The sequence below is a fragment of the Micromonospora yasonensis genome, assembly GCF_026013475.1.
GTDB lineage: Bacteria > Actinomycetota > Actinomycetes > Mycobacteriales > Micromonosporaceae > Micromonospora > Micromonospora yasonensis.
The window spans coordinates 1-44,988 of record NZ_JAPDPH010000036.1; the positions used below are offsets into that span (position 1 = coordinate 1).

General features: G+C 72.4%; 53 protein-coding genes. 31 read left to right on the forward strand and 22 right to left on the reverse strand.

Going from position 1 to position 44,988, the window contains the following annotated elements; genetic code table 11:
- The 7 genes from ONA70_RS10550 to ONA70_RS10580 all read right to left on the reverse strand — a co-directional run.
- Nucleotides 1-479, reverse strand: a 479-nt coding sequence (locus ONA70_RS10550) for a prenyltransferase/squalene oxidase repeat-containing protein (RefSeq protein ID WP_265006185.1), incomplete at its 3' end; no start/stop codon positions are given.
- Nucleotides 479-1,486: a polyprenyl synthetase family protein gene (locus ONA70_RS10555; RefSeq protein ID WP_265006186.1), complete on the reverse strand. Its 1,008-nt coding sequence runs from the start codon at nt 1,484-1,486 to the stop codon at nt 479-481. The genes ONA70_RS10555 and ONA70_RS10550, both read right to left, overlap by 1 nt.
- Nucleotides 1,483-2,862 carry a hydroxysqualene dehydroxylase HpnE gene (gene hpnE, locus ONA70_RS10560; protein ID WP_265006187.1) on the reverse strand — a complete coding sequence of 460 codons (1,380 nt, stop codon included), beginning with the start codon at nt 2,860-2,862 and terminating at the stop codon, nt 1,483-1,485. The genes ONA70_RS10555 and hpnE overlap by 4 nt, the downstream gene beginning before the upstream one ends.
- The gene (gene hpnD, locus ONA70_RS10565; protein ID WP_265006188.1) at nt 2,859-3,728 is read right to left on the reverse strand and encodes a presqualene diphosphate synthase HpnD; all 870 of its coding nucleotides are present in this window, start codon (nt 3,726-3,728) and stop codon (nt 2,859-2,861) included. Before hpnD ends, hpnE begins: the two co-directional genes overlap by 4 nt.
- A complete protein-coding gene (hpnC, locus tag ONA70_RS10570) occupies nt 3,725-4,582 on the reverse strand; it encodes a squalene synthase HpnC (protein ID WP_265006189.1) in 858 nt (285 codons plus the stop codon). The genes hpnD and hpnC overlap by 4 nt, the downstream gene beginning before the upstream one ends.
- Nucleotides 4,583-4,622: 40 nt before the next feature.
- Nucleotides 4,623-6,488, reverse strand: coding sequence for a 1-deoxy-D-xylulose-5-phosphate synthase (locus tag ONA70_RS10575; protein ID WP_265006190.1), 1,866 nt, complete (start codon nt 6,486-6,488; stop codon nt 4,623-4,625).
- 279 nt (nt 6,489-6,767) lie between these two features.
- Nucleotides 6,768-8,243 (reverse strand): MFS transporter, encoded by a 1,476-nt coding sequence (locus tag ONA70_RS10580; protein WP_265006191.1) that lies wholly within the window; start codon nt 8,241-8,243, stop codon nt 6,768-6,770.
- 282 nt (nt 8,244-8,525) lie between these two features.
- On the opposite strand from ONA70_RS10580, the gene ONA70_RS10585 reads away from it, so the two are divergent.
- Genes ONA70_RS10585 through hypE form a run of 13 tightly spaced genes read left to right on the forward strand, consistent with a single transcriptional unit; the run spans nt 8,526 to nt 18,456 of the window.
- A complete protein-coding gene (locus ONA70_RS10585) occupies nt 8,526-9,938 on the forward strand; it encodes a hypothetical protein (protein ID WP_265006192.1) in 1,413 nt (470 codons plus the stop codon).
- A complete protein-coding gene (locus ONA70_RS10590; RefSeq protein ID WP_265006193.1) occupies nt 9,935-10,519 on the forward strand; it encodes a hydrogenase maturation protease in 585 nt (194 codons plus the stop codon). The genes ONA70_RS10585 and ONA70_RS10590 overlap by 4 nt, the downstream gene beginning before the upstream one ends.
- Nucleotides 10,512-10,868, forward strand: a complete 357-nt coding sequence (locus tag ONA70_RS10595) for a hydrogenase maturation nickel metallochaperone HypA/HybF (RefSeq protein ID WP_265006194.1) — start codon at nt 10,512-10,514, stop codon at nt 10,866-10,868. The genes ONA70_RS10590 and ONA70_RS10595 overlap by 8 nt, the downstream gene beginning before the upstream one ends.
- On the forward strand, nt 10,868-11,407 hold the full coding sequence (locus ONA70_RS10600; protein ID WP_265006195.1) for a hemerythrin domain-containing protein: 540 nt from the start codon (nt 10,868-10,870) through the stop codon (nt 11,405-11,407). Before ONA70_RS10595 ends, ONA70_RS10600 begins: the two co-directional genes overlap by 1 nt.
- Nucleotides 11,404-12,525: an NADH-quinone oxidoreductase subunit B family protein gene (locus tag ONA70_RS10605; protein ID WP_265006196.1), complete on the forward strand. Its 1,122-nt coding sequence runs from the start codon at nt 11,404-11,406 to the stop codon at nt 12,523-12,525. Before ONA70_RS10600 ends, ONA70_RS10605 begins: the two co-directional genes overlap by 4 nt.
- Entirely contained in the window at nt 12,522-14,321 is a 1,800-nt protein-coding gene (locus ONA70_RS10610; RefSeq protein WP_265006197.1) for a nickel-dependent hydrogenase large subunit, read from the forward strand. Before ONA70_RS10605 ends, ONA70_RS10610 begins: the two co-directional genes overlap by 4 nt.
- Entirely contained in the window at nt 14,314-14,925 is a 612-nt protein-coding gene (locus ONA70_RS10615; RefSeq protein ID WP_265006198.1) for a NifU family protein, read from the forward strand. The genes ONA70_RS10610 and ONA70_RS10615 overlap by 8 nt, the downstream gene beginning before the upstream one ends.
- The gene (locus ONA70_RS10620; protein WP_265006199.1) at nt 14,922-15,533 is read left to right on the forward strand and encodes a DUF5947 family protein; all 612 of its coding nucleotides are present in this window, start codon (nt 14,922-14,924) and stop codon (nt 15,531-15,533) included. The genes ONA70_RS10615 and ONA70_RS10620 overlap by 4 nt, the downstream gene beginning before the upstream one ends.
- A 14-nt stretch (nt 15,534-15,547) precedes the next feature.
- The gene (locus ONA70_RS10625; RefSeq protein WP_265006200.1) at nt 15,548-15,751 is read left to right on the forward strand and encodes a hypothetical protein; all 204 of its coding nucleotides are present in this window, start codon (nt 15,548-15,550) and stop codon (nt 15,749-15,751) included.
- Nucleotides 15,752-15,773: 22 nt separating this feature from the next.
- Nucleotides 15,774-15,875, forward strand: coding sequence for a DUF6893 family small protein (locus tag ONA70_RS36925; protein WP_406601181.1), 102 nt, complete (start codon nt 15,774-15,776; stop codon nt 15,873-15,875).
- 21 nt (nt 15,876-15,896) lie between these two features.
- On the forward strand, nt 15,897-16,169 hold the full coding sequence (locus tag ONA70_RS10630) for a HypC/HybG/HupF family hydrogenase formation chaperone (protein ID WP_265006201.1): 273 nt from the start codon (nt 15,897-15,899) through the stop codon (nt 16,167-16,169).
- A gap of 11 nt (nt 16,170-16,180) precedes the next feature.
- A complete protein-coding gene (gene hypD / locus ONA70_RS10635) occupies nt 16,181-17,308 on the forward strand; it encodes a hydrogenase formation protein HypD (RefSeq protein ID WP_265006202.1) in 1,128 nt (375 codons plus the stop codon).
- Nucleotides 17,305-18,456, forward strand: a complete 1,152-nt coding sequence (hypE, locus tag ONA70_RS10640) for a hydrogenase expression/formation protein HypE (protein WP_265006203.1) — start codon at nt 17,305-17,307, stop codon at nt 18,454-18,456. The genes hypD and hypE overlap by 4 nt, the downstream gene beginning before the upstream one ends.
- 7 nt (nt 18,457-18,463) lie before the next feature.
- On the opposite strand, the gene hypF is transcribed toward hypE, so the two are convergent.
- The 5 genes from hypF to ONA70_RS10665 are packed head-to-tail and all read right to left on the reverse strand — an operon-like array spanning nt 18,464 to nt 22,661.
- Nucleotides 18,464-20,743 (reverse strand): carbamoyltransferase HypF, encoded by a 2,280-nt coding sequence (gene hypF / locus ONA70_RS10645; RefSeq protein ID WP_265006204.1) that lies wholly within the window; start codon nt 20,741-20,743, stop codon nt 18,464-18,466.
- A 3-nt stretch (nt 20,744-20,746) separates the two neighbouring features.
- Nucleotides 20,747-21,412, reverse strand: coding sequence for a D-sedoheptulose-7-phosphate isomerase (locus ONA70_RS10650; RefSeq protein ID WP_265006205.1), 666 nt, complete (start codon nt 21,410-21,412; stop codon nt 20,747-20,749).
- Nucleotides 21,409-21,663, reverse strand: coding sequence for a HypC/HybG/HupF family hydrogenase formation chaperone (locus tag ONA70_RS10655; RefSeq protein WP_265006206.1), 255 nt, complete (start codon nt 21,661-21,663; stop codon nt 21,409-21,411). Before ONA70_RS10655 ends, ONA70_RS10650 begins: the two co-directional genes overlap by 4 nt.
- The gene (locus ONA70_RS10660) at nt 21,660-22,226 is read right to left on the reverse strand and encodes a D-sedoheptulose-7-phosphate isomerase (RefSeq protein WP_265006207.1); all 567 of its coding nucleotides are present in this window, start codon (nt 22,224-22,226) and stop codon (nt 21,660-21,662) included. The genes ONA70_RS10655 and ONA70_RS10660 overlap by 4 nt, the downstream gene beginning before the upstream one ends.
- A gap of 60 nt (nt 22,227-22,286) precedes the next feature.
- Nucleotides 22,287-22,661, reverse strand: a complete 375-nt coding sequence (locus ONA70_RS10665; protein ID WP_265006208.1) for a helix-turn-helix transcriptional regulator — start codon at nt 22,659-22,661, stop codon at nt 22,287-22,289.
- Nucleotides 22,662-22,816: 155 nt separating this feature from the next.
- On the opposite strand from ONA70_RS10665, the gene ONA70_RS10670 reads away from it, so the two are divergent.
- The 5 genes from ONA70_RS10670 to ONA70_RS10690 all read left to right on the forward strand — a co-directional run bounded on the left by ONA70_RS10670 (nt 22,817) and on the right by ONA70_RS10690 (nt 27,249).
- A complete protein-coding gene (locus ONA70_RS10670) occupies nt 22,817-23,689 on the forward strand; it encodes an LLM class F420-dependent oxidoreductase (protein WP_265006209.1) in 873 nt (290 codons plus the stop codon).
- A 390-nt stretch (nt 23,690-24,079) separates the two neighbouring features.
- Nucleotides 24,080-25,216 carry an NRAMP family divalent metal transporter gene (locus ONA70_RS10675; RefSeq protein WP_265006210.1) on the forward strand — a complete coding sequence of 379 codons (1,137 nt, stop codon included), beginning with the start codon at nt 24,080-24,082 and terminating at the stop codon, nt 25,214-25,216.
- Between the two features lie 97 nt (nt 25,217-25,313).
- On the forward strand, nt 25,314-26,516 hold the full coding sequence (locus ONA70_RS10680) for an extracellular solute-binding protein (RefSeq protein WP_265006211.1): 1,203 nt from the start codon (nt 25,314-25,316) through the stop codon (nt 26,514-26,516).
- A 38-nt stretch (nt 26,517-26,554) separates the two neighbouring features.
- Nucleotides 26,555-26,893, forward strand: a complete 339-nt coding sequence (locus tag ONA70_RS10685; RefSeq protein ID WP_265006212.1) for a hypothetical protein — start codon at nt 26,555-26,557, stop codon at nt 26,891-26,893.
- Nucleotides 26,894-26,985: 92 nt separating this feature from the next.
- Complete coding sequence (locus tag ONA70_RS10690) at nt 26,986-27,249, forward strand: helix-turn-helix domain-containing protein (RefSeq protein WP_265006213.1); 264 nt, start codon at nt 26,986-26,988, stop codon at nt 27,247-27,249.
- 9 nt (nt 27,250-27,258) lie between these two features.
- Here the strand turns inward: ONA70_RS10690 and ONA70_RS10695 are convergent, their stop codons facing one another.
- The gene (locus tag ONA70_RS10695) at nt 27,259-27,681 is read right to left on the reverse strand and encodes an acyl-CoA thioesterase (protein WP_265006214.1); all 423 of its coding nucleotides are present in this window, start codon (nt 27,679-27,681) and stop codon (nt 27,259-27,261) included.
- Between the two features lie 82 nt (nt 27,682-27,763).
- Between ONA70_RS10695 and ONA70_RS10700 the strand changes: the two genes are divergently transcribed.
- The gene (locus ONA70_RS10700; protein ID WP_265006215.1) at nt 27,764-28,255 is read left to right on the forward strand and encodes an FAD-dependent oxidoreductase; all 492 of its coding nucleotides are present in this window, start codon (nt 27,764-27,766) and stop codon (nt 28,253-28,255) included.
- Complete coding sequence (locus ONA70_RS10705) at nt 28,215-28,658, forward strand: NAD(P)/FAD-dependent oxidoreductase (RefSeq protein WP_265006216.1); 444 nt, start codon at nt 28,215-28,217, stop codon at nt 28,656-28,658. Before ONA70_RS10700 ends, ONA70_RS10705 begins: the two co-directional genes overlap by 41 nt.
- A gap of 24 nt (nt 28,659-28,682) precedes the next feature.
- Here the strand turns inward: ONA70_RS10705 and ONA70_RS10710 are convergent, their stop codons facing one another.
- Nucleotides 28,683-29,120, reverse strand: coding sequence for a VOC family protein (locus ONA70_RS10710; protein WP_265006217.1), 438 nt, complete (start codon nt 29,118-29,120; stop codon nt 28,683-28,685).
- A 1-nt stretch (nt 29,121) separates the two neighbouring features.
- Nucleotides 29,122-29,706, reverse strand: coding sequence for a DinB family protein (locus ONA70_RS10715; protein ID WP_265006218.1), 585 nt, complete (start codon nt 29,704-29,706; stop codon nt 29,122-29,124).
- A 61-nt stretch (nt 29,707-29,767) separates the two neighbouring features.
- Here ONA70_RS10715 and ONA70_RS10720 point away from each other — a divergent pair, with 61 nt between their 5' ends.
- Nucleotides 29,768-30,727 carry a helix-turn-helix transcriptional regulator gene (locus ONA70_RS10720; RefSeq protein ID WP_265006219.1) on the forward strand — a complete coding sequence of 320 codons (960 nt, stop codon included), beginning with the start codon at nt 29,768-29,770 and terminating at the stop codon, nt 30,725-30,727.
- Nucleotides 30,728-30,829: 102 nt separating this feature from the next.
- A complete protein-coding gene (locus ONA70_RS10725; RefSeq protein WP_265006220.1) occupies nt 30,830-31,576 on the forward strand; it encodes an N-acetyltransferase in 747 nt (248 codons plus the stop codon).
- Between the two features lie 59 nt (nt 31,577-31,635).
- Here ONA70_RS10725 and ONA70_RS10730 read toward each other — a convergent pair whose 3' ends face one another.
- Nucleotides 31,636-31,935, reverse strand: a complete 300-nt coding sequence (locus ONA70_RS10730) for a DUF1330 domain-containing protein (protein WP_265006221.1) — start codon at nt 31,933-31,935, stop codon at nt 31,636-31,638.
- A 161-nt stretch (nt 31,936-32,096) separates the two neighbouring features.
- On the opposite strand from ONA70_RS10730, the gene ONA70_RS10735 reads away from it, so the two are divergent.
- A complete protein-coding gene (locus ONA70_RS10735) occupies nt 32,097-33,053 on the forward strand; it encodes a hypothetical protein (protein WP_265006222.1) in 957 nt (318 codons plus the stop codon).
- A gap of 85 nt (nt 33,054-33,138) precedes the next feature.
- On the opposite strand, the gene msrB is transcribed toward ONA70_RS10735, so the two are convergent.
- Nucleotides 33,139-33,606 carry a peptide-methionine (R)-S-oxide reductase MsrB gene (gene msrB / locus ONA70_RS10740; RefSeq protein ID WP_265006223.1) on the reverse strand — a complete coding sequence of 156 codons (468 nt, stop codon included), beginning with the start codon at nt 33,604-33,606 and terminating at the stop codon, nt 33,139-33,141.
- Between the two features lie 126 nt (nt 33,607-33,732).
- On the opposite strand from msrB, the gene ONA70_RS10745 reads away from it, so the two are divergent.
- Nucleotides 33,733-34,065, forward strand: coding sequence for a putative quinol monooxygenase (locus ONA70_RS10745; protein WP_265006224.1), 333 nt, complete (start codon nt 33,733-33,735; stop codon nt 34,063-34,065).
- 41 nt (nt 34,066-34,106) lie between these two features.
- Here the strand turns inward: ONA70_RS10745 and ONA70_RS10750 are convergent, their stop codons facing one another.
- Genes ONA70_RS10750 through ONA70_RS10760 form a run of 3 tightly spaced genes read right to left on the reverse strand, consistent with a single transcriptional unit; the run spans nt 34,107 to nt 35,969 of the window.
- Nucleotides 34,107-34,643: a hypothetical protein gene (locus tag ONA70_RS10750; RefSeq protein WP_265006225.1), complete on the reverse strand. Its 537-nt coding sequence runs from the start codon at nt 34,641-34,643 to the stop codon at nt 34,107-34,109.
- 38 nt (nt 34,644-34,681) lie between these two features.
- A complete protein-coding gene (locus ONA70_RS10755; RefSeq protein ID WP_265006226.1) occupies nt 34,682-35,401 on the reverse strand; it encodes a DUF4367 domain-containing protein in 720 nt (239 codons plus the stop codon).
- Entirely contained in the window at nt 35,394-35,969 is a 576-nt protein-coding gene (locus ONA70_RS10760; protein ID WP_265006227.1) for an RNA polymerase sigma factor, read from the reverse strand. The genes ONA70_RS10755 and ONA70_RS10760 overlap by 8 nt, the downstream gene beginning before the upstream one ends.
- 79 nt (nt 35,970-36,048) lie before the next feature.
- Between ONA70_RS10760 and ONA70_RS10765 the strand changes: the two genes are divergently transcribed.
- Together ONA70_RS10765 and ONA70_RS10770 are read left to right on the forward strand one after the other, a co-directional pair.
- A complete protein-coding gene (locus ONA70_RS10765; protein ID WP_265006228.1) occupies nt 36,049-37,296 on the forward strand; it encodes a YncE family protein in 1,248 nt (415 codons plus the stop codon).
- A 65-nt stretch (nt 37,297-37,361) separates the two neighbouring features.
- Nucleotides 37,362-38,015 carry a class I SAM-dependent DNA methyltransferase gene (locus ONA70_RS10770; RefSeq protein ID WP_265006229.1) on the forward strand — a complete coding sequence of 218 codons (654 nt, stop codon included), beginning with the start codon at nt 37,362-37,364 and terminating at the stop codon, nt 38,013-38,015.
- Between the two features lie 189 nt (nt 38,016-38,204).
- On the opposite strand, the gene ONA70_RS10775 is transcribed toward ONA70_RS10770, so the two are convergent.
- Nucleotides 38,205-39,692 carry a sialidase family protein gene (locus ONA70_RS10775; RefSeq protein ID WP_265006230.1) on the reverse strand — a complete coding sequence of 496 codons (1,488 nt, stop codon included), beginning with the start codon at nt 39,690-39,692 and terminating at the stop codon, nt 38,205-38,207.
- Nucleotides 39,693-39,871: 179 nt separating this feature from the next.
- Between ONA70_RS10775 and ONA70_RS10780 the strand changes: the two genes are divergently transcribed.
- Both ONA70_RS10780 and ONA70_RS10785 read left to right on the forward strand, forming a co-directional pair.
- Entirely contained in the window at nt 39,872-40,543 is a 672-nt protein-coding gene (locus ONA70_RS10780) for a hypothetical protein (protein ID WP_265006231.1), read from the forward strand.
- A gap of 65 nt (nt 40,544-40,608) precedes the next feature.
- Nucleotides 40,609-41,766, forward strand: coding sequence for a M23 family metallopeptidase (locus tag ONA70_RS10785; RefSeq protein WP_265006232.1), 1,158 nt, complete (start codon nt 40,609-40,611; stop codon nt 41,764-41,766).
- A 10-nt stretch (nt 41,767-41,776) separates the two neighbouring features.
- On the opposite strand, the gene ONA70_RS10790 is transcribed toward ONA70_RS10785, so the two are convergent.
- The gene (locus ONA70_RS10790) at nt 41,777-43,072 is read right to left on the reverse strand and encodes a multidrug effflux MFS transporter (RefSeq protein WP_319956734.1); all 1,296 of its coding nucleotides are present in this window, start codon (nt 43,070-43,072) and stop codon (nt 41,777-41,779) included.
- Between the two features lie 123 nt (nt 43,073-43,195).
- On the opposite strand from ONA70_RS10790, the gene ONA70_RS10795 reads away from it, so the two are divergent.
- The 3 genes from ONA70_RS10795 to ONA70_RS10805 all read left to right on the forward strand — a co-directional run.
- A complete protein-coding gene (locus ONA70_RS10795; RefSeq protein WP_265006233.1) occupies nt 43,196-43,789 on the forward strand; it encodes a GNAT family N-acetyltransferase in 594 nt (197 codons plus the stop codon).
- Nucleotides 43,790-43,799: 10 nt separating this feature from the next.
- Nucleotides 43,800-44,588, forward strand: coding sequence for a DUF427 domain-containing protein (locus tag ONA70_RS10800; protein ID WP_265006234.1), 789 nt, complete (start codon nt 43,800-43,802; stop codon nt 44,586-44,588).
- Between the two features lie 47 nt (nt 44,589-44,635).
- Nucleotides 44,636-44,988 (forward strand): alpha/beta fold hydrolase (locus tag ONA70_RS10805; protein WP_265006235.1); only part of this gene is annotated, 353 nt, incomplete at its 3' end.

Here is a 44,988-nt window from a genome sequence, read left to right on the forward strand (position 1 = left end):
CTGGACCAGGGCCAGTGGCCGAACAGGGCCAGCCAGAACCGGGTGAACACCCGGGTGGCTGCCAACCCGCCGTGCGCGCGGACGAACTCGGCGGCGGCGGCCAGGTGGGGCGCCTCCGGCGGATCACCGGCCAGCCGCAGCGCCAGGTACGCCTCGACCGTCGTCGACAGGTCCCCCGGGCCGCCGTGGAAGGTGGCCCACGAACCGTCCGGGCGTTGCTGGGACCGGATCCATCTCGCCGACTCCACGGTCTGCTCGGTCGTCCGGATGCCCAGGAACTGGCGCAGCAGCAGGTCCTCGGCGTCCATGGTGACGTTGGTGGCGAGTTCACCCTTCCACCAGCCGGCCTCGTCCTGCAGTTCCAGCAGGTGGTCGCAGGCGCGGCGCAGGGCCTCCCGGGCCGGAACGCGCCTGGTCCCGTCTGTCGGCGTGGCCGCCTGGTCGGTGGCGGTGGGCTTCGTGGACAGCAGCTCGGTCATCAGTGGTCCCGTCCCGTGATGAAGGTGGCGATGTCGAGGAATTCGGTGCGCACGCCGGCGGGCAGATCAAGGGCGTCCAGTTCCGCCCGCGCCAGCTCGACCTCCTGCCGGGCGTGCCGCTCGGTCCGGGCCCGGGCCCCGGTCGCCTCGATCAGGTCGCTCGCCCGAGCCACGTCGTCATCGGTCAGCGGCTCCGGCGACCGGTACAGCTCGGCCAGTTGCCGGCCGTTCGGGTCCCCACTGGTCACCGCCCGGACGACCGGGATGCTGCGCTTGCGGGCCCGCAGGTCCGAGCCCACCGGCTTACCGGTCCGCTGCGGGTCGCCCCAGATGCCGAGCAGGTCGTCGACGAGCTGGAAGGCCAGGCCCAGGTGCCAGCCGAAGCGGTACAGCCCGTCGGCGAGGGCGGACGGCCCCCCGCACAGGATCGCCCCGAGGGCGCACGAGCAGGCCAGCAGCGCTCCGGTCTTGTCGCTGGCCATCTGCAGGCACTCGTCGAGGGTGACGTCGTCACGGCGTTCGAAACTCAGGTCGGCGGCCTGCCCGGCGATCAGGGCCCGGACGTCGAGGGCAAGCCGCCGCGCCGCCGGACCGCTCCCGGGCGCCTCGACGAGGGCCTCGTGGGCCAGTCCGATCAGTGCGTCACCGGCGAGGATGGCCGGTCCCACGCCGAACACCGTCCATGCCGTCGGCCGGTGACGGCGCTCGGTGTCGCCGTCCATCACGTCGTCGTGCAGCAGCGAGAAGTTGTGCGCCAGCTCGACCGAGGCGGCCGCCGGCACCCCGGCCTCGGGCTGGGCGCCGGTGGCGCGGGCCGACAGCAGCGCCAGCGTCGGGCGCAAGCCCTTGCCCTGGCGGTCCGCGGGTGACCCGTCGGCGTTCCAGTAGCCGAGCTGGTAGCCGCCGACCAACCGGTTGCCCGGGTCCAACCGGTCCAGCAGCGCCCGGATGGCCGGCTCGACGTGGGTCTGGATCTGGTCAGCGCTGCGGCTGTCTGCGATGGTCATCGTGCGGCCTCCGTCTGGTGTCGGGGCCGGGACGCGAGATCTCGGGCGACGACGTCGGCGGCCGCCTGGCCGCTGCGCACCGCGCCCTCCATCGTGTCCGGCCAGCCGGTGTCGGTCCATGCCCCGGCCAGCGCCAGCCCGGGTAGGCGGGTCGCCGAACCGGACCGGTACGCCCGGGTGCCGGGCGCCTGCCGGAAGGTCGCCTTCGGCTCCCGGGTGACGAACGCGTCCCGTACCGGGGTGTGCCGTGCGGCGGGGAACAGGTCGGCCAGTGCCTGGCGCTGTACGGCGACGAGCTCGGCGGCGGGACGCTCGATCTCCAGGTCGGCCGCCGACAGCGAAACCACCAGGTGCTGGCCGTCGGCGCCCGACTCCGAGCGGTCGAAGATCCACTGGGCCGGGGACTCCACCGCGGCGGCCATGGACAGCTCGGTCACCCGGTCGGCGTACCGCAGGTGCACGTTGACGATCGGCGCGGCGCCCAGCCGGTGCCACTGCGGGGCGGTGGGCGCGGCGGCGGGCGGCACCAGTGCCGCCGCGGCCTGGTGGGGCACGGCCAGCACCACGGCGTCCGCTTCGACCTCGGTGCCGTCCAGCCCGATGCGGAACCCGACCAGCCCCGGCCGGATCCATCGGACCCTGGACCGGACGTGCACCCGGGCACCGAGCCGGTCCAGCAACCGCCGGGCCGCGACGGCGTGCAGGTCGACCAGTGGGACGCGGGGACGGCCGATGTCCCCGGCGTCCGCGGCGTCGAGCAGGCCGGTGCGGAACACCCTCGCGGCCAACGCCAGGGACGCCTGGGCGCAGGGCAGATTCAGCGCCGCGACGGTGATCAGGTCCCAGAGCCGGCGGATCGCCCGGGTGCCCTGGCCGTGGTCGGCGAGCCAGTCACCGAAGCTGCGTTCGTCGGTGGCGGGCAGGTCCGGATCGACGTACTGCAGCGCGGCGCAGCCCCGGACGGCGGCGAGCCGCTCCGCCGGGCTGAGCAGCCGGTAGCCGGCCAGCGCGGGGAGCAGGTGCGCCGGCGCCGGCAGCGCACGGCGGGTCAGCAGCTGCGGAGCCCGCCCCGGGAGCAGCACCGGCACCGAGAACCGCTCCTGCAGGTCGGTGTCGCCGCTGGTGCCGAGCCGGTCCAACAGGCCCCGGTAGGCGGTGTAGCAGCGCAGGAAGACGTGCTGGCCGGTGTCCACCGTCAGGCCGTCGCGCCGCAGCGAGTAGGTCGCGCCGCCGAGTTCCGGCCGGCTCTCCAGCAGCGTCACCGGCAGGCCGAGATCGGCGAGCCGGATCGCCGCGGCGATACCGGCCAGTCCACCCCCGATCACGCAGACCCCGCCGGCACCGGTCACCGGTGGCGTGATCGCCGCCCCGGTCATGCGGGACGCCCGACGAGAGCTCGCGCCGCCACCCAGGCCTTCTCCCGGCCCGGCAGCGACACCCGGCTACGGGTGACCGCCAGCGGGTCGGCGGCGATCCGGGCGAGCAGGCGACGATAGATGCCGGCCATCGCGGCGGTACAGGCCGCGCTGCGCCGGTCCAGCAGCGGCAGCAACCGCAGGCCCGTGTCGTACCAGGCGGCCGCCCGGCCCGCCTGGAAGCGCACCAGCGCGGCCAGCCGCTCGGGCGGATCGGTGAAGCCGGCCCCCTCCAGCCGCAGCGAGCAGCCGAACCGGTCCAGGTCCGCGGCGGGCAGGTAGATCCGACCGGTGGCCCGGTCCTCGACGAGATCGCGCAGGATGTTGGTCAGCTGGAGCGCCACGCCCAGCGCGTCGGCCAGCGGCGCGGCCCGGCCCGGGTCGGTGGCGCCGAACACGCCGAGGGACAGCCGGCCGATCGAGCCGGCCACGCAGCGGCAGTACCAGACCAGATCGTCGAAGCTGTCGTAGCGGCGGCCGGTCACGTCGGCGGCGCACCCGTCGATCAGCTCGTCGAAGGCCGCCAGCGGGATCGGCAGCCGGGTCGCGGCGTGGCCGAGCGCGGTGAGCACCGGGTCTCCGCCGCTCCTGCCGGGCAGCCCGTGCAACGCCTCGCGGTTCTGCGCCAGCAGGTCCAGCTTGTCGTCGGGAGGCAGCGTCCCGTCCCCGATGTCGTCGATCCGGCGGGCGGTGGCGTAGATGGCCGAGAGCGCCCGGCGCTTCGCCGGCGGCAGCAGCCGGATGCCGTACGAGAAGTTGGCCGCCTGCGTCCGGGTGACCCGTTCACAGTGCCGGTAGGCGGCGTCGACGCCGGTGATCGTGGTCATCCCGCGCTCCGGACCGTGGCGGCCAGCCAACGGGTGAGGACGCGCCGCTTGCGGGGGCGGACGATGACGCCCAGCGGGTCGTGGTCGGCGTCGGCCAGCGCGTCGAGCGTTGCCCGGCCGCCGGCGAGGTAACCGCTCACGGCCAGGCGGCCCCAGCCGTGCAACGCCGCCACCAACGGCGCGCCCGCGTCGAGCCAGGCTCGCGCCCGCTCCGCCTCGAACCCGATCAGCTCCCGCAACCGCCGGCCGGCCGTGGGCCCCGCGAGGTCGTCCTCGGTGACACCGAACCGGTCCATGTCTTCGCCCGGCAGGTAGATCCGGCCGCGCCGGTGGTCCTCGGCCACGTCCTGCAGGTGCTCGATGACCTGCAGGGCGGTGCAGACCCGGTCGGACAGCGCGAGCGTCACCGGTGCGGCCTGCCCGAAGAGATGCAGGATCAGTTCGCCGACCGGATTGGCCGACAGGGAGCAGTAGTCGACCAGCTCCGCGAAGGTGGCGTACCGGGTGACGCGCTGGTCGACCCGGTTCGCCTCGATCAGTCGGACGAACGCCTCCAGCGGCGGCCGGCATTCGGCCACGGTGGGTGCCAGGGCACGCAGCACGGGATGGGTCACCGCCCGGCCCGCGTAGAGGGCCGTCAGCTCGGCCTCGAAGCCGTCCAGGGCGGCGAGCCGGTCGATCCCCTCGGCCAGCGGCTCGTCACCGAGGTCGTCGACGTACCGGGCGTAGCCGTACACCGCCAGCAGGTGGCGGCGGTGCCGGGCGGGCAACACCTTCAACGCCACCGGAAAGTTCTCCTGCGCACGTGCCTGCTCGATCCGGAGCACGGCCCGGGCGTTGGTTGTCTGGCTCATCCGAGGTTCCCTCCTCTGGGGCACGGGCCGATGGTGGGACTCAACCGGGCAGCGGGGTCAGCCGGCCACGGGCACTCGCGCGTGCCCGCCGCGGCGTCTCCCGGCTCGTGGTCTCGACCCGCGACAGGCGGCGCAGCACGTCCGCGCAGATGCCCTGGCCGTCCAGGCCGTGCTCGGCGAGCAGGTCCGGCCGGTCACCGTGCGGGATGAAGGTGGTCGGCAGGCCGAGGGCGCACACCGGCGTGGCGATGGCCGCGTCGGCGAGCATCCGGGCCACGCTCATGCCGACCCCGCCGTCGCGTACCCCGTCCTCGACGGTCACGACCAGGGCGTGGTCGGCGGCCAGCACCGCCAGTTCCGGGTTGACCGGCCGCACCCACCGGGGGTCCACCACCGTGCACTCGACGCCGCCGGCGGCCAGCAGCCCGGCCGCCTGTAGCGTCGGCCCGGCCATCGCCCCCACCGCGACCAGCAGCACCTGCGCGGCCGGCGCGGAGCGCAGGATGTCCACCCCGCCGACCCGGTCCAACGCGGGGATGTCGCGGTCGACCTGCGCCTTCGGGAACCGCAGCGCGGTGGGCCCCTGCTGGTGGGTCACCGCTTCGCGCAGTTGCTCCCGCAGTGACGCCTCGTCCCGGGGTGCGGCCAGCCGCAGTCCGGGTACCGCGCCGAGCACGGCCAGGTCCCACATGCCGTGATGGCTCGGCCCGTCCGGGCCGGTGATCCCGGCCCGGTCCAGCACCAGGGTGACCGGCAGCCGGTGCAGGGCCACGTCGAGCAGGACCTGGTCGAACGCCCGGTTGAGGAAGGTGGCGTAGACGGCCACCACCGGGTGCTTCCCGCCGAGGGCGAGCCCGGCCGCCGCAGTGACGGCGTGCTGCTCGGCGATGCCGACGTCGACGGTCCGGTCGGGGTAACGCGCCGCGAAGCCGGTGAGCCCGGTCGGGCCGAGCATGGCGGCGGAGACCGCCACCAGGTCCGGGCGTTGTCCGCCGAGGGCGACGAGCTCCTCGGAGAAGGCGTCGGTCCAGGTCCGGCGGGGCGGGCCGGTCGGCTGCCCGGTCCGCGGGTCGACCGTGCCCACCGCGTGCAGCCGGTCGGCGTTGTCGGTCTCGGCGGGCGGATGGCCGTGGCCCTTGCGGGTGACGCAGTGCACCACGATCGACCGGTCCGACCGGCGGGCCTGGTGCAACGCCCCTTCGAGCTGGGCGATGTCGTGCCCGTCGACCGGGCCCAGGTAGTCCAGGCGCAGGGTCCGGAAGATGTCCCCGTCCGGGCCTGCGGCGGCCGGCGCGGAGCCGTTCCCGTCCGGGCCGGCCGACCTGGCGCGCAGCGCCGCGAGGTGCTCGGCCAGGCCACCCACGGTCGGCGCGTACGAGCGGCCGTTGTCGTTGAGCACGATCACCACGCGGCCCGGCGATACCGACAGGTTGTTCAGCGCCTCCCAGGCCATGCCCCCGGTGAGGGCACCGTCGCCGACGACCGCCACCACCGTGCGGTCCACGCCGTCCAGGGCGTACGCCCGGGACAACCCGTCGGCGTAGGACAGCGCGGTGGAGGCGTGGGAGTTCTCCACCAGGTCGTGGGGGGACTCGGCCTGCCGCGGGTAGCCGGACAGGCCACCCGATCCCCGCAACCCGACGAAGCCCTCCCGGCGGCCGGTGAGCAGCTTGTGCACGTACGCCTGGTGCCCGGTGTCGAAGATGATCCGGTCGTGCGGTGAGCGAAAGACCCGGTGCAGCGCGATGGTCAGCTCCACCGCGCCGAGGTTGGGACCGAGGTGGCCCCCGCGTCGGCACACCGTGTCGACCAGGAAAGCTCGGATCTCCCCCGCGAGCAGCCGGAGCTGGTCGTCGGTGAGCCGCTTGAGGTCGTCGGGCTGGTTGACGCTGTCGAGCAAGGACATCATCTCTCCGTCCGGCCGGTGGCGCGAGCCCGCTGGCGGCATGTCGGCCGCCACGGCGAGACGGCCTGCTGGGCCGGATGGCCCCGGCGGCGCGTCGTCGCGCAGCATGCTGCGGAGGCGGTGACCCAGCCGTGGATGCTGCGGGTAGCCGCCGTGAGGGCAGCAAAATCACCTCAGGATTGTGCAAAGAGAGCATAAGCATGTCGATCACCTCTACCGCTCGAATTCGCTTCGAATCCTTCGAAGCGGCGGTGCCAAACAGCGCCGGCTGCGGGCGGCTCAACCGGTCTGACGCCGGTCCGAGGCGGCCGCCGTGGCCACGTCGATCGGGTAGACGCGTCGGGCGGCGACCAGGATGAGACCGTTGGCGGCCAGCGGCACCAGCATGATCAGGAAAGCGTCCCGCAGACCCGTCCCGCTGGCTTGGCCACCCGGCCCGGCGAGCTGGTCGGCCAGCCAGCCGAAGATGGCCGGGGCGGCCGCTTCGGCGGCGAGCCGCAGCACCGTGCGCAGACTCTCCGCCCGCCCCCACAGCCGCCCGGGAACGATGTCCAGTCGGGCCGCGTCCAGCGGCGGGTTGGCCGCCGCCAGCGCAGCGGCGCCGAGCGCGATCAGCGGTAACGCCGCGAGCGCCGACGTGAGCCACACTCCGGGCACGAAGAACAGCGCGGCAGCCACGTAGCCGAACGCCGGGACCAGAATCCGGACGGCGGGGCGGCCCCGCGCCAGGGCGCGGTCGGTGAACCGGCCGGAGAGCACCGTGCCCGCCAGCGCCGCCACCCCGATCACCGGTACCAGAGCGCCGAGCGCCGTCTGCGGGATGCCGAAGTGCCGGACCGCGAAGACGACGATGAAGGTCCGCATGCCGGCGAAGAAGAAGTAGCCCATCGCCGAGGCCACGATCAGCAGCCGGTTGGTGGGGATCGACAGCAGGTACACCGCCGACCGGCCCAGCGACCACTGGTTGGGATCGTCACTGACCACCCGCTCGGGGGCCGGTGCGACGCCCCGGTCGGCCACCGCCGCCTGCGCCCGGTCGACCGGCCGCCGCCCGTCGTCCGGCCGCCGCGGCGCGGCCCGGTCGGTGGGCAGCCAGCCGGCGCCAGCTCGACCCGGTTCGGGCAGCAGCCGCCACACCGCCACCGCCAGCACCGCGCTCGCCGTCGCGAGCAGGAGGAACGCCGCCCGCCAGGAGACCGCCGCCGCGACCTCGCCACCGATCAGCAGGCCGACGCCGGCGCCGATGATCTCGCCGGCGAGGATCCAGCCGAGCACCCCGGCCCGTTCGGCGGGTGGGATGAAGTCGCCGGTCAACGAGACCACCACCGGGCCCGCCGCGGCCACCGCGGCGCCGAGCAGCAGTCGAGATCCGAACAGCCACCAGTAGCTGGGCGCGAGAGCACCGGCGGCCATCGCGGCCGCCCAGAGCGCGACCGTGAGGGCGAGCAGGCGTACCCGGTTCGTCCGGTCGGCGAGAACGCCCAGCGGCACCGAGGCGACCGCCCCGACCCCCGACGACGCCGCGGCCAGCAGGCCGAGCCGGGCATGGTCGATACCGAGACTTGCCTCCAACTGGGCGGCGGCCGCACCGAGCGTCCCGGTATCCGCACTGTTCAGCGCCAGCACCGCCGCCAGCAGCAGCACGACGCGTGCCCGACCGGGACCGCCCAGCAAGCGACGAGCCCGCCGCGCGAGCCGGCCCTCCGCGCCCTCGTGCGGCCCGCTGTCCCGGCTGTCCGCCGTCGACCCGGCCATGAGCTGTCTGATCCCCGCGTCACCTGGCACCGGTCGGCGCCCGTCCCGACTCTGCCCGACGGTCCGGCCGTCCGCGCCGCAATCCGCGGATGCAGCAGCGGGCGCCGGTACTCCGACCCGGCTCCGACCGCGCCGGCGACGGCCGTACGCGGTCACCCGGTGGGGTGAATCCGGTCGTCACCTACCGGCCACGCGCACTTACGGCGCTGCGGCGGGACCGGCTAGACCGGAGTGACCGCGTGCCGGAGCCGGTGTCGCGCGCCTGCGGAGGAGGTGAGCACCGTGCGGAGCCAGTGCCCCAGCGCCGCGTTCGACGATGCCGAGGCGATCGCGGAGGCGATCCTGTACGAGGGCTACCTGCTCTACCCGTACCGGCGTTCCTCGGCCAAGAACCGGGTCCGCTGGCAGTTCGGTGTGCTCGTACCCCCCGCCTGGGGCGAGGCTCACGGCCTGGTCGACAGCGGCGTCGCGGGCTCGGCCGAGTCGTCCTGGCAGCAGACCGAGTGCCTGCTGGAGGCGCCGGACGAGGCGATCGTCCGGATCCGGCTCCGGTTCCTGCACCTGCAACGCAAGGTGACCGAGCGACGCACGGTCGACGGCGGGTACCGGCCGGTGGACCGGATCGAGGTGGGTGGCCGTACGGAGCTCAGCTTCGACGAGGCGGTGCCGCGGGAGTTCGACCTTGAGGCAACGGTCGGCGACCTGCGGTGTGGCCGACGCCTCGACGTCCACGTGCCCGGCGGAATGGATGTCGAGCCGCTGGCTGACGAGCGGGGCGAGCCGCTCGGGCGGGTGGTACGCCGGCGATGGCCGTTGTCCGCCGCGGTGGCCGTCTCGGCGGTCCCGGCTCCGGCGCCCTTCCGGTTGCTGCGGCTCGCGGTGCAGGTCGAGAACACCGATCGAACGACGCCGGCGGACAGCCCTCGGGATGAGGCGTTGCGCTGCTGCCTGCTCGCGGCGCACACGCTGGCCACCGTCAGCCGGGGGCGATTCCTGTCCCTGCTCGACCCGCCCGAATGGGCGGCGCAGGCGGCGCGGGAGTGCCGCAACGTGCACACGTTCCCGGTGCTCGCCGGCGTGCCCGGCACCGCTGACCTCGTGCTCTCCGCACCCATCATCCTCTACGACCACCCCCGGATCGCGCCGGAGAGCCCAGGCGACCTGCACGACGCGACCGAGATCGACGAGATCCTCTCACTGCGCACCCTCACCCTCTCCGACGCGGAGAAGCGGGAGGCCCGAGCCACCGATCCCCGCGCCGCCGCCATCGTCGACCGGGTCGACGCGATGCCGCCCGAGGTGCTCGAACGCTTGCACGGCGCCATCCGGTCGCTCGAGCCCGTCCGTCGACCGGGCGATTCCGCCGCCGGAGCGGACCGGCTCCGCCCGGGGCTCGACCTCGATGCCGGGACCACGCCGGAGTCGGAGACCGTCCTCGTCGCGGGCACTGTGCTGTCGCGGGGTAGCCGGGTCCGGTTACGGCCGCGCCGGCGCGGCACCGACGCGCACGACATGTTTCTGGAGGGCCGTACCGGCCGGGTGGAGCAGGTGCTGCTCGACATCGACGGGACGCGGTTCCTGGCCGTGACCGTGGATGACGACCCGGGCGCCGAGCTGCACCAGTGGTACGGGCGCCTGCGCCACTTCCGGCCGGAAGAGGTGGAGCCGCTGGCCGGCGAGGTGGAAGCGCGATGAGCAGCGACGACGACGGTCGGATCCTGGTCGCCGGCATCGGCAACATCTTCCTGGGCGACGACGCCTTCGGCGTGGAGGTCGTCCAGCGCCTGCGGGACGCCGTCCTGCCGGCCCGGGTGGATGTGTCCGATTACGGGATCCGCGGAATGCATCTGGCCTACGATCTGCTGGACGGGCACCACGACGTGCTGGTCATGGTGGACGCGTTGCCGCTGGACGAGCCCCCCGGGACGTTGGCCGTCCTCGAGGTGGATCTCGACGACCCCGGCTGGACACTGCGGCCGGCCGACGTCCTGGAGGCGCCGGCCGCCGACGGCCACGGCATGGATCCGGAATCGGTGCTGCGCCTGCTGCGCGGCCTGGGCGGCAGCGTTGGGCGCGTCCTCGTGGTGGGTTGCCAACCCGCCGTCCTCGACGAGCGCATGGGGTTGTCGGCTCCGCTCGCCGCCGCGGTCGACCAGGCGGTCCGGATGGTGGTCGACATCGTCCATCAGGAAGCGGCACGGCTCGACATCGCACCGGAGCGGCCGGAGAGCTCGCCGCGAACGACAGACGAGAGGGGAGTGACCGCGGGTGCATGAGACAGGTCTGTCCGAAGCGATCGTGGCGGCGGTGGTACGCCGGGCCGCCGGGCGCCGGGTCACCGGCCTGCGGGTGCGGATCGGCGGTCACAGCGTTGACCGCGATGTCGTCACGCAGGGCATCCAGGTGGCCGCGGTCGGCACGGTGGTCGCCGACGCCGCCCTCGATCTGGTGCTCGAACCGATGACGGTGCGGTGCCACGAGTGTGGCCGTAGCGCGCGGGTCGACGACCACCTCGCGATGGTGGCCTGCCCCGCCTGCGGGGGCATCGACGTCGAGGTCAGCGGCAGCGACGACGTCGTTCTGGAATCCATCACGGTGGACAGCGTCGAAGCGCGGGCGATCTGATGGACGCCACCGAGTTGCTGCGGCACGACCACCGCGTGGTGGAACAGCTGTTCCGGGACTACCAGGCAGCGGAATCGGACGCGCAGCGCCGCGCCGTCGTCGAGATCCTCGTCCGCGAGTTGTCGAAACACGCCGCGCTCGAGGAGGTGCTCTTCTACCCGTTCGCCGCGAGAGTGCTGGCCGACGGGCAGGTCGACCGGCACCTCGCCGGGCATGTGCCGATCAAGGAGTTGCTCCTCGAACTGGACCGCTGCCGGGCCGGCGACCGCGCGCAGGACGAGCTGATGGAGCGGCTGGCGTCCGCCGTCGCCCGGCACGTGCGGGACGACGAGAACGAGCTCATGCCGCAGCTGTGCGCCCGGGCCGACGAGCAGGCCCTCCAGGAGTTGGGGCAGGAGATCGACCAGGGCAAGCAACGGGCCCCGACGCGCCCGCACCCGCACGCGCCGGACAAGCCGCCGGCGCTGGCCCTCGCGGCGCCGGTGGCGGCCATCTACGACCGGCTGCGGGATCGGATGCAAGGGAGGCCACGCACATGAGTCAGCGCACGGGCGGCACCGCGGTGATCCCGAAGGAGAACGGGTTCGACGAGATCACCATTCTCTGGATCTCCGAGGGCATGAGTTGTGACGGCGATTCCGTGTCGATGACCGCCTCCGGTCAGCCGGCGATCGAGGACATCGTGCTCGGGCTCGTTCCCGGGCTGCCGAAGGTCAACCTGCACAACAAGGTGTTGTCGCCGGCGGCCGGCGGCGAGGAGTTCCTGGCACCGTACCGCCGGGCGGCCCGGGGCGAGATGACCGAGCCGTTCATCCTCGTCATCGAGGGTTCGATCCCGAACGAGAACATCAACGGCGAGGGGTACTGGACGTCGTTCGGCAACGACGAGAAGACCGGTGAGCCGCTGACCCTGAACTGGTGGATCGACCGGCTGGCGCCCAAGGCGTGGGCGGTCGTGGCGGCCGGCACCTGCGCGACCTACGGCGGCATCCACGCGATGGCGGGCAACCCGACCGGGTGCATGGGCCTGGCCGACTACCTCGGGTGGGACTTCCGGTCCCAGGGCGGCCTGCCGATCGTCAACGTGCCCGGCTGCCCGATCCAGCCGGAGAACTTCATGGAGACCCTGACCTGGGTGCTCTACCACGCCGCCGGCTCGGCGCCGCCCCCGCCGCTGGACCACATGCTGCGGCCGCAGTGGCTGTTCGGCAAGACCGTGCACGAGGGCTGCGACCGGGCCGCCTACTACGAGCAGGCCGACTTCGCCAAGGACTACAACTCGCCGAAGTGCCAGGTGAAGGTCGGCTGTTGGGGCCCGGTCATCAACTGCAACGTCCCGAAGCGCGGCTGGATGGGTGGGGTGGGTGGTTGCCCCAACGTCGGCGGCATCTGCATCGGCTGCACCATGCCGGGCTTCCCCGACAAGTTCATGCCATTCATGGACATGCCGCCCGGCGGCAGCCTGTCCACATTGCTGATCAAGCCGTACGGCGCCCTGATCCGCCGCTTGCGCGGCATCACCAACGTCACCGCCAACCGGGAACCGAAGTGGCACCACAACGGTCCGGAGCTCACCAGCGGCTACAACCCCCGGTGGCGCCCGTACGGTCCGGCAGATCCCCGCCGCCAGGCCGCAATCGAGAGGAACCGACCGTGACAGCGACGAAGCCGAAGCCGGCCACCGCCGAAAAACCCGGCGAGCTGGTGGAGATGGCGTGGGATCCGATCACCCGGATCATCGGCAACCTCGGCGTCTACACCAAGATCGATTTTGCGAACCGGGTGGTCGCCGAATGCCACACCACGTCGTCGCTGTTCCGCGGCTACTCGGTGTTCATGAAAGGCAAGGATCCGCGCGACGCCGGCTTCATCACCAGCCGGATCTGCGGCATCTGCGGCGACAACCACACGACCTGTTCGGTCTACGCCCAGAACATGGCGTACGGCGTCAAGACCCCGCCCCTGGCTGAGTGGATCATCAATCTTGGCGAGGCCGCCGAGTACATGTTCGACCACACCCTCTTCCAGGACAATCTGGTCTTCGTCGACTTCTGCGAGGCGATGGTCAAGCAGACCAACCCCAGCGTCCTCGCCCGGGCGGAGAAGACCGAGGCCCGCAACCGGAACATCCACGGCTACCGGACGATCGCCGACATCATGCGGGCCTACAACCCGTTCGAGGGCGAGGTCTACAAGTCGGCCCTGAAGGTCAGCCGGATAACCCGGGAGATGTTCTGCCTGATGGAGGGCCGACACGTCCACCCGTCGACGGTGTATCCGGGCGGCGTCGGCACGATGCCGCAGCCGACGCTGTTCACCGACTACCTGAGCCGGCTGATCCGCATCCTGGACTTCGTCAAGCAGGCCGTCGCCATGAACGACGACATCTTCGACTTCTGGTACGAGGCGCTGCCCGGTTATGAGGAGGTCGGCCGCCGCCGGGTCCTGCTCGGCTGCTGGGGCTCGTTCCAGAACCCCGACGTCGTCGACTACCGCTACGAGAACATGACGACCTGGGGACGGGCCATGCACGTCACGCCCGGCATCGTCGTCGACGGCAAGCTGCTCACCACCGACCTGGTCGACATCAACCTCGGCATCCGGATCCTGCTCGGCAGCTCGTACTACAAGGACTGGGCCGGCGAGGAGGAACCGTTCGTCAGCCACGACCCGCTCGGCAACCCGGTCGACATCCGCCACCCCTGGAACCAGACCACCCTCCCCGATCCCGGCAAGCGCGACTTCAGCGACAAGTACAGCTGGGTGATGAGCCCTCGGTGGTTCGACAAGAGCAGCGGCGAGCACCTCGCGCTGGACACCGGTGGCGGCTGCTTCGCCCGGCTGTACACCACGGCGCTGGCGAAGATGGTCGACACCCCGTACGTCAAGTCGACCGGGCACAGCGTGCTGATCTCGCTGCCGAAGAGCGAGCGGCTGCCCGAGACGACGCTGGAGTGGAAGATCCCGAAGTGGTCGAACGCGCTGGAGCGGGACCGTTCCCGGGCCTACTTCATCGCGTACGCCGCGGCGATGGCGCTGTACTTCGTCGAGCAGGCGATGGAGCGGATCCGCGGCGGCGACATGCGGGTCTTCGCCGAGTTCGACGTGCCGGACGAGGCCATCGGCTGCGGCTTCCACGAGGCCGTCCGGGGCGCCCTGTCGCACCACATCGTGATCCGGGACCGCAAGATCGCCAACTACCACCCGTACCCGCCGACGCCGTGGAACGGCAGCCCTCGCGACAGCTACGGCACGCCCGGCCCGTACGAGGACGCGATCCAGAACACCCCCATCTTCGAGGAGAACGGCCCGGACAACTTCAAGGGCGTGGACATCATGCGGGCGGTACGCAGCTTCGACCCCTGCCTGCCGTGCGGGGTGCACATGTACGTCGGCGGCGGTCGTACCCTCAAGAAGATCCACTCGCCGATGTTCGGCGCGTCCCATGGCTGAGCAGCCGGACGTCCAGCGGCTCGACGACGCGGCCGTCGAGCCGCGGCTGGCCCACCTGGAGGCCGTGCTCGGCCAGCTCGAACAGACCCCTGGCCGGACCGCCGAACTGGCGCTGGAAGCGGTCGAGATCCTCACCGAGGTGTACGGCGAGGCGCTGGCCCGGGTCACCGACCTCGCCGCCGACAGCCCCCACGCGCTCGACCGGCTCACCGAGGACGAGCTGCTGCGGCACCTGCTGCTGTTGCACCACATCCACCCGGATCCGCCCGACCGGCGCGTGGCCCGGGCGGTCAACGATCTGCGGCCGCAGCTACGCGCACAGGGCGCCGAGATCGCGCTGGTCGGTGTCCAGGACGAGGTGGCGACGATCAGCCTGTCGGCGAATTCGTGCGGCGGGGGCGCAGCCGCGCTGGGTGACCTGGTGCGGGACCAGGTGTTGACGTTCGCCCCGGAACTGTCCTCGGTCGACCTGGTGGCGCCCGCGCCGGCACCGGCGCTGATCCCGGTCGCCACCCTGTGGCAGCGGCCGGACCGGACCGCTGCCGCACCGACGGGCGAGGTGGGGCAGGTCGCGGGGCCGCTCGCGTTGGGTGGCACGGCATGACGACGGGTGCCCTGCAGCGGGCGATCCGCCGGGCGCGGCAGCGCACGGCGGTCGAGCGCTGCGGCATGTGCGCCGGGCCGGTCGGCCCGGAGCACCGGCACGTGTGGGACGAGCAGGACGGGGAGCTGATGTGCGCCTGCCCGCCCTGCTCCCTGCTCTTCGAACGGGAGTCGGCCGGCGGCGACCGGTACCAGCTCGTCCCCGCCCATGGCAGACGGTTGTCCGGCCTGTCCGCCGACGAACTCGGCGTACCGGTCGGGCTGGTGTTCTTCGTCAAGCAGCGGGACGGCCGGGTGCTCGGGCACTACCCGAGCCCGCTCGGCACGACGGAGTCGGAGATCGACGCCGACGCTTGGCGGGCGGTCGAGGCGCGATCACCTGAGCTGGCCGAGCTGCAGCCCCGGGTCGAGGCGTTCCTGGTGTGGACGGGCCGGGTACGCGACGGCGGCCAGCAGTGGGTGGTGCCGGTCGACGACTGCTTCCGACTCGTGGCGCTCATCCGTCGGCACTGGACGGGCATGTCGGGCGGAAGCGCGGTGTGGCGGGAGATTCCCCGGTTCTTCGACGAACTCGGCCGACGACATGGTCGGCCGTCAGGCGACGACTGATGGAGGAGGCGGGCATGGGCGAGATCCGGGTGGGCGATCCCGACGTCGAACTCGACGCGCCGGCGCACACCAAGGGTGTGGAGGAGGGCAACTCGCGACGGAGGAAGCAGGCGGGCCACCACGACGACGGGACGGTGGACGCCCGCCGCTCGACCGGCATCCGGCCCAAGAAACACGGCCCGATCCTGCCGATCATGCCGAACCTGCCGCCGGGCTGACCGGGGCGGAAGGAGGTGAGCTGTGCGGAAGCTGTTGATGGTGGTGGCCGGCGTGGCCTTCGCCGGGTTGTTCTGGAAGGAACTTCCCGCGCTGCGCCGCTACATCAAGATCGAGAAAATGTGACCGGAGAGGACGAGTAGGTCGATGTGTCTTGGCATCCCGGGCGAGATCGTCGAGATCAAGGCCGGCCGCGACGACCTGGCCATCGTCGACGTCGTGGGCGTTCGGCGGGCGATCAACATCGGCCTGCTCGGCCCGGACCAGATCGGTATCGGCGACTGGGTGCTCGTCCATGTCGGCTTCGCCATGTCGAAGATCGACGAGGCCGAGGCGGCCGCCACGCTGGCCATGTTGAACGGTCTCGGCCAGGCGTACACCGACGAGCTGCAGGCGCTCGCCGAATCCGACATCAGTTAGGGAAAGACCAGATGCGTTTCGTCGACGAGTACCGCGACGCGGACAAGGCCCAGGCGTTGGCCACCCAGATCGCCGCGTTGTGCGAGCCGGGGCGGCAGTACAAGTTCATGGAGGTCTGCGGCGGCCACACGCACACCATCTACAAGCACGGCATCGAGGACTACCTGCCGGAGAGCGTCTCGCTGGTGCACGGTCCGGGCTGCCCGGTCTGCGTCATCCCGATGGGCCGGGTGGACGACGCCATCGCCATCGCGAACGAGCCGGACGTCATCCTGACGGCGTTCGGCGACATGATGCGGGTCCCCGGCGGGAACGGCTCGTTCCTGGACGCCAAGGCGGCCGGTGCGGACATCCGAATGGTCTACTCGCCGCTGGACGCGCTGAAGATCGCCCGGACCAATCGGGACCGCAGGGTGGTCTTCATGGCGATCGGGTTCGAGACCACGTCACCGTCGACCGCCATGACCGTGCTGCGGGCAGCCGCCGAGGGCATCGACAACTTCTCGGTTTTCTGCAACCACGTCACGATCCTTCCGGCGATCAAGGCGATCCTCGACTCACCGGACCTGCGTCTGGACGGTTTCCTCGGGCCGGGGCACGTCTCCACCGTCATCGGCTGCCGGCCGTACGAGTTCATCGCCCGTGACTACGGCAAGCCGCTGGTGTGCGCCGGGTTCGAACCGCTGGACCTGCTCCAGTCGGTCTACCTGCTGCTCAAGCAGCTCGCTGACGGGCGCTGCGAGGTGGAGAACCAGTACACCCGGGTGGTGCCCTGGGACGGCAACCTGCGGGCGTTGGAGGCGATCGGCCGGGTCATGCAGCTGCGACCGTACTTCGAGTGGCGCGGCCTCGGCTTCATCTCGCACTCCGCGCTGCGGATGCGGGACGAGTACGCGGCGTACGACGCCGAGCGGCTCTTCGACGTACCCGGCGTGCGCGTCGCGGACCCGAAGGCCTGCCAGTGCGGCGAGGTGCTCAAGGGAGTGCTCAAGCCCTGGGAGTGCAAGGTGTTCGGCACCGCGTGCACGCCGGAGACACCCATCGGCACGTGCATGGTCTCCTCGGAGGGCGCGTGCGCGGCCTACTACAACTTCGGCCGCTTCACGCGGCAGCGGCTGGCGGAGGCGGCGCGGGCATGACGACGGAACGCACCGCCGGATGGGCCGAGCGCGCGGTGGCTGAGGCCGAGGCGACGACCGAACGCGAGTCGGGGCGGCTGTCGCCGGAGCAGCAGGTGCTGCAGCGCATCGAACGGGCGCGCCGGCGCGCGCCGACGATCCGGGAGAGCCGGATCACGCTCGCGCACGGCGCGGGTGGAAAGGCGACGCACAGCCTGATCGAAGGGCTGTTCGTCGAGGCGTTCCGCAACCCGACGCTGGCGGCGCTCGAGGACGCTGCGGTGCTCTCCGTGGGCGCCGGCCGGCTGGCCTTCACCACCGACTCGTACGTGGTGTCGCCGCTGTTCTTCCCCGGCGGGGACATCGGCGACCTCGCCGTCAACGGCACCGTCAACGACCTGGCGGTCAGCGGGGCCCGTCCGCGGTACCTGTCGGCCGGGTTCATCCTGGAAGAGGGCTTCCCCGTCGCCGATTTGCGCCGGATCACCGCCTCGATGGCCGCCGCCGCGGAGCGCGCCGGGGTCCAGGTGGTCACCGGCGACACGAAGGTGGTGCAGCGGGGCAAGGCCGACGGCTGCTACATCAACACGGCGGGTGTCGGCGTGCTGGAGCGGCCGGTGACCCTGGGCAGCCCACACGTCCGACCCGGCGACGCGGTCGTCGTCTCCGGGCCGATCGGCGACCACGGCGTGACCATCATGCTCGCCCGCGGCGAGCTGGACCTCGCCGCCGACCTCGCCTCGGACACCGCGGCGCTGCACGGGCTGGTCGACGCCCTGCTGGACGCGGCTCCCGGGGTGCGGCTGCTGCGCGACGCCACCCGGGGCGGCGTGGCGACCATCCTCAACGAGGTGGCGCAGGCGGCCCAGGTCGCCGTCGTCGTCGACGAATCGTCGGTCCCGGTGCGTCCCGCCGTGACCGGCGCGTGCGAGCTGCTCGGCATCGACCCGCTCTACGTGGCGTGCGAGGGGCGCCTGGTGGCCGTGGTGGACGGCGCGCAGGCGGAGGCGGCCGTGGCGGCGCTGCGCGGGCACCCGCTCGGCGACGGCGCGGCGGTCATCGGGCACGTCGCCGCCGACCCGCCCGGGCTGGTGCTGCTCCACACCGCCTTCGGCGGCACCCGGGTGGTCGACATGCTGGTCGGAGACCCACTCCCCCGCATCTGCTGACGGGGGTTCAGGCGGTGGGCACAGCCCGGGCCGCGGCCACCACAGCCTGGCCGAGGGAGATCCCGCCGTCGTTGGGCGGCACCCGCGAATGCACGAGCACCCGGGAGCCGTCCTGCTCCAGCCCGCTCACCACCCGTTCGAGCAGCAGCATGTTCTGGAAGACCCCGCCGGACAGCGCGACCGTGGCCAGGCCGGTGCGCTCCCGGACGGCACCGGCGGCGCGTACCACGGCGTCCGCCAGGCCGTGGTGGAAGCGCGCGGCGATCCGGCCGGGGTCCACCTCGGCCAGCAGGTCGTCGACCACGCAGCGGACCAGCCCGAATCCGACCTCCCGGAGCGGGACCGGACCGGCCGCCTCGACCCGGTAGCCGCCCCGCTCGCCGGGATCGGCCCGCTGTTCCAGGGCGATCGCGGCCTGGCCCTCGTACGTGACGCGGTCGTGCAGGCCGAGGATCGCCGCGACGGCGTCGAACAGCCGGCCCGCGCTGGAGGTACGCGGCGCGTTCGTCCCGGTCCGCGCCAGCCCCACCATCGCGGGCCAGTCCCGCTCGTGGCGGCACCGCACCGGCAGGTCGGGCACGGCGTCGCCGTAGATCTCGTCGAGGTAGGCCGCCGCCATCCGCCATGGCTCGCGTACCGCAGCGACCCCGCCCGGCATCGGCACCGCGCCCAGGTGCCCGACCCGCTCGTACCCGGTCAGGTCCGCGACGAGCAGTTCGCCTCCCCAGAGGGTGCCGTCCGGGCCGTAGCCGAGGCCGTCGAAGGCGACGCCGATCACCGGTCCGGGGTCGCCGTTGTCGGCCAGGCAGGAGGCGATGTGGGCGTGGTGGTGCTGAACGCCGAGGAGTTCGACGTCCTCGCGCTGCAGGGCGTACTTCGTGGACAGGTACTCGGGGTGCAGGTCATGGGCCACGACCTCCGGCCGGACGTCGAAGAGCCGGGTGAAGTGCGCGATCCCGTCGGTGAACGCCCGCAGGGTCTCGTAGTTCTCCAGGTCGCCGACGTGGTGCGAGACGAAGGCACGTCGTCCCTTCGCCACGCAGAACGTGTTCTTCAACTCCGCCCCGCAGGCCAGCACGGGGCGGTCGAACCGCCACGGGAGGGTGAGCGGCGCGGGCACGTGACCTCGGGAACGCCGTACCGGCAGCTCACGGCCCCGGAACACGCGAACCACGGAGTCATCGGTGCGGACGTGGATGCGTCGGTCGTGCGTCAGGAAGCCGTCGGCGATCCGTGCCAGCCGCCGACGGGCGTCGTCGTCGCGGTGGGCGATCGGTTCGTCGGAGACGTTGCCGCTGGTCAGCACGATCGGGATGCCGAGCCGGGCGAGCAGCAGGTGGTGCAGTGGGCTGTACGGCAGCATCACGCCCAGCTCGCGGTTGCCCGGGGCCACCGACCCGGCGACCGGGGCGTCGGCGCGGCGGGGCAGCAGCACCACGGGACGGCGGGCGCCGGTGAGCACCGGCTCGGCCGCCGGCGGCACGTCGACCAGGGTCCGTGCCGCCCGCAGGTCGGCCGCCATCAGCGCGAACGGCTTCTCCTCGCGATGCTTGCGGGCGCGCAGCGTCGAGACGGCCGGGTCGTGGTCGGCCCGGGTGGCCAGGTGGTAGCCGCCGAGGCCCTTGACCGCGACGATCAGGCCGTCCCGCAGCCACCGTACGGCGGTGTCCAGGGGTTCGCCGGGCAGCGGGTGGCCGTCGGCGTCGACGAGCCGGAGGGCGGGTCCGCAGGCGGGGCAGCACACCGGCTCGGCGTGGAATCGGCGGTCGCCGGGATCGGCGTACTCGGCGGCGCAGTCGGAGCAGAGCGGGAACTGGGCCATCGTGGTGGTGGGGCGGTCGTACGGCACGTCCTCGACGATGGTGAAGCGCGGGCCGCAGTTGGTGCAGTTCGTGAACGGGTAGCCGTGCCGCCGGTCCGTCGGATCGGACATCTCCGCGAGGCAGTCCGCGCAGGTGGCGGTGTCCGGGGAGATCAGCGCGTCGCGGCCGGCACCGGTGACGCTGGTGACGATGACGAAGCCGGGCCGACCGGTCGGCGGGACCGCCTCGGTGGTGAGCCGCTCGACCTGGGCCAGCCTCGGCGCCCGCCGGCTGAGGTCGGCCACGAACGCGGCCAGCCGGTCCGCGTCGCCTTCGACCTCGACGAAGACCCCCGCGGTGTCGTTGCCGACGAAGCCGGCCAGGTCGTACTCGGTGGCCAGCGCGTACACGAACGGCCGGAAGCCGACCCCCTGCACGATGCCCTCGACGCGGACGTGCATCCGGTGCGCGCTGGCCAGATCCATGGGTCAGCGTTCGTCGGCCAACGCCTGCTGGGTGAGTTCCCAGAGCACGTGGTAGAGCGTGGTCTGCGCCTCCTGGACCCGGTGCACCGATGCCGACGGCACCACGAACAGGTGGTCGACGGCCGCGGATTCCGCCATCCGGCCGCCGTCGTAGCCGGCGATCCCGATGGTGACCATGCCGCGCCTGGCCGCCTCCTCGAACGCCCGCAGGACGTTGGTCGATCCGCCGCTCGTGGACAGCCCCACCGCGATGTCGCCGGCCCGGCCGAACGCCGCCAGCTGTCGGGCGAAGACCACCTCGAACCCCACGTCGTTGGAGAGCGCCGTGATCAGCGCGACGTCGTGGGTCAGCGAGATGGCCGGCAGCGGGCGGGCGGCCGTCGGCGGGTGCAGGAACAGCTGCGCGACGTCCTGGGCGTCGGTGCTGCTTCCGCCGTTGCCGAACGAGAACAGCGTGGCGCCGGCGCGGAAGGCCGTGGCGCACCGGTGGGCGCAGTCGAGCAACCGCTGCCCGTGCTCGGCGACCAGGGAATCGCGGAGGGCGACGATCTCCGTCGCCTTCTCCGCGGTGGACCTGGCCACCTCGGCGAGCACCGCGTCCACGTCGGTCGGCCGGGCGTCGAGGAAGGGGTAGAGGGCTCCGATCGCACCCTCGACCGGGGCGCTCATGAGTGCTGCTCCACGACGGCGATGGCCTCCTTGGCGTGCACCAGCACGACGTCGCCCGGTCCCGCCTCGACGAGGGCCACGCTGATCTCCTCCCGTCCGGCGTCCGTGTCGACCACGGCCAGCCCGTCGGCCGTCAGTTCCCGTACCCGGACGGGGACCGCGATGTCGGCGCACGTGATGCAGACCGCGTCGTGGCAGTCGGGCCCGGTCCGGGCCGTCGGCTGACCGAGCGAAACGGATCGCGGATTCATCGGACCACCGCCGGGTCCAGCAGTCCGGGCTGCTCGAAGAACACGTGCACCAGCTCCCACAGGATGTGATAGATCGTCACGTGCACCTCCTTGACGATGCACGGGTCGTCGGAGCTGACGACGACGGCGTGGTCGGCGATCGCGTCCCGGGCGATGTCACCACCGTCGCCGCCGAACAGCCCGACGGTGAGCAGACCGAGGTCGCGCGCCGTCACGAGGCCGCGCCGGACGTTGGCGCAGCGGCCGTCGACGGACAGTCCGAGCGCGATGTCCTCCGGGGCGGCGAGCAGGCGCAGCTGAGCGGCGAACACCTCGTCGAAGCCCTCCGTCCGGGAGATCCCGGTGAGGGTCGCGGCGTCGTTCGTCAGCGAGATCGCCGGCAGCGCCCGCTTTCCCACGATGACCGGGTGGACGAACTCCACCACGACGTGCTGGGCATCGGTTGCCGGGCCGCCGTTGCCGAAGACGATCAACTTGCCGCCGCGATGGAAGCGGACGGCCATCTCGTGACAGGCCCGGCCGATCCGCACGGCGTCGTCGGCGAGGGCCTGCCCCGGTGCCACCCGACGGGCGAAGGCTCGGTGAACGGCCGGAAGTACGGGCGAATGCAATGGGCTCTCCGTTCAGCGTCGGACCGCGGCGTACGGATGAGGCGCGCGCCGCGACCCCGCGAAGGCGGCCGCCGAGCGCTGCAGGCAGGCACCGATGACCTGGTCGAGTTCCGCCAGGTGAGCGAGGCACGACCGGAGATCCTCGCTGCCCTTGGCGGTCAGCTGATAGCACCGGCGGGCCGGCCCCGGTCCGGTGGTCTCCCATCCGGAGATCACCGACCGCTCGCGTTCCAGGCCGCGCAGCGCCCGGTAGACGTGGCCGGGTTCCACATCGGGCAGTCCCATGGCCTTGAGGCGGTCGATCAGGTCGTAACCGTGACCGGGGCGCTCGAAGATCAGGAGCAGGAGAAACGGATGCAACAGGCCGCGCAGCTCGCGTCCGTGCATGTCAGCCCCTTTCGTCGGCGGAACGCACCGCTCCCCTGAAGCAAAGCATGCCTTTTATCGCAAAAGTGCTGATTAGCGAATTTGCGATCCGGTCGATCGGCTCAGCCCGGCCGGCATAATGTCGGTTGACCGCCCGCGCGTGGGAAGGATCGGCGATGAGGCTGGGCCTGCACTACTGGAACTTCTCCACGCCCGCCGACCCGTCCGCCATGGCCGGGGTGCTGGCGGAGACCGCCCGGATCGCGGAGCAGGCCGGGGTGTCCGCCTTCACGGTCATGGACCACTACTTCCAGATGGAGTTCACGACCTCGGCCGAGGAGCCGATGCTCGAGGCCTACACGACCCTGGGTTACGTGGCCGCGAAGACCGAGCGGATGACCCTCGGGGTGCTCGTCACCGGGGTGATGTACCGCTACCCCGGCCTGCTCGCCAAGATTGTCACGACGCTCGACGTGCTCTCCGGCGGGCGGGCCCGGCTCGGCATCGGCGCGTCGTGGTACGACCGCGAGCAGCGCGGCCTCGGCGTACCGGTGGTCCCCGTCAGCGAGCGCTTCGAGCGGCTGGAGGAGACGTTGCAGATCTGCCTCCAGATGTGGAGCGACGACAACGGCCGGTTCGACGGCAGATACCACCAACTGGCCGAGACGCTGAACGTGCCGGCGCCGATCAGCCGACCGCACCCGCCGATCATGATCGGTGGTGGCGGCGAGAAGAAGACGCTGCGGCTCGTGGCCCGCTACGGCGATGCGTGCAACATCTTCGGCAACAGCCCGGACGAGGTCGCGCACAAGCTCGACGTGCTGCGGGAACACTGTGCTGCCGAAGGCCGGGACTACCGGACCGTCGAGAAGACCGTGCTGGTCATGCGCCCGCCCCTGGCCGACGTCGACGCGTTCGTGGCGGAGGTGGCCGAGTACGCGGCGCTCGGCGTCACCGAGGTGCAGACGATGCCGGACCGGCACCCGGTCGAGTTCGCGCAGCAACTGGCCGAGCGGCAGGTCGCCGCGCGACTGGCCGAACTCGCCTGATCCCGGCCCCTCAGCGCCCGGAGCACCGGTACCGGCCGGCACGGCGTCCCGCGCCGGCGGTCCCGGCTGACCCGCGTTTCGCCAAGTCATCCTGCCGTAGCGGGCTCGCTGCCACACTCGGAACGGTGGGTGATCTCCAGGTGGTCGGTCGCTGCGCCAGCGGCTGCTGGCGGATGCGCCGCGCACCTGGACGACCGGCCCCGCGCCGGCTGACCACGGTCGACGCGTCTTCCGCTGCCGGCCGAGGCCGCCTTGGGTGACAACCAGCCATCACGGCAGGGCCGGCACGCTGGAAAGCCGGCATCCGACTCCAGAGGCTTCCCAGTCAGGTCCCTGGGCCCGGGCCTGGTCTCGGGAGCTGCGGACACCGATCCGACCACGGTCGCGACGTTGGTCGTGGTCGGGGCCAGCACCACGTTCGGCCTGGCCTGGCTGACCCTGCTGATGATGCCGGCCGTGGTGGTGGTGCAGATCCTCGCCACGCGGGTGGGCGTGCTGTCCGGGCGGGATCTTCAGCAGGCGGTGCGCGACGGTTACGGTCGCCTGGCGAGCGTCCTGTTGTTGATCTCGATCCTCGCGGTGAACGTGGTGACGATAGCCGCCGACGTCGCCGCCGGAGCGGCGGCGATCGGCCTGCTCGTCGGGCTCGACGCCCGCTGGCTGATCCCGGTCTTCGCCGCCGGCGCGCTCGCTCTGTTGCTGTTCGGCAAGTACGACGAGGTCGAACGGGTGCTGAAGTGGGTGATGCTGGGCCTGCTCGCCTACGGCGTGGCGGCGGTTCTGGCCCGACCTGACTGGCCCGCGGTGGCGCGCGCCAGCCTGATTCCGTCGCTCTCCTTCAGCGAGGCGCATCTGGCGGGGACGCTGGCGATCCTGGGCACCACGCTGACCAGCTACATGTACGTGTGGCAGACCGTGGAGCAGGTCGAGGAGCCGTGCTCGCGTCGGCAGCTGCGGTTCCGCGAGTTCGACGCGGTGGTCGGCGCCGGCCTGGCCGCGGTGGTCTTCTGGAGCATCCTGGTCGCCAGCGGCGCCACCCTCGGCACCCACCACCAACACGTGGACACCGCCGAGCAGGCCGCGCAGGCGCTGCGCCCCCTGGCCGGGCCCCTGGCCGGCGAGTTGTTCGCCGTTGGGCTCCTCGCCTCCGCGATCATCGCCGTGCCGGTGATCATGTCCAGCGGCGGCTACGTCACCGCCAGCGCGTTCGGCTGGCCGCGAGGGCTCAGCCGCACCCCCCGCCAGGCGCCCCGCTTCTACACCATGGTGGTCGCACAGACCGTGGCCGGCGTCGCGCTGGCCATGACCGGTATCGGTCCGATCCGACTGCTGTTTCTGGCCAGCCTGATCGGGGGCATCGCCACCCCGCTGGGGCTGGTCATGCTCTCCCTCGCCGCCGGAAACCCGAAACTGGTCGGCGCGCCCCGCATCCACCTGGGCCTGCGCGTCGCGGGCTGGGTCGTCGCCGCCCTGGTGACCACCGTCAGCCTGCTGTATCTCGCCCAGCAGCTACACCTCGCCGGATGACGCCGTCCGCCGGACGGTACATGCATAGTTGCTTGACAATGCACCTAGGCTTGAATGTGCGTTGATTCCGGTTCGAGGAGATGGTGGTGAACGCCGAATGCAATACTCGCGCCGCTCCTTCCTCGCCGGCGTGGTGGCCACCGGCCTCGGTTCCGCCGGAGCCACCTTTCTCCTGCCGGGCGGTCGCACCCGCTCGGATTCCCTGACCGGGCGCCCTCGGCTCTGCACCGGCACCGACCTCACCGGGGCGCGGGCCGCCGTCATCGGCATGTGGAACGAGACCAACCCGGACGCGAAGGTCGAGTTGGACGAGGTGCCCGGCGGCTCCCGCGCCGAGCGGGACAGCATGGTCGAGAAGATAAAGAACGGTGCGGTCGACATCGTCAACCTCGACATCGTCGACATTCGGGAGTTCGCGAAAGAGGGCTATATCCAGGAGATTTCCCTGCCCACGCGCACGTATTTTCCGGCGGTCGAGCGGGTGCACCGGGTGACTGCCGATTCCGGCCGGTACTGGGCGGTGCCCTTCAACAGCGACGTGGGCATGCTGTTCAGCCGGGCGACGGCGGGCCTGAACCCCGGGCAGCCACTCCTCCCCCAGGTGATCCACCGGGACGCACGGGGCGTCGCCCGGTTCGTCGGGCAACTCCTGCCGGACACGGAGAACGACACCGAAGCGTTCGTCGTCAACGTCCTGGAGCACGCGCTCTCCACCGACCCGGCCATCCTCGACAAGGACGGCAGGGTCGCGGAGGACCTGGTCCGGTGGCAGGACGCGCTCACCCCGCTGCGGAACGCCGTCCTGCACAACGACGTGGTGCGGGCGCGCAACGAGGAGGACTCCCGCGCGCGGTTCGAGGACGGCCTGGCCTACATGCGCAACTGGCCGGCCCGGTACCGGGGGCTGCGCAACCAGGTCGACCTCCTCCCGTTGCCGTCCGGCATTCTCGGCGGCCAGAGCCTGGCGCTGGTGGCCAACGGCAGCAACGTCGAGGCGTCCGTCCGATTCATCGAGTTCGCGACCAGCGCGGCGGCCCAGCGGGTGGCCGCCGCCCACGGCCTGGCGCCGGCCCTCACGCATGTCTACGACGATCCGTCGTTGCGGCAGGCGATGCCGTATCTGGACACGGTCAAGAGCGCCTTGGAGCAGGCGGTTCCCCGGCCCACGCACCGGCAGTACCGGGACTTCGCCGACGCGGTCCGGCGCCACGTGCTGCCCTTCATCGCCCAGCCCAACGGCAGGCTGACCAGCGCCTTCACCGATGACATCAAGAGCACGCTCGATCCGAGCAGGAGATGACCGTCGCGCACGGACGGTGGCACGCAGGGAGGTACGGCGTGGAGGTCGGGCGGATCCAGCTGTGGCAGGTGCCGCTGTTGGCCATGGCGGTGATAGCCCTGGCGGAATGGGCCGTCGGAGCGGTGCTGCGCAGGTGGCCGCTGCGGGTGGACTGGCGGCTGATGCGCGCCGTCGGGTTCGCCGTGGCCGTCCTCGTGGCCTCGGCGCTGCTCCTGGTCAACTACCTCTCCGAGGCGGACAAGCTGGCGAACATCGTCTCGGCGATCGCGGCCGTCGCCACGCTGTGGCTGACGCATCGGGCCTTCCAGCGGTCCGGGACGGTTGAATCCCCGAAGCCGTCGCGGGCGGACGAGAAGTCCGTGGACCGGGTTCCTTAGTCCCGGTGCGGGGGCCACCGGCGGCGGGCGCGGGCCGTGGCCCGGGCGTCGGCCTTCTCGATGGCCTGAACCAGCTCGTCCTTGGTCATGCCGTGCGGGAGGTGCTCGGGCTGGTGGCCGCGGGCCACTCCAACGCGGCGGTCGCGGCGCGGCTGCCCGTCACCGAGGCAGCGGTCGGCACGTCCTTCGCCCGGGACGACCATGGCGGCTGCGCCGGCACGTGCCGGTTCTGGTTCGCGGTCAAGGGGGTGCCGACCGGGCAGAGCCCCTACGTTCTCCGGGTCGCCGACGAGGACGCCCGGCAATACCCCGAGCAGGACATCCACGGGCCGCTGGTGACCCTGCACCTCGACTGAGGGGCACTGTCAGAGGTTCAGCGGCTCCGGGTCGCTGGCCAGTTCCCGGAACCGCTCGCGCGGGTCGGGCACCAGCCGCCGGGCGGACAGGTCGAGCAGGCCACCCACCCCGGTCACCGTGGCGACCTCGGTGCCGTCCGGGCGGGTGAGGTCCTGGACGATCTGGAAGGTCTTGCCGTCGCCCCAGCGGAACTCGCAGGTCACGTCCACCTCGTCGCCGCCGCGCAACTCCCGCAGGTAGCGGACGGTGACCTCCAGGGCGACCGGTCCCACGCCGCTGGCGATGAGCCGGTCCTGCGAGATCCCGGCGGCGCGCAGGCACTCCCACCGGGCGTGCTCGCTGTACTGCAGATACACGGCCTGGTTCAGGTGCCCCTGGGTGTCGAGCTCGTAGCCGCGGACGGTGATGCGTACCCGGAACGGATCTCCCATGGGCGCGAGCCTAACGGGAGGACAGCCCGGCTCGTCGCGAGCAGACCTGGCGCCCGCCGCGACATCTTGGGACGCTGACGGTGTGTACGACTACGACCTGTTGGTGCTGGGCTCCGGGCCCAGCGGTCAGAAGGCCGCGATCGCCGCGGCAAAGCTCGGCAAGCGGGTCGGCATCGTGGACCGGCGCGACATGATCGGCGGGGTCTGCATCAACACCGGCACCGTCCCGTCCAAGACACTGCGCGAGGCCGTGCTCCACCTGACCGGCCTGACCCAGCGCGACCTGTACGGCAGCAGCTACCGGGTCAAGGAGGAGATCACGGTCAGCGATCTGGCGGCACGAACCGAGCACGTGATCAGCCGACAGACGGACGTCATCCGCAATCAACTGGCCCGCAACCGGGTCGCGATGATCACCGGCACCGGGCGGTTCGCGGACGCGCACGCGGTCTGGGTCGACGGCGGCTCCGGGCGCGAGTCACATCTACGCGGTCGGCGACGTGATCGGCTTCCCGGCGCTGGCGTCCACCTCGATGGAGCAGGGCCGGCTGGCCGCGCAGCACGCCTGCGGTGAGCCGGTTCGCGCGATGCACGGGTTGCAGCCGATCGGCATCTACACGATCCCGGAGATCAGCTTCGTCGGGAAGACCGAGGAGGAGCTGACCGACAGTTCGACGCCGTTCGAGGTGGGCATCGCGCGCTACCGCGAGCTGGCCCGCGGTCAGATCGTGGGCGACTCCTACGGCATGCTGAAGCTGCTCGTCGCGCCGGACGACGGCCGACTGCTCGGCGTACACGTGTTCGGCACCGGCGCCACCGAGATCGTCCACATCGGGCAGGCGGTGATGGGCTGCGGCGGCACCGTGGACTACCTGGTCGACACGGTGTTCAACTACCCGACCTTGGCGGAGGCGTACAAGGTGGCCGCCCTGGACGCCTCCAACAAGATCCGCAACATCACCCGGATCGACGGCTGATCCGACAGCCCTCGGCGCGGCTGATCAGTCGAGGCAGAACTCGTTGCCCTCGGGGTCGGCCATCACGATGTGACCGGCGCCGAGCGGAGGAGCGGGCTCGTGGCGCTGGAGCCGGGTGGCGCCGTGGGAGACGAGCCGCTCCGCCTCCGCCTCCAGGGCCGCCATCCGCTCGTCCCCGGTGAGCCCGGGGGCCGCCCGCACATCGGGGTGCACGCGGTTCTTGGCCTGCTTGCCCTCCGGCACCCGCTGGAAGAACAGCCGCGGCCCGGAGCCCTCGGGGTCGACCAGCGCCGAGGCGTCGTTGCGGCGCTCGGGCGGCACGCCCATCGCCTCCAGAGCCTGCTCCCACGACTCGAAACCCGCGGGCGGGGCCTGCAACTGGTAGCCGAGGGCCTCGGCCCAGAACGCGGCCAACCCGGCCGGGTCGGCGCAGTCGAAGGTGAATTGGACGTCGCGGGCCATGTCAGCTCGCCTCCTGTCGAGTCTGTCGGTGGGTGTGCAGGTGGAGGTCGCGGAGCAGGCACACCTCCGCCAGATGATGGATCAGTTCGCGGTTGATGTGCAGCACCAGCGCGGCCAGTGGACGTTCGGCGTACGGTCCCTCCGCCTCTCCGCACGGGCGGGCGAGGTCGGCTTCGCCGAGGGACTCGACCCCGGCCAGCCAGGTGGCGTACTCCGTGTCGAGCTGGGCCAGCGCCCCGGCCGCCGTCGCGGCGTACTCGAACGACTGGTAGTCGGTGGACGCGCGACCGAAGTGCGCGGCGTTGCGCGTCGCGAGCACGCCGACGATCACGTGCCCGAGTCGCCAGGCGATCGTCGTGAACGGTGGTGGGTCGGGCTGCGGCATCGCGAAGTCGATGGTCATCGCACCGGACCCGGCCTGCACGGGTGTGGTGCCGGTGCCGCGCGGGCGAACGTTCCAGCAGCCGGGGGCCGGCTCCCAGAAGTACTCGTCGTCGGTGAGCCCGTCGAGCCGGTCACGCAGCTGGCCGGTCCAGTGCTGGGCGAGCTGCTCTCGGAGCAGAGGATTCCAGGTGTGGTCGGTCACGGGCCCACCCTTCCGGCAATAGCGGACAGGATCCTTCCGTGATCGGTGAAACGATGAGGGCATGACCGTCGAGACGACGACCGAGCGGGTGCTGCGGTTGCTGGCCCTGCTGCAGCGGCGGCCGTCCTGGACCGCCGCCGAACTCGCCGCCGAGCTGGGGGTCACCGACCGCTCGGTGCGCCGCGACGTGGAGCGGTTGCGCGCGCTCGGCTACCCGGTGCACGCGTCGGCGGGTGTCGGCGGCGGCTACCAGCTCGGCGCGGGCACCCGGCTGCCGCCGCTGCTCCTCGACGACGAGGAGGCGATCGCGACAGCGGTGTCGCTGCGACTGGCGTCGGCCGGCACGGTCGCCGGGGCGGCCGAGGCGGCACTGCGGGCGCTCGCGAAGCTCGACCAGGTGATGCCGCCCCGGCTGCGCGCCGAGGTGCGGGCGGTGCACGGCGCCACCGAGACCCTGGTCGGCCCCGGGGTCGAGATCGACGCGGAGCTGCTGATGACGCTCGCCCGGGCCTGCCGCGACACCGTACGGGTGCGGTTCCGGTACGCGGGCCGCGACGGCGGGGAGCACGAGCGTACGGTCGAGCCGGTGCGGATGGTCACCACCGGCCGCCGCTGGTACCTGATGGCCTGGGACGTCGACCGCGACGACTGGCGCACCTTCCGGCTGGACCGGATGCGCGACGTGGTGGCGACGACCTGGCGCTTCCGGGCGAGGGAGCATCCGGACCCGGTCGCCTACGTGCAGCGGTCGGTGGCCGAGGCGCCGTACCGGTATCTCGCCCGGGTGCGGGTGCACGCCCGGCCCGAGCGGGTGCGGGAGCTGGTGCCGCCCCAGGTGGGGCGCGTCGAGGACGATCGCGACGGGTGGTGCGTGCTCGTCGTCGGCGGGGATGACCTGGACTGGCTCGCGGTGCAGGTGGCCCGGCTGGGCTTCGAGGCGGAGGTGCTGGAGCCTGCGGCGCTGCGGGAGGCCGCCGGCCGGCTCGCCCGCCGCGTCGCGGCGATGGCCGGGACCGGCTGACCCCGCGACCGCTGGATCCCCGCTCGCCGACGTCGTACGACGGGCCGGGGTGCGCCGAATATGACGTGCGATGCCGGCCGGCGGCGGGCTACGGTCCCGGCCGTGACCCTTGAGATCGTGAGCCTGGCCGACCGTCCCGACCTCGCCCCGCTGCTGACCAACGACGACTTCGACGGCGCGTGGCCGACCTTCATGATCCAGGACCTGATCAGCTCGGTGTACTACGCGGTCGCCGACGACCTCTACCCGGACCTGGTGTTCGCCGCGATCGACCCGGCCGAGTCGGGGCGGGCGGTGGCCCGCGGCTACGCCGTACCCGTGCACTGGACGGAGCCGGAGCTGCCCGAGACCGGCTGGGAGAAGATGATCCAGCGGGCCACCGTCGACCGCCACGTCGGGCGGGAACCGACCATGGTGTCGGCGCTGGAGATCTGCATCCGCCCCGACCGGCGCGGCGGCGGGGTGTCGGGGTTGATGCTGGCCGCGATGCGGGAGGCGGTCGCCAAGCGCGGCCTCGACACCCTGGTCGCGCCGGTCCGCCCCAGCGGCAAGCACACCCGGCCGGACCTGCCGACCGCCGAGTACGCGGCACAGGTCCGCCCCGACGGCCTGCCGGTCGACCCGTGGCTGCGGGTGCACGTCCGCGCCGGCGGTGTCATCGAGCAGGTGGCGACCCGGTCGATGACCATCACCGGCACACTCGACGAGTGGCGGCGCTGGACCGGGCTGCCGTTCGACACCAGCGGGCCGGTGCACGTTCCGGATGCCCTGGTGCCGGTGCTCTGCGACGTGGCGCACGACTACGCCGTCTACGTCGAGCCGAACGTCTGGGTGCGGCACCGGCTGTAGCCGCAGCCGCACGATCCTCCCGATCGCCGAGGGCTGACGACTCTGGCCCGTGTCCCGGGTCAGCGGGGTGCGCGGATGCCGTCGACCAGCAGGACGACGCCGTCGGTGGCGGCCTCCCGGTCGCGGGAGATCTCGCGGTATTCCGGGGAGGTGGACCAGGCCTCGAAGTCCTCGCGGGTGTCGAACGCCATCAGGATGACCTTCTGGTACGGCCAGGCGCCCTCCACCACCTGGGGCGACTCGTCGGCGGCGAGCAGTCGCCCCCGGTATTTGATCAGGACGGGCATGAACGCGGCGACGTACCGGTCGTAGCGCTGTCGGTCGTGGATGGCGATCTGCGCGAGGGCGAAGACGGTCACCCGCTCACGTTACTCGCGGGTAAGTATGTGCCGCGCCCGCCGGTCGGCAATCCGTCAATGCGCCGCTCCGACCTGTCGCAACCGCCCTGACCTGCGGATACTCTGGATACAGGCGCTTTCGCCCAGGTCGGACGACTCCCCCGACGACTGGAGGGCCGCTCATGTCCACCGACACCACCGCCCCACCCGCCGGCACGGGCCGCGAGACGGCTCCGCCGGCCACGACGAGCATTCCCGAGGCGGTGTGGCAGGTCCGGGTACGCACCAAACTCGACGACCTCTACCAGCAACTGCGCGATCTGGAGTCACGCGACGGCGCGAACGCCGTCCGGGTCGGCGAGTTGCGGGCGCAGCTGTCCAGGGTGGAGTCGGTCCTCGGGCGCAGCAATGTGATCGACTGGTTGCGCGGCGGGAACGTCGAGTACGCCTGGCAGACCGTCCACGCCGTCGAGCGGGCCATGGTGGAGCTGCGCAGCCCGGAGGAGCTGCTCGGGCTGCTGCCCGCGTACCAGGCCGCGGCCGGGCGTTACCTGGCCACCGACGACAAGGTGCTGACCGCGTTCGACCCGACGGCCGACCAGGCCCAACCGGCACTGCTGCGGGCGAAGGTGCAGGCGCTGCTGCTGCGCTACCACACCGAGTCGGACGAGTTCAACGAGTCGGTACGCCGGCTGCGCAACCGGATGCTGGGCCTGTCCGTCTTCGCGCTGGTCGCCGAGACGCTGATGGTGCTGGTGCAGTGGAGCAGCCCGGACCTGCAACTACTCAAGCCGCCGACCGACGCGGCCGGCGTCCCGGCGTGGCGGCTGCTGTTCTTCGTGCTGATCGCCGGCGCGCTGGGGGCCTTCATCAGCGCCCTTCCCTCGATGATCACGTCCCGGTCCGGCGGGCTGCCGTACCGGCTGCCGTTCCAGCAGGGGCTGTTGAAGCTGGCGATCGGCCCGCTGGTCGCGGTTGTCGGGATCATGCTGGTGATCGGCGGTCTGGTGGAGACGACGGTGAACAGCACGGCCGCCCTGCTCGGGGTGGCGATCGTCTTCGGCGCCGGCCAGCAGGCGGTCACCGCGTTCGCCGACCGCCGGGCCTCGGAGCTGCTCAGCCCGATCACGAAGAGCTGACCGGGCGGTTGTGCCGGGCTCAGATCCACCGCGACGCAGAGATCCGCGAGCAGACCACACATCGCTGAGCTGACGGCCTTCTCGGTCAGCGCCGCGCTGCCCGTCCGGGTTGCTCCAATACCGTGCGGTATTCGCCATAGCCTTCACGCTCAAGGTCGTCGCGCCGAATGAACCGAAGCGCGGCCGAGTTCATGCAGTAACGCAGGCCGCCGGTTTCTGCGGGACCGTCGTCGAACACATGGCCGAGGTGGCTGTCCCCGTGTGCCGACCGGACCTCGGTGCCGGACACGGCGCGGCTCGGCTCTCGGACCTCGACCACGTTCTCTGGTTCGATCGGCCTGGTGAAACTCGGCCAGCCGGTACCGCTGTCGTACTTGTCGACGGAAGCGAACAGGGGTTCACCGGACACGATGTCGACGTAGATGCCCGGCTCCTTGTTGTCCCAGTAGGCGTTGTCGAAGGCAGGCTCCGTCCCCGCCTCCTGGGTAACTTTGTACTGCTCGGGCGACAGCCGAGAAATTGCCTGAGGGTCCTTGCGGTACTCGTGTGACACTTTCGTCCTCCCGGGGCAGCTCGTCGGCCGGAACGGCCGGGTCCGATGGGCCTTCACCCGCGCCGCCGATGCCTACCCCTCCAGCGGTTGACTAACCCCAGGGGCCGGCTGGGTAGCCTGGAGCGCATGATCTTCATTACCGCGAAGTTCCGGGTACGTCCCGAGGACGCCGACCGGTGGCCGCAGATCGCCGCCGCGTTCACCGAGGCCACCCGCGCCGAGCCCGGCTGCCTCTGGTTCGACTGGTCCCGCAGCCTCGACGACCCGAGGGAGTACGTGCTGGTCGAGGCGTTCCGGGACGACGAGGCCGGCGCCGCGCACGTGCAGTCGGAGCACTTCCGCGAGGCGCAGCGCAGCCTGCCGCCGCACCTGGCCGAGACGCCCCGGATCGTGAACGTGACCGTGCCGCAGCAGGACTGGTCGCTGCTCGGCGAGATGGCGGTCCCCGAGGGCCGCTGAGCGCGGGCGTACCGACCGCCGGCGCCGCGCCGGAAGTGCGGTCAGCCGGCGGCGTAGCGGAGGTCCATGGTGTCGGTGCGGCCGGACCAGGTCAGCGCCAGGTGCCAGCAGCCGGCCGCCGGCATGTCGACGATCGAAGGGCCGGGGCCGCCGGTGACCGTCTGGGTCACCTGCGTGTCGGTGCCGTCGAGCGTCGCGGTGATCGTCAGGTCGGCCGACGCCGTCGGGTCGGGCGACGCCGTGGCGGGGCGGGACACCCAGAGGATCTTGTTGTTCGACCCGTCGGTTCTCTTGTACCCGAGCGGGTGGGCGAACAGCACCGCGACGATGTCGCCGTTCGCGCCGAAGACGTGCGGAATCCGGGGAGCGGCCTCGCTGAACCCGGCATCCGCCCAGTCCGGCAGCGACCCGGTCTCGATCTGGGAGGCGCAGCCCGTCGCGGCACGCGCCGTGGTGGCCGTACCGCCCGCCGGCGTCGCCGGCCGGCTCCCGGTCGTGCAGCCGGCCAGCAGAACCACCGACGCCAGCACCATCCTGCCCGCCGAACCCATCTGCCACCCCCGGTCCGTCGACGTCATTCACCAGCAATGACACCGGCCGGGCCCGCCGGGTTCCGCTAGTCGAGCGAGTCGGCGATCGCGATCGCCTCGTCCCGGGTGAGGTTGCCCTCCAGCCGGTAGCTCACCCCGGCCTCCTGCCAGATCAACGTCGCCGCGGCGAGCCGCGCGGTCTCCACCCGGACCGTGCCGCCGCGATCGACGTACGCGAGCGTGTGCGGACCGCCGACCCAGACCGCGAAATCGCCGTCGACCTGCACGAACTCCACGTCCGGCCCGGCCGCCTGCTTCTGGAACACCGGGTCGAGCTGGCCGTCGAACGCGTCGACGCGCAGCGTCCCGCCCCGATAGAGCAGGGTGGCCACCCGGTAGGAGCCCAGGCCGTCGTCATCGGCGACCAGCACCTGCTCGGGCGGGCCCAGCTTGGCCGGCACGCGGATGGGGAAGCGAACCTTCCGCTGCGCGTCGTGCAGGTCGGCGGAGCGCTGCGCCGGCAGCGGGGACGGGCTGCCGGTGGGCAGTACGGGCGCGGGCGACGTACCGATGACGATCCCGGAGAAGCGCAGCAGCCCGGCGACCGCGTCGGCGAGGGCGGCCCGACCCGGCGGCAGCACCGCGACGAGCAGCGCGGCGAGCGCCGCGGCCAGCCAGTAGCGCCACCGGCGCCGCCGGGCCGCCGGCGCGGCCAGGCGGGCGCGTACCCGGGTGGCCAGGTCCGGCGTCGCGGGCGTCTCCAGCCAGGTGGCGAGGTCGCGCAGCTCCCGCTCCAGGTCATCCACGGTGCACCACCTCGCGGTCGAGCAGGCCGCGCAGCTTCGCCAACGCCCGGTACGTCCGCGACTTCACCGTGCCCCGGGGCAGTCCCAGCATGGTCACCGTCTCGTCCTCGCTGAGGTCGAGGAAGAACCGGCAGACGATCACCTCACGGTCCTTCACCGGCAACCGGCGCACCGCCTGCACCAGCACGGCGCGGCGCTCGGCGGCGAGGACCGCCCCGACCGCGTCGTCCTCGGCGAGCTCCGGCTCCGGATTCGCCGCCGCGGCCCGCAGCACCAGCCCGTCCCGGCGGGTACGGGACCGGTGCAGGTTGCGGGTCTCGTTGGCGACGATCGCGAGCAACCACGACCGGAAGGACGAGTCGCCCCGGTAGCGGGAGAGGTTGCGGTATCCCTTCACGAACGCCTCCTGGGTGACGTCCTCCGCGTCCGGCCCGGCGCCGAGCAGCACCGCCGTCCGGTACGCGGACGCGGTGTGCCGGGCGACGAGGAGGTCGTACGCCTCCAGGTCACCGGCCCGCGCGCGGGTGACAAGCTCGTCGTCGTCCAGGGAAACCTCCGGTCGGCTCACCCACATGACACCGCGCGCGCCGGGCGGGTTCCACCTTTCCGGCCGGGAACTTCGCCGCCGTCCCCGGTGTCACCGGGACATGACGCCCACCACGATCTCGCGCCGCACGATACTGACCCTGCTCGCCGGCACCGGCGCCGCCGCGCTGGCCGGCTGCGAACCCGCCCGGACCGTGGCCGCCGCCGTACCGATCCCCGACGCGCTGCTCGTGGAGGTCGGCGGCGGCCTCGGCGTGTTCCGTGGCGCTGACCGGCAGACCATCCCGCACGCGGTCGCCACGGCGGACGGGCTCGCGATCTACGCGACCACAGCCGCAGGGCCCGACACCGCGTTCTGGCGGGTCGACACCGCCACCGGCCGCGCCTCCGCCCGGGTGTCCCTGCCCGGACGCTGGGTGCCGCAGGCCGTCTCGGCCAGCGGCACCCTGGTGGCGCTGACGCCGCAACGGCAGGAGGTCACCGCCGCACGGCCGGCCGGACGCGAGGTGACCCCGGTCCTGATCGCCGACACCACCGGCGTCCGGCACCGGCTGGACTTGCCGGGCAACTTCGTGCCGGAGGCGTTCACCGCGGATCTCACCGGGTTGTTCGTCCTCGAGTGGATCCCGGCGGCCGCGCCGGACCGCTACCGGGTCCGCGTCGTCGACCTCGCCACCGGCGCGCCGGGCCAGTTGTTCACCCGCGACAAGTCACCGGTTCCGCCGGGGGCCGAGGAGGAGATGCGCGGCGACGGACGCCAGGCGGTGCTCGCCCCCGACCGGGCGACCCTCTACACGCTCTATACCCATCAGCCCGACCACCGGCATACCCGTGACCTGATCAGCGGGCGGCCCGGCAACGCACACGCGTTCGTGCACACGCTCAGCCTCAACGCCTGGTGGGCGTACTGCATCGATCTGCCGCACCCGTTCGGCGAAGGCCCCGCGGGCGGCCACGCGATCGCGATCAGCCCCGACGGGCGACGGCTCTACGTCACCGACGTCACGTCAGGCACTACCGCGGAGATCTCCACCGAGGACCTGTCGGTGCTCCGCACGATCCCCGACGCCCGGGGCACGGGGACCGCGTACGCCGCCGTCGACAGCGACCGGCTCTTCGTCGGCGCCGGCCCGGCGGTGCGGACGTCGGACCTCACCCGCCTGGCCCGGACGACCGACTGGCCGGTCCGGGAACCGGTGCGGGGCGTGGTGCCCAGCCGCGACGGCGCCCGCCTCTACCTGGGTCAGACCAACGCGGTGAGCTGGCACGATCCGGCCACCGGCGCCGAACTCGGCCGCGTCGCCGTCCCCGGTCTCGTCGCGGTACGGGGGCTGGCCGGACCGGGCTGACCCAACCCCACCGACACGCATTCCTCAGCTGCGTGCCGCTCCCGGTGCCGTCTAGGGTCGACCGGGTGATCGAACCTGTATACCTGGCCGCCGTCCGGGACTCGTACGACCGGGTCGCCGAGGACTACGTCAAGATCGCGCCGCCCCGGTTCGCGGAGGACGCGTTGGGACGGGGCATGCTGGCCGCGTTCGCCGAACTCGTACCGGCCGAGGGCGGGCGACCGGTCGCCGACCTGGGCTGCGGACCCGGGCATGTCACGGCCCACCTGGCCGCACTCGGCCTATCCATGTTCGGCGTCGACCTGGCACCGCGGATGGTGGACATCGCCCGCCGCACGTACCCGGGTCTGCGGTTCGACGTCGGGTCGATGACCACACTGGACGTCCCCGACGGACACCTGGCCGGCATCGTCGCCTGGTGGTCGATCTTCCACCTGCCGCCGGAGGTGCTACCGGCGGTGTTCGCGGAGTTCCGTCGCGCCCTGGCCCCCGGCGGCCTGGTCCTGCTGGGATTCCACGTTGGCGACGAGCACCTGCGCCCCGCGCGGGCCTACGGCCACCCCGTCTCCTACGACGCTTATCTGCTGGCCCCGGATGACATCGCGGCACGGCTGCGCGACGCCGGGATGGTGGTCACCGCGCGGCAGATCCAGGAACCCGACGAGCGGCTGAAGCGCCCTCAGGCCTGTCTCCTGGCCCGCAAACCCGAGCACGCCTGAAGCTGCCAAGGTGGTCGATCAGGCCGCAGCCGGCGGCGATCGCCGGTACACGACCTGATCGACACCTTCGAATTCGAGCCGTCGTGGACGGCCGCACCGCCTCGGTCTACGGACGTCCGCCGGGACGCCCGGTCAGGCCCGCGCCATCGGAACAGCCGGCGAGCAGGACGATCGCGGTGATTCCCCGGTTCACTTCTTCTTCACCTTCTCTGCGGTGACCGGGTCGTACACGGCGAACAGCGACCTGCCGCCGCTCTGCCGGGCGATGGTGGCCAGTGCGTCGAAGTTCTGCGCCCCGCCGGTGGCGCAGGCGCCGGTGCAGCCGTCGGCGTATCCGACGAGGACGCGGCCCTGCTTGTCGATCTGGACGTCCATGAAGTCCAGCAGGTTCCGGTCGGTGCCGCAGGTGGTGCCGCCAGTGCAGATCGAGCCCTTCTGCACCGGGTCCTGCGGGGTCGCGTCGGTCAGCGACCAGGTGGCACCGCCGTCGTAGGTGACGGCGACGTACAGGTGCCACTCGCCGGTGAAGTTCTGGGCATCCTGGTAGTTGCCACCGGTGGTGGTGCCGAGGAACGCGAACGCGGCGCGGTCGGCGTCGCCGGCGACCACTGCCGGGAACACCGCGTTCTTCACCCCGAGCGCGGCCCCGACGTCCTGGTCGCTGACCCAGGTCCTGCCCTGGTCGTGGGAGACCGCCACGCGGGCGTGCCCGTCGGCGTTCTGGTAGCCGAAGTAGACCGTGCCGTCGGAGGCGACGCCCACCGACGGGTCGCTGTCGGCGGGCAGGCTGGTCGGCACCTTGCGTACCTGCCAGGTCAGGCCGTTGTCCTCGGAGACCGCCACGGCCTGGTTGTCGCCGCAGCCCTTGTTGGGCACGTACACGGTGCCGTCCTTGGGGGATACCTTGACGTGACCGTGCAGGCCTCCGCAGTCCAGCAGGGTGTACATCGGCACGGCCGGGCCGAAGGTGAGGCCACCGTCGCGGCTGCTGGCGCAGAGCGCGTCGGCGATGTCCTGGGAGCAGTAGTAAACGGCGTTCGGGTACAGCCCGAGGCCGCCGAGGCCGCCGGAGGACCAGCGGCCGCCGCCGACGGTCTGGTGGTCGACGCCGGAGTTGATGCCGCCGCCCTGCGACGGCGTCCAGGTCTCCCCGTCGTCGTCGGTGAAGCACATCAGCGAGGTCTTGCCGGCGAGCTGGGACTCGAAGGTACGACCGGTGTCGTGGTCGGTGTACAGGATCGGGTCCAGCGAGGCGTTGGCGGTGCACCTGGGCAGGTGGGCGCTCTTGTCCTGCCACACCGCCGTGGCCGGCGTGCTGGTGTCGTCGAAGCTCACCCGGTAGGTGTCGGTGTACGCCTGGTACATGACCTTGCCGGTCTTCCAGTTGACGCCGATCGAGGGCTCGCCGGCGTCGTGCGCCCGGGGCAGCGTTCCGGGCGCCGGGTAGGTGGTGAACGAGGCGGCGCCGATCGGCCCCGGCGCGGGGGCCGCCGGTTCGGTGACCAGTTCGGCGGTCGCCGCGTAGCTGTCACCCAGCAGAGTGAACGCGAACGGGCCGCCGGTCCAGGCGACGTTCGGGCTGGTGGCGGAGACCGTGCCGGCGCCCGGACTGGCCGCGCGGGCCGCGGTCGTCGTGCCGCCGACCGTGGTGAGCAGCACGGCGGCCACCAGCGCCATCGGCCGATGAACCCATGATCTCGAGGGGCGTAGTGTCATCACATCCCTGCCTTCCCCGGCCCGTTCCGATGCGCGCCGGCACTGGTGTCATCGCTCGTACCAGTGCGGATGCAACCGTATCGATCGATGAGGTTCCGGTACGTCCGGCGGAGCGTCGTCGACGGGCCTACAGTGTGTACATGTGGGAACCACTGGCCGCGTCGATGGCGGCCATGACTGCCGCCGCAGTGCTGGTCGCCCCGACGCCGACACCTCCGGTCGACGCGACGCCGGTGCTGACCACCGCCCCGTTCGGCGCGCTGCCCGGACAGCAGGTCACCCACACGATCACCATCTCCGGCACGGCCAGTCTGACCGACGGGCAGATCACCTTCACCACCACCGCCGACCTGGAGGAGGTCAAGGTCCACGCCGTACCCGGCCGGTGCACGGTCGCCGCCCGTACCGTCGTCTGCGACCTGGGTGACGTGCGGCTGGCCGCCGGCGCGGCGGCGCCCCGGATCACGATCACCGGCCGGATCAGTGCCGGCGATGACGCCGGCGCCGACGTGGGCGCCGTGGTCCGCAACCGGGTGACGCTCACGGCGGCGGAGTTCACCGACGACGACGCCCAGGTCGCCAGCAACGCGTACCTGCTGCCGGGGGCGGCCCCGACCACCACGGCGCCGACCCGGCAGCAGATCACCGTGACGGCCGACCCGGGGACCCGGCGATCGACGCTGACGGTGGCCCTGGCGGCGCTGGCGGCCGCCGCCCTCGTGGTGGGCGGGGCGCTGCTGGCGCGCCGGCGCCGGCACCCGGGAGACGTCGGGCCGCCGCCCGTTGCGCCCGGGCGGTCCGATCCGATGTAGCAGGTGACGGGACGGCGGCGGAAGGGTACGGGATGAGGCGACGCTGGCGGCGACGGACGGCGCTGGTGGCAGCCACGACGGCGGCGACGCTGACGGTGACGGCGTGGAGCCTGCCGGCCTCGACGGGCGAGGCCACGGCCGGGACCATCGGCCCGCTCCCCCTGCCCAGCCCGTTGTTGTCCCTGCCGCTGCCCCTACCCTCGGTCACCCTCCCCACCGTCGAGCCGCCGCCGCTCCCCGCGCTGCCGCCCCCGATCCGGCGGTCACCGACCCCGGCACCGACCAGCCGGCCCGGCACACCGCCCGGCTCCGCGCCGTCGACCGCCGCCGGCGCACCCCCGTCCGCCGCCCCGGTCTCCCCCGGCGGCCCCTTCCCGAGCCCGGGATCCGCGGCGGCGTCGATCGGCGCCGACCCCGGCGCCGACCTCTACCCGCAACCGCCCGTCGACGCCGCCACCACGCCCCAGGCCCGCCAGGTCGCCCGGCTGGCCGACGTCCAGCACCGGATCCAGTACCTGCAGAACATCCTCGCCCGCACCCGCGACGACCTGGCTCGGGCCCAGCGCGAACCGGATCCGGTGCTGCAGTTGCTGACCGCGCTCACCACCGGCGGGGATCCGGCCGCCGCACCGCCGATCGCCGTCGCGGACTCGGCGAACCTGGTCGACACGCCCACCGGCCGGGCCGCCGCGCTGTCCGCCGCGATCGCCTCCGGCCAGGCGGAACTCGCCCGCCGGCAGCAGGACGAATCGCGGATCCGGCGGGAGATCGACCTCGCCGCTCGGCGCGCCGCGATCCCGGCCCAGGCCCCGGCTCGTACGCGTGGCGGGGCTCGGCTGGGCCAGCCGTTGGCGGGCCGGCTCACCAGCCGGTTCGGTGTCCGGTTCGACCCGTACTACCACGTGTGGCAACTCCACCCCGGGGTGGATCTCGCCGCCCCGGTCGGTACCCCGATCGTCGCGGCGGCGGACGGCCGGGTCACCCGGGCCGGGTGGTACGGCGGCTACGGCAACTACACCTGCGTCGACCACGGCCGGGCCGACGGTCAGCGCCTCTCCACCTGCTACGGCCACCAGTCACGGCTGCTGGTGTCGCCGGGGCAGCGGGTCCGGGCCGGGCAGGTGATCGGCCTGGTCGGCTCCACCGGCGCCTCGACCGGCCCCCACCTGCACTTCGAGGTGCGCCTCGGCGGCCGGGCGGTGGACCCGCTGCCCTGGATCTGAACCGCGGCGATCAGTGCGCAGCGACGGCGACGGCACTCGCCTCGACGTCGGTCAGCCGGGCCGGCCCGACGACGGTGAGCAGCACGGCCATCGCCGCGAGCATCCCGCTGGCCACCACGGAGGCCATCGCCATGCTGCCGGTGCCCAGCACGCCGACCAGCGGCGCGGCCACCGCGCCGACGCCGAACTGCACCGCGCCGAGCAGCGCCGCGGCGGTGCCCGCCGCCTCCCCGTGCCGGGACAGCGCCAGGGCAGGCGCGTTCGGCAGCGCGAGCCCGGCGGCGGCGAGCACCACCCACAGCGCAGCCAGGATGGCGGCGAGGCCACCGAAGCCGGTGGCGGCGAAGGCGACCAGCACCAGGCCGGCCACGGAGCCCACGCCGAGCGCGGCGACGAGGATCCGCTGCGGCGAGTACCGGCGCAGCAGCCGGACGTTCCACTGGGTGGCCCCGATCAGGCCGACCGCGCCGGCGCCGAAGGCCAGCCCGAACTGCTGCTCGTCCAGCCCGTACCGCTGCTGGAAGACGAACGACGAGCCGGACACGTACGCGAACAGCGCGGCCATGGCCAGGCCGGCGACCAGGACGAGCCCGACGAACGTCCGGTCGCGCAGCAGCGCGCGGTAGTCCCGGAGGATGGTGGTGACGCCGCCGCGCCGGCGCCGCGCGGGCGGCAGCGTCTCGGCGAGCCCGAACGCCGCCACCGTGGCCAGCAGCAGGCCGAACACCGCGAGGGCGGCGAACACGCCCCGCCAGTCCGACCAGCGCAGCAGCCCGCTGCCGAGGGTGGGCGCGAGCACCGGGGCCGCCCCCATCACGAGCATCAGCCGGGAGAAGAGTTGGGCGAAGGCCGCGCCGCTGAACAGGTCGCGGACCACCGCCATGGCCACCACCGAGGCGGCCGCGACGCCGAGTCCCTGCAGCACCCGCAGCACCCCGATGACGGCGATGTTCGGCGCGAGGACGCAGAGCACCGAGGCCACGATGTGCAGCGCGATGCCGGCGAGCAGCGGCAGGCGGCGGCCCACGGCGTCCGACAGCGGGCCGATCAGCAGTTGGCCGAGGGCGAGGCCGGCGAGCGTGCCGGTCAGGGTGAGCTGCACGGTCGCGGACGTGGTGTGCAGGTCGACGGCGATGCCGGGCAGCGCGGGCAGGTACATGTCGATGGTCAGCGGACCGATCGCGATGAGCGAGCCGAGGACGAGGACGAGCCGCAGTCGTTGCCGGGGGCTCATCAGGTCACCCGGTGTCTCGACCGGTTCGGCGGCGGCGGCCACGTCCGTGGCGGGAAGTTCTGCAACGGTCACACCTGCCAGCAAATCGCCGCCGGGCGATCTGATTCCCGGACCGGGGAAAGGTGCCACAGGTCACACGGCTGGACAGGCGCCCGCCGGCCCGTTCGGGCAGCCCAGGCCGCCTAGGATCGCCTGGTGTTCCAGCCGACGTACCCGATTCGCACCGCGCGGCTCACCTTGCGTCCGGTCACGCTGGACGACCTCGACGATGTGTACGCATACCAGCGCCGGCCGGACGTCGTCCGCTGGATGCGCGGCGCCGGGCCGCGTACCCGGGAGCAGTCGCGGGCGTCGGTGGTCGCCATGGCCGGCGAGGACGCGCTGCGCGCGGAGGGCGACTGCCTGACGCTGGCCGTGACCACCGACGCCGGGGTGATCGGGACCGTGGAGCTGGTCTGGCGCAGCCGGGTCGACCGAACGGGTGAACTCGGGTACGTCTTCCACCCCGACCACGGCGGCCGCGGGCTGGCCACGGAAGCCGCCACGGCACTGCTGGACTGGGGGTTCGACGAGTTCGGGCTGCACCGCGTCTACGCCCGGTGTCACGGCCGCAATGAGGCGTCCGCCCGCCTGATGGCCCGGCTCGGCATGCGCCAGGAGTCGCGCCACGTCGAGAGCTACCTGTTCCGGGGCGAGTGGGCCGACCAACTCGTCTTCGCCATCCTGGCCGACGAATGGCGGGCCCGGGAGGGCGCCCGCCGACGACCACCGCGCCGCGCCGATCGTTGAACGGATACCCGTGAACGCAACAGTGGAGGACGCGGTGTCGGACTACCCGAAGGCCATCGCCACGGTCGACCGGATCGAGCCGGTGCCGCGCCGCATCCGCGCGTTCCTCGCCGGCCAGCCGGTGCTGGACACCACCCGGGCCCGGTACGTCTGGGAGTGGCCGTTCTACCCGCAGTACTACATCCCGGTCGCCGACGTGCGCCGCGAACTGCTCGTCGACGAGGGCCGCACCGAGGAGACGCGGCGCGGCACCGCCTGGGTGCACGGGCTGCTGGTCGGCGACACGACCCGGGATTCCTGCGTGCGGTGGTACAACGACGACGCGCTGCCCGGGCTGGCCGACACGATCCGGTTCGACTGGGCCGCTCTGGACGCCTGGTTCGAGGAGGACGAGGAGGTCTTCGTCCACCCCCGCAACCCGTACGCCCGGGTGGACGCGCTGCGCTCCACCCGCCGGGTGCGGGTGGAGGTCGACGGCACGGTGCTGGCCGAGTCGACCTCACCCGTGCTGGTCTTCGAGACCGGCCTGCCCACCCGCTACTACCTCAACCGCACCGACGTGAACTTCGCCCACCTGGTTCCGTCGGCGACCCGGACCGCCTGCCCGTACAAGGGCCGGACCGCCGCCTGGTGGTCCGTCCGCGCCGGCGACGCGGTCCACGAAGACCTGGCCTGGTCCTACGACTTCCCGACCGCGGCACTGCTGCCGATCGCCGGCCTGGTCGCCTTCTACAACGAGAAGGTCGACCTCATCGTCGACGGCCAGCGCCTGGCCCGGCCGAGGACACACTTCTCCTGACGTACCCGGCGCGGCAGGGCTCCGCGTGCCAGACCGCGTGCCTAGGGGTGAGACGCGAGCCCCAGGACAGCACCGGCGAGGACGGGAGGAACAACCTGGTGGGCTACTCGCTCGGCGGTGGGGTGGCGCTGCGCGCCGCGGTGAAGTATCCGGACAAGATCCGCCGCCTGGTCGCCGCTTCGGCGCACATCCGCTCCGACGCGATCTACCCCGAGATGCGTGCGCAGCAGGGCCAGGTGGGCGCGGCCGCCGCCGAGTTCATGAAGGACACCCCGATGTACCAGCTCTACCAGCGGGTGGCGCCGCGTCCGGAGGACTTCCCCCGGCTGCTCGACAAGATCGGGGCGCTGATGGCGCAGGACTTCGACCTCACCGAGGACGTCCGCAGCCTGCGGGTGCC

Coding starts and splice junctions, on each gene's coding strand:
- ONA70_RS10555 (WP_265006186.1), bottom strand. CDS start 1,486: ATGACCATCGCAGACAGCCGCAGCGCTGACCAGATCCAGACCCACGTC.
- hpnE (WP_265006187.1), bottom strand. CDS start 2,862: ATGACCGGGGCGGCGATCACGCCACCGGTGACCGGTGCCGGCGGGGTC.
- hpnD (WP_265006188.1), bottom strand. CDS start 3,728: ATGACCACGATCACCGGCGTCGACGCCGCCTACCGGCACTGTGAACGG.
- hpnC (WP_265006189.1), bottom strand. CDS start 4,582: ATGAGCCAGACAACCAACGCCCGGGCCGTGCTCCGGATCGAGCAGGCA.
- ONA70_RS10575 (WP_265006190.1), bottom strand. CDS start 6,488: ATGTCCTTGCTCGACAGCGTCAACCAGCCCGACGACCTCAAGCGGCTC.
- ONA70_RS10580 (WP_265006191.1), bottom strand. CDS start 8,243: ATGGCCGGGTCGACGGCGGACAGCCGGGACAGCGGGCCGCACGAGGGC.
- ONA70_RS10590 (WP_265006193.1), top strand. CDS start 9,935: ATGAGCAGCGACGACGACGGTCGGATCCTGGTCGCCGGCATCGGCAAC.
- ONA70_RS10600 (WP_265006195.1), top strand. CDS start 10,868: ATGGACGCCACCGAGTTGCTGCGGCACGACCACCGCGTGGTGGAACAG.
- ONA70_RS10605 (WP_265006196.1), top strand. CDS start 11,404: ATGAGTCAGCGCACGGGCGGCACCGCGGTGATCCCGAAGGAGAACGGG.
- ONA70_RS10615 (WP_265006198.1), top strand. CDS start 14,314: ATGGCTGAGCAGCCGGACGTCCAGCGGCTCGACGACGCGGCCGTCGAG.
- ONA70_RS10620 (WP_265006199.1), top strand. CDS start 14,922: ATGACGACGGGTGCCCTGCAGCGGGCGATCCGCCGGGCGCGGCAGCGC.
- ONA70_RS10625 (WP_265006200.1), top strand. CDS start 15,548: ATGGGCGAGATCCGGGTGGGCGATCCCGACGTCGAACTCGACGCGCCG.
- ONA70_RS10630 (WP_265006201.1), top strand. CDS start 15,897: ATGTGTCTTGGCATCCCGGGCGAGATCGTCGAGATCAAGGCCGGCCGC.
- hypD (WP_265006202.1), top strand. CDS start 16,181: ATGCGTTTCGTCGACGAGTACCGCGACGCGGACAAGGCCCAGGCGTTG.
- hypE (WP_265006203.1), top strand. CDS start 17,305: ATGACGACGGAACGCACCGCCGGATGGGCCGAGCGCGCGGTGGCTGAG.
- hypF (WP_265006204.1), bottom strand. CDS start 20,743: ATGGATCTGGCCAGCGCGCACCGGATGCACGTCCGCGTCGAGGGCATC.
- ONA70_RS10650 (WP_265006205.1), bottom strand. CDS start 21,412: ATGAGCGCCCCGGTCGAGGGTGCGATCGGAGCCCTCTACCCCTTCCTC.
- ONA70_RS10655 (WP_265006206.1), bottom strand. CDS start 21,663: ATGAATCCGCGATCCGTTTCGCTCGGTCAGCCGACGGCCCGGACCGGG.
- ONA70_RS10665 (WP_265006208.1), bottom strand. CDS start 22,661: ATGCACGGACGCGAGCTGCGCGGCCTGTTGCATCCGTTTCTCCTGCTC.
- ONA70_RS10670 (WP_265006209.1), top strand. CDS start 22,817: ATGAGGCTGGGCCTGCACTACTGGAACTTCTCCACGCCCGCCGACCCG.
- ONA70_RS10680 (WP_265006211.1), top strand. CDS start 25,314: ATGCAATACTCGCGCCGCTCCTTCCTCGCCGGCGTGGTGGCCACCGGC.
- ONA70_RS10695 (WP_265006214.1), bottom strand. CDS start 27,681: ATGGGAGATCCGTTCCGGGTACGCATCACCGTCCGCGGCTACGAGCTC.
- ONA70_RS10705 (WP_265006216.1), top strand. CDS start 28,215: ATGGAGCAGGGCCGGCTGGCCGCGCAGCACGCCTGCGGTGAGCCGGTT.
- ONA70_RS10710 (WP_265006217.1), bottom strand. CDS start 29,120: ATGGCCCGCGACGTCCAATTCACCTTCGACTGCGCCGACCCGGCCGGG.
- ONA70_RS10720 (WP_265006219.1), top strand. CDS start 29,768: ATGACCGTCGAGACGACGACCGAGCGGGTGCTGCGGTTGCTGGCCCTG.
- ONA70_RS10735 (WP_265006222.1), top strand. CDS start 32,097: ATGTCCACCGACACCACCGCCCCACCCGCCGGCACGGGCCGCGAGACG.
- ONA70_RS10745 (WP_265006224.1), top strand. CDS start 33,733: ATGATCTTCATTACCGCGAAGTTCCGGGTACGTCCCGAGGACGCCGAC.
- ONA70_RS10750 (WP_265006225.1), bottom strand. CDS start 34,643: ATGACGTCGACGGACCGGGGGTGGCAGATGGGTTCGGCGGGCAGGATG.
- ONA70_RS10765 (WP_265006228.1), top strand. CDS start 36,049: ATGACGCCCACCACGATCTCGCGCCGCACGATACTGACCCTGCTCGCC.
- ONA70_RS10775 (WP_265006230.1), bottom strand. CDS start 39,692: ATGGCGCTGGTGGCCGCCGTGCTGCTCACCACGGTCGGCGGCACGACG.
- ONA70_RS10780 (WP_265006231.1), top strand. CDS start 39,872: ATGTGGGAACCACTGGCCGCGTCGATGGCGGCCATGACTGCCGCCGCA.